Consider the following 57671-nt stretch of genomic DNA (forward strand, 5'->3'; position numbering starts at 1 on the left):
CATGATTTTGGAGGCTATTAATACCGCCATTTCTCCGGCTTGAGATTTAATATCTTGGAAAGCAACTTCTCTTTCACGAACTATTTCTCGTCTAGCTCTAGAGATTATGGCCTCAGCTTCTTTTCTAGCTTCAACAACAATACCTTCCTTTAATTCCTCTCCACGCTTTCTAGCAGATTCTATGATTTCTTGACTTTCTTTTTTAGCATGGCTTATTTTTGACTCATAACCATCCTTTAGAGCTGTAGCTTCTTCTCTCAAAACCTTAGCTCCATCAATATCTGATTTGATTTTTTCCTGTCTATCACTTAAAGCCTTGGAAACTGGCTTGTGTAGGAAATGCCTAAGCATTAAAAAGAGTAAAAACAAAGCAGCCCAAGCTAGGATCATAGAAGAAAGCTCTGGTAAGGTTCTAACTTGTATCATAATCTTACCTCCTTATCTTGAAATACTCAAAATGATATTTCAATAGATATTATAATCCTAGAGCTAAATAAGCTGTTAATAGTGGTCTAACGAATAGTAAAATTATCGCAATAACCAATCCGTAAATACCTGTTGTCTCTGCTACTGCTTGACCTAAAAGCATAGTTGAAGTAATATCACCTTTAGCTTCTGGTTGTCTACCTACTGCTGCTGCACCTTGACCTGCTGCATTACCTTGACCAATTCCAGGACCTATACCTGCGATCATAGCAAGACCTGCACCTATTGCTGAGCATCCTAATATAAAAGCTTCACTTGTTATTCCTTGTATCATTTTTCTTCCTCCTCCCAAATTTTAAAAAACAGTATTATTCTTCTCTACCACCTATGAATATCATAGATAACATAATAAATATAAAAGTTTGTAGCAATCCAGAAAACACATCAAAATAAGCATGTAACGGAGTTGCTATAATTGGTGCAAAAATTCCCAATGCTTGGTATAGTAATGCCATAATAATACCACCACTCATTACATTTCCAAATAGACGGAAAGATAATGAAATTGGATTAGCTAAGTCACCTATTACATTCAGCGGAGTTAAAAATGCCATAGGCTCCGTATATCCTTTAAGATACTTAAAGATACTTCCTGAATTTTTTATTTTCCAGAATTGGGTTAATACAAAAGTGACTAAAGCTAAAGATAAGGTAACTGAATAATCAGATGTAGGTGGTGAAAAACCTAGTAATCCAAATAAATTAGCTACAGCTAAGAATAACGCTAAAGTAAGCATATATGGTGCAAATTGCATATTTTGCGGCCCCATAGTACTTCTAACTAATCCTTCTACAGCTTCAACCAACATTTCTACAACATTTAGGAAATTCGATGGTACTTCATCTACATTAGCCTTTTTAATTTTACTATTAACTACTAAGGCAAAGATAATTAATAGTATTACAACTACCCACATATTAACGATAGTGTCGGGTATAATGATTTCCCTTCCAAAGATTCTTACTAATAGTTCCAAAATATCCCTCCCTTCATTTGCAGTCAATATTAGGTTTCCGCATTTCCTAGATGCAGTATATAATTAATTTTTATTAATTATCTTTGAAAATCTTTGTCAAATATTCCTGAACCCAAAATCACAAATTTTACTATCAAAAGCCCTAAAATAGCAGCTGGAAAGTTGAGATAATCTGCTAAGGCTGCAACTCCAAGAACAATAAAGTATATAAAGTATCGCAACATATAATGTACTGTAGAATAAGCAGTAGCCTTTCCAGGTGTCATATTTACAGCCTTATTGATAGTATTATGAAGCAATTTAAAGCCTAATATACTAATAATCCCTCCAAATGCATACCCAAGTATAACTGGCTTAGGATTTTTAAAAGCAAAGGCGGATATTCCTATAATAAGTAAGGAAACTATAGCTGTTCTTTTAACTACTTTAAATACTAAATGATTGTTCATCTATTCACTTCCTCTTATTTTTTAGGCCCACAGTCAATTTAAATATATTTAAAAACCCTGCACCAGCACCAAGAATAATGAAAATAATAGTAAAGATACCATTCAAACCTAATTTCTTATCAATGAGCTGCCCAAAGAAAACACCTAGTAGAATAGGTGTAATCACAGACAATCCAATTTGGCTAATTAATCCTAGATTTTGAAGGGTATCCTTATAGTTTTTATTCTTCATATTTTCACCTCAATAAAGGTAATTTATCCTTAGTATGTCATACTATAACATTAGTATGTCATAATATGTTGAAAAACATATATTTCTATAGCAATTATATAAAATTTTAGAATATTATGCAAGTAGTTTAATGTCATATCATAGGATTTCATAAGCCGTATATGAAAACTAGCTCTTGACTCAAGAGCTAGTTTTTATCAAGTGCTTTTTATAAAAACAGGAATGCTAATGAGATAACTACACCTGAATAAATCAAGTCCATTAAGCAGAATCCCATAATATCTCTAGCACCAAGTCCTGCAATACCTAAAGCTGGTAATGCCCAGAACGGTTGAATCATATTGGTCCAAGCATCTCCCCAAGCAATAGCCATAGCTGTTTTAGCAGCTGGTACACCTAATTCTAACCCAGCAGGCATCATAATAGGAGCTTGAACTGCCCATTGTCCACCACCTGAAGGTACGAAGAAATTAACAATACCTGCAGCCCAGAAAGTAAATAGTGGGAATGTTTTTTCTGTTGCTATACTTACGAACCAATTGGATATCTGACCTGCTAAACTAACTCCTTCAGGAGTTGCACCTGTCATCATACCCATAATACCTGCATAAAATGGAAATTGTAATAATATTGGTCCTGCTCCCTTGGCAGCTTCACCGAAAGCATGGATGAATCTCCTTGGTGTTTGGTGGAATAAGATACCAAATGTTAGGAATATTAAATTTACAATGTTTAAGTTTAAGTCAAATCCCTTAGTGATAAAGTGATTTACTATATAAGTCATACTAATTGCAAATACAATAATATTAACTATCTTGCTGTTTTCAACCTTATCAGCTGGTGTATCATTTTTAGCAAAAGAATCATCTTCTTCTTTATCTACTAATAAATGCTTGTCTACTATTACAGTAAACTTCTTCTCTGGATGCATTGCCCTGTTAATTAAAGGCAAAGTAAATATTAAGATACCAGAAATTACTAGGTTTAACACTGAAAATATTGTTTCTGTTGTTGGAATAATGTCAGTTATAGCTCCTGCTGTTTGAGCAGCATTGGCAGCAGCATTAGTTGCTAGTGTCAATGGTATAGATCCTGAAATTCCTCCATGCCAAACTAAAAATCCTGAGTAAGCAGACGCTATAAGAAGTCTGTAGTCAACATCTTCTACCTCTTTTGCAAGTTCCTTTGCATACAATGCTCCAATAACTAAACCAAAACCCCAGTTAATCCAGCATGCAATAGCTGATACTAAGGAAACTGCAAAGATTGCTTGAGTTGGTGTTTTTGCTACCTTTGCTAAACTTCTTAAAGTGCCTTTGAAAGGTTTAGAGCTAGCTAATGTATGACCAGTAACTAATACTAATGCCATTTGCATTGAAAATGCTAGTAAAGCCCACACTCCATTACCCCAATGATTGATCATTGTGAATAAGCTTTGTCCTGTAGATATTGTACCTAATGCTAATGTAATGATTGTTAGAAAAATTGCAAATAGGAATGCATCAGGTAAATACTTTTGAACGATTGCTACGAATACATTTGTTAACTTTTTAAACATTATACTTCCTCCTCTTTAGTTGAATATTTATATATTACATAGATATTACCCACATATAGTAGGTAATATCTATGGCAATATCTTATATTTCCATTTTAACTAAATCATCAGCAATTATTAATGTTGCTTCTGTAGCAGCTTGTACTTCCTCTAAAGTATATTCTGGATTAATTTCTTTCAAAAGTAGCCCTTTTTCAGTTACTTCCATAACTCCCATTTCAGTAATAATAAGATTTACTTGGCCTGCAGCTGTAAGTGGAAGATTACATTCTTTTAATATCTTGTGATTTCCCTTTACTGTATGTTCCATAGCTACGATAACCTTTTTTGCACCTGTAACTAAGTCCATAGCTCCACCCATACCTGGTACCATTTTTCCTGGGATCATCCAGTTAGCTAAATTACCTTTTTCGTCTACTTGAAGTGCTCCAAGTACTGTCATATCAACGTGGCCACCACGAATAATGCCAAAGGAAGTCGCAGAGTCGAAGAATATTCCCCCCGGTAAAATAGTTACACATTGAGCTCCAGCATTTACTATATAAGGATCTTCTTTCCCTTCTTCAGGAGCAGGTCCAAGACCTAAGAATCCGTTTTCTGATTGGAAGTAAACACTTATATTTTCAGGTACATGGTTAGCTACCATAGTTGGTAAACCAATACCAAGGTTAACTACGTCTCCATCTTTTAATTCATTTGCTACACGTTTAGCAATAAATTCTTTCTTATCCATTATTTGTCACCTCCGTTAACAATGTAGTCTACAAATATTCCTGAAGTAACAACATCATTAGGATCAAGATCTCCTACTTTTACAACCTTTTCAGCTTCTACTATTACAATATCAGCAGCAGTTGCCATAAGAGAATTGAAGTTTCTTGTTGCACCATAATAAACGATATTGCCAAATTCATCTACAGTTTCTCCAGCTATCAATGCTACATCAGCTCTAAGCGGCATTTCAAGAAGATAAGTCTTTCCATCAATTACCATCTTTTCTTTACCTTCTTCAACTATTGTACCTACTCCTGTTGGTGTTAAGAATCCGCCAAGGCCAGCTCCTCCAGCTCTTACTTGCTCAGCAAGAGTACCTTGGGGTACAAGAACTACTTCCATTTCACCTGAGTTCATTTGATTACCAGTCTCACGATTTGTACCAACATGAGAAGCGATAAGTTTTTTAATTTGTTTGTTTACTACAAGTTTACCAGCACCTATCTCTGGAAATCCAGAGTCATTACAGATTAATGTTAAGTCTTTAACACCTTTCTTTTCTAGTGCGTCCATTAGTCTATGTGGGCTACCACATCCTAAGAATCCACCAACCATAATAGTCATGCCATCTTTAATATGGTTTATAGCTTCATCTATTGAAATAACCTTATTCATTAGAAAACCTCCCGTATATATTTAATTTACAATTAACAGAGAACAATTAACAATTGAATTTTAGAACCAAGATCCTCCATTACATTCAGGATGACAGTCTTTGGGTTTCATTACTAATTGTTAATCGTTAAATGTTAACTCGATATCAAAACGCCTATCTTTTAACTATCAGTGCTATTCCTTGGCCTCCGCCTATACAAAGTGTAGCTAAACCATTTTTAGAATCTCTTTTTTCCATTTCGTGTAATAATGTAACTAAAATTCTTGCACCTGAAGCTCCTATTGGATGACCTATTGCAATAGCTCCACCATTTACATTTGTTTTTTCTGTATCTAATTTAAGGTCTTTAATAACTGATAATGCTTGAGCAGCAAAAGCTTCATTTGCTTCTACTAGATCTAAGTCTTCTACAGTCATGTTAGCTTTAGCTAAAGCTTTTCTTGTAGCTGGAATAGGTCCAGTTCCCATAATTGATGGGTCTACACCTGCTGAAGCATATGATGCAATTGTTGCTAATGGTTTGATTCCAAGTTCATCTGCCTTTTCTTTGCTCATTACAACTAATGCAGCTGCCCCGTCATTAATACCTGAAGAAGTACCTGCAGTTACAGTACCATCTTTTTTAAACGCTGGTCTAAGTTTTGCCAAAGTTTCAATAGTAGTACCAAACTTTGGATATTCATCTGTATCTACTATAATTGGATCTCCCTTTCTTTGAGGGATTTCAATAGCAACGATTTCTTCTTTAAATCTGCCGTTTTTAACAGCTTCTTCTGCTCTGTTTTGACTAACTAACGCAAGATTATCTTGTTCTTCACGAGTAAGACCATATTTCTCTACAATATTTTCTGCAGTAATTCCCATATGATAATCATTGAAAACATCCCATAAACCGTCTTGTACCATATAATCTTCAATAGCGCCATTACCCATTCTTTGTCCCCATCTAGCAGATTTTAAAAGATATGGAGCTTGGCTCATGTTTTCTGTACCACCTGCTACTACAATATCAGCTTCTCCTGCTAAAATAGCTTGAGCTGCCAATGCTACAGTTTTAAGTCCTGAACCACAAACCTTATTAATTGTAAATGAAGGAACTTCTATAGGGATTCCTGCACCTACGGATACTTGTCTAGCTACGTTTTGACCTAATCCTGCTTGCAATACATTTCCAAAGATTACTTCGTCAACAAGGCTTGGATCTACATTTGCTCTCTTCAAAGCTTCCTTTACAACTGTAGTACCAAGTTGTACTGCTGGAACATCTTTAAATTTACCACCAAAAGCACCTACTGGTGTTCTAACTGCTGATACTATAACTACTTCTCTCATCATTTTCTACCTCCTGTTTTTTATAATTCTTTTATATCCATATTCTTGGATAAAAATATAATGATTGATAGATTGATTATATCATATCTTACAATAATGATTTTCCATCTGCTTATTATTGCAATTATCATGCCAAGTTTTTATGTTGAATTTTACTATTTTATGCATTGGAATTAGCTAAAACTCTAAAATTTATAAACCAATTTCTCTTTTTTTGTAAAGAAAAAAGAAAATCTGTAGATATTTTTCTACACAATAATTGCTTTTCCTAAGATACTTGTATCAAATTATCTACATTTATCCATGTTTTGTATACGATTGGATACACAAATGGTTTAATCTTTCATTTCATACTTTTCAAGTTTCTTATATAATGCGGTCCGATGAATCCCTAATTTTTCTGCTGCCAACGATTTATTTCCCTTTGCTAATATTATAGCTTGTCTTATAACCTCTATTTCGGCGTCACGAACAGCATCCTTTAGCAAAGGTATTTCTTCTATGGCAGTCGTAGTGTAATTCTTATGTTTTACAAGTCTTTCAGGCAAATGTTCAGGTAATATAAACCTACTTGATGATAGATTTATTGCTCTTTCTAATACATTTCTTAGTTCTCTTGCATTCCCTGGCCAATTATAGGATTTTAATATTTTAAGAGCGCTGGAAGTAAGTTCCTTTTCTCCTACATTCATCTCTTTAACTAAATATCCTAGAAGATTATCAGCTAAGGGATCTATATCTTCCAATCTATCTCTAAGGGGTGGAATTTCTATTGATACCACATTCAACCTATAATATAAATCTTCCCTAAACTTACCTGCTTTTATTTGTTCCTCAATATTCTCATTGGTGGCTGCAATAATCCTAGCATCCAATCCAATCTTTTTATTTCCACCTATTCGCTCAAATTCCTTAGCTTCTAAAACCCTCAAAAGCTTAGCTTGCATATCCAATGGCATGGTTCCAATCTCATCTAAAAAAATTGTCCCTCCTGAAGCGATTTCAAACTTGCCTTGCTTACCTTCCTTCTTAGCCCCTGTAAATGCACCACTATCATATCCAAAAAGTTCAGATTCCAACAAATCCCTAGGAATTGCAGCGCAATTTATGGGAATAAAACCTCCACCCTTTCTATAGCTAGCCCTATGAATGGCATGGGCAAAGAGTTCCTTTCCAGTACCAGATTCACCTGTTATGAGGACAGTAGAATTTGTTTCCGCTGCCATTCGCCCTACCTTTTTCAGATAGTTCATTTTGGGATTTACTGTAATAATCCTATCAAAAGAATATTTACTTCCCTCAATCCTTTCGATTTCTCCCTTATATTTATTTATCTTAGATTGTAAATCAAGGAGTTGATGGGCTAATTCCTTTACTTCACTTATATCCTTAAAAAGCACTGTACCAACTGCTCCAATGATTTTGTCTCCCTTAATTATAGGGATACGGTTAGTAATCATATCGTGCCCTTGGATTCTTTGGACATCTCTAAGTTCTTTTACCCCTGTATTAACTACGATATGCATACGGGTATTTTCGATAATATCTTCAACATGCTTCCCTATTGCATCTTCTTCTTTTATTCCCATAAGCTTTTCATAATTCATCTTTACAATTCTACCTTGAGGGTCAACTAATACATACCCTTCATATGCATAGTTTAAAACATCCTCAATCATATCAATGCTATCCCTAAGCTCAGTTAATATATCTACCACAAAATCACCCCCTGAAAGATAGTCAATAGTGAAGAACTAATAACTAATAGTTAAAAGATTTTAATATATTCACTATTCACTATTTGTTATTCAATAATATATCAACTATTCTCTCACTTGCCTTTCCATCTCCATATGGATTTACTGCATTGGCCATTTTATTATATTCATCTTTATTGGATAGTAGAAGGTCAAGCTCATTAAATACATCATTATATTTAGTACCTACTAATTTTGCTGTTCCTGCTTCTATTCCTTCTGGTCTTTCAGTTTCTTCTCTCACTACAAGTACAGGCTTGCCAAAGGTTGGTCCTTCTTCTTGAAGTCCTCCTGAATCTGTAACTATTAAATTTACCTTTGCCATAAGGTTTTCCATAGACTCATAATCTAAAGGCTCTATTAAATGTATTCTCTGATTATTAGATAAAATTGAATAAGCTATTTCCCTTACCTTAGGATTTAAATGCATTGGGAAAACTAATTCTACATCTTCATATTTTTCTATAATATCTCTTATGGCAGTAAATATATCTTCCATAGGTTCGCCAATGTTTTCACTCCTATGGGCTGTCATTAAAATCACTCTTTTATTTTCATAATCAAGACTATTTAATAAATCCAGCTCAAATATGTAATCATCTTTAATAACATACTTCAAAGCATCTATTACTGTATTGCCTGTAATAAAAATTTTGTCATCTGGATAATCTTCTTTCAATAAGTTTTGTCTATTTCTTTCTGTTGGTGCAAAATGATAAGCTGTAATTATGCCAGTTAGTTTCCTATTAGCTTCCTCAGGATATGGGGAATATAGGTTTCCACTACGAAGTCCTGCCTCTACATGGCCAATCTTTACTCTTTGATAAAAGGCTGCCAAAGCTCCTGCAAATACAGTCGTAGTATCTCCTTGAACTAAAAGTACATCAGGCCTCTCCTTTATGATTACCTCTTCAAGCCCCTTTAATGCTCTAGTTGTAATTTCAGTAAGAGTTTGCCCAGGTTTAAATATATTTAAATCATAATCAGGCTCAATATTAAATATTCTTAGAACTTGATCTAACATTTCCCTATGTTGGCCAGTAATACATATAACAGATTCAATACCTTCTCTTTTTTCCAATTCTTTCACTATTGGAGCCATTTTAATCCCTTCTGGCCTAGTCCCAAACACAGTCATAATCTTCATAAAATCCCCTCCATTTATTTTTTGACACAATGGGACCGTCCCCTTGTGTCAACTGTTTAGTTTAAAAAAATGGGACAGTAATCCTGTCCCTTTGTCCCTATTTCTTTTCAAATAAGCCTATTTTTAGTGCTATAAGTACTGTGATTACAAACATTGCAACAGATAAATATACTGCCTGTCTACTATTTGCTCTAGATACTAAGATGGCAAATGCTCCAAATATACCCGATATACCATAAAGTATCAATACGGATTTTCTTTGAGAAAAGCCTCTATTTAGCAGTCTATGATGTAAATGTCCCTTATCTGCAGCTGCTATGGATTGTCCATTTAGAAGTCTTCTAAATATTGCAAAGGTAGTATCAAATATAGGTACTCCCAATATTAATATTGGAGCAATTACAGCAATTGTAGCTACACTCTTCATTACACCTTCTATAGATATGGCTGCCAGCATAAACCCTAGGAACATAGCTCCTGTATCTCCCATGAAAATTTTAGCTGGATTAAAGTTAAATGGAAGGAATCCTAAGCAAGCTCCTGCTAAAGCAGCAGACATGATGACAACGCTAGAATATCCAAAGGTGTGTGCTACTATCATGAGAGATATACTGGATATCATTGCAACTCCACAAGACAATCCATCTAACCCATCTATAAAGTTCAATGTATTTGTGATACCTACAACCCAAAACAAAGTAATAGGTATTGATAACCAATTTAAAAATAATAGAGAGCTATCTTTGGAAAATGGGTTTGTAACAAAATCAATTTTAACATCTCCCAATATAAGTATGACTCCTGCTAAAATTTGAAATGCCATTTTAGCTTTTGGATTTAATTCCCTAATGTCATCTATGATTCCACCCATTACAATTACAGTTGCCCCTATTAATATGGAAGTTGTCTCTTTATTCAATGGTAAAAATACTAGAATAACAATAATTGCTGCAAAAAATATAGCTAATCCGCCTATTGATGGCATAGCAGTATTGTGTACTCTTCTATCATCCTTTGGCACATCAACTGCACCAACTTTAAATGCTAATTTCCTTACAAATGGAGTTGCTAAAAATGAGATTACCATTCCTAGCAAAAATGGCATTATAAGACCTTCCATCTAAATATCTCTCCTTTTACTTAGTGCCGAACAATCTATCTCCAGCATCGCCAAGTCCTGGTATAATATATGCATGATCATTTAACTTTTCATCTAAAGCTGCCACATAAATATCCACATCTGGATGGGCTGTAGTTACTGCATCTACTCCTTCTGGAGCTGCAATTAGGCATACTAATTTTATTGAATTAGCTCCCCTTTCCTTTAAGAAATCAATAGCAGCTGTAGCAGATCCACCTGTTGCAAGCATAGGATCTAATACTATTAATTCTCTTTCTTCTATATCTTGAGGTAATTTGCAATAATACTCTACAGGTTTTAAAGTCTCAGGATCCCTATATAATCCAATATGTCCCACACGAGCTGCTGGTATTATTTCTAGCATACCATCAACCATACCAAGACCTGCCCTGAGTATAGGTATAAGTCCTACCTTCTTTCCTGATATAACTTGAGATTTCATTTTCATAATAGGTGTTTCTATTTCGATATCCTCTAAAGGAAGATTTCTAGTTACCTCATAGCCCATGAGCATTGAAACCTCTGTAACCAATTCTCTAAATTCCTTAGAACCAGTATTTTTATCTCTAATAAATGTAAGCTTGTGTTTAATAAGTGGATGATCAAATACTACTACATTCGACATATAAAAAAACTCCTTTCTTATTGCTAATTATTTTCCTCAAAGATTATATCATAGTTTACCCTTCAATTTCACTAATTTTATTAACTCTTTTTTCATGTCTTCCTCCAGCAAATTCAGAATTTAGCCATGTATCTACTATTTCAATAGCTAAATCCACTCCAATTACCCTTGCTCCTAAGGCTAAAATATTTGCGTTATTATGCTCTCTACTCATTCTAGCAGAATAAGTATCCCCACATAATGCACATCTAATCCCTTTCATCTTATTGCAAGCTATGGATATTCCAATACCTGTACCACAGATAACAATAGCTCTATCTACTTCTCCACTAATGACAGCTTCTGCTACCTTCTTGCCATAATCTGGATAATCTACTGATTCAAGGGAATCAGTTCCATAATCTATATATGCAATTCCCTTTTTATCTAAATACTCCTTAATATATTCCTTAAGCTGAAAACCACCATGATCACTACCTATACCAATTTTCATTGTTTATCCCTCCTCAATATCTTAAACTGCATTATTGCCTCATAAATTTCATCCCTAGTCCTTTCATAATATGCCAAATTTCTTCCAAAGGGATCCGCTACATCTTTTTCTTCTCCATAGGCATATTTTAATAAAGTAAATAGCTTATCCTTCGCTTGAGGATAATTCGATAGTATAAATTCCTTGTGAGATTGAGACAAAGTCAAAATCAAATCAGATTCATCAACCAAATCCCTATGGAGTTGTGAAGCTTTATGTTTAGATATGTCTATTTTAATCTTTTTCATAGCTTCTATTGAATTTGGAGATGCCTGGGAACCATCATATGCTGAAATTCCTACAGAGTCCACATCTATATCCAGTCCCTTTTCCTTAGCAATGGATTTTAAAATACCTTCTGCCATGGGGCTTCTACAAGTGTTTCCTGTGCAAACAAATAATACTTTCATCTACTTCTCTCCTTTAGACCTTGATTATCTTCCCTGATGCTGCTTTCATCATCCTATTCATTATGGCTATACCAATATGAGATAATTCTACTCCTTCAGCTAAGATAATATCCACATTAGCTTCATCAAATAACCTTATTGTATTGAATAAATTGTGAGCAATAGTATTTATATCTTCTCTACTACCCATGGATATATTTACAGTTTCTTTAGCATATTCCTCATAATATTTCTTTGTTTCATCTGTACACATTATTCCTACAGTTTTTCCTTGAATCTTGTATTCCTTAGCATATGCAATAATTCCTTGGGTAATCCCTGCAAGATCTCCACTAAAAAGTACCATATCTGATTTCGGTGCATAATGTCTGTACTTTTGACCAGGAGACTTTGGAATAATATTATCATCTGACTTTATTATACTAGAATCTATAGATATATTGGGAATTATTTTTCTTAAACTTTCCTCTGTTACTCCACCTGGTCGAAGAATCATAGGTAAATCACTTGATAAATCCAATACAGTGGATTCTAAGCCTATGCCTGTATCTCCACCGTCAATTATCATATCAACTTTCCCCCACAAATCCTCTACCACATGCTTGGCAGATGTAGGACTTGGCCTTCCAGAAGTATTGGCAGAAGGTGCAGCTATGGGGACATTAGACAATTTAATTAAATCCAAGGCTATATTGTTTTCAGGCATACGAACACCTACAGTATCAAGACCTGCTGTAGTTATATCTAAGACCTTATTAGATTTTTTTAGGAGTATAGTCAGTGGTCCTGGCCAAAACTCTTCCATACATCTTTTAGCTATGTCTGGAATATACTCTACTAATTCCCTTACTTGATCAATTGAATAAACATGAAGGATCAAGGGATTGTCTTCAGGTCTACCCTTTGCAGCAAATATTTTCTTTACTCCATTTTCATCAAGTCCATTGGCACCTAGACCGTATACTGTTTCAGTAGGAAATGCAACTATTCCACTATTTTTTATAATACTTGCAGCTTCTTTCATTAAACTAATATCTATATTTTCCTTATCTATTTTTAATATCCTAGTTTCCATTGATTACTCCTCTTTTATATCACTTTACATCATTATATAGTATTACAATTCAATTCACAATTCATAATTCATAATTAATATTTTTCTTAGGCATTGCATACTTATAGATGGGAGGGATGAAAATGAATCCGTGGATTGTTGGAGTTGTTGGTCTTATAATAGGAATTGTTGGCATTAGTATAGGAAGTATGATTGGTATTTCAATCAAAAAAACAGATTTTGTTTTAAGTGTTTTATTCGGATTAAGCGGTGGTTTTATGATGTTTATAGTGAGCTTCCATCTATTTCCTGAAGCTTTCTATCTTGGTGGTACTCTTACAGTAATCACAGGAGTAACCATAGGTATCTTGCTAATTATTATATTAGAAGTATTATTTGAAAAGATACAATCTTTTATTCCAATGAAATCCAGCATAATTATTGGACTAAGCATAGCTATACATAGTATACCTGAAGGCCTGGCACTTGGGTCATCCATTACCACTGCATCTGACTTTAGTATAGTTTTAGCCATGGCACTACTAATGCACAATATTCCAGAAGGAATTGTACTATCTGTACCTTTAAGTATGAATAAGGTTAAATCATGGAAGATAATTTTACTTAGTACATTAATTGGCATTCCCACAGGAATAGGGGCATATTTGGGAGCAAGTCTTGGTTCTCTATCAAATTCCATAATCCCTATATCCCTTGCCATTGCAGGAGGAATCATGCTCTACATAGTCTGTGATGAGCTAATACCAACAGGAAAAACCCTCCACAAAGGAAGGGCTTCAAGTATCGCAACTATTATTGGATTTATATTAGGTATTATTGTATATTTTTAGTGGGACACTACTCCTGTCCCTCTGTCCCACTTATGATAATAAACCTTTCAGCTTATGAATGGATTGTCTATCCTTTTCCAATATTTCACCTGCTAGATCTCTAGATTTTTCATCTAATTTTCCTCTTAATATTTCTTCTGCCATATTAATCCCCTTTGTCTCCCCTTCTAAAGCCTTCTCAATAACTTCATTAACATCTACTTCTGAGCCTAATTCCATATTTAACTTCATTTCTCCCATTTTTCCCTTCATGAAAGTATTTTCATTTGGTTTCCCATCAATATTTTGTATATGATTGGCTAGGGTCTCAATATTGTCTCTATGCTGACTTTGAATATTTTTTAAATTATCTTTAATATCCCCATCTTCTATTCTGGATATAAATGTGTTAAAGCTCTCTACTGCCATATACTCCCCTTGCAACAAGTCATTAAGTGCCTTTATACTTTCTTTGTTTTGTTCCAATTCATTTCCTCCTTGGTGAGACTTTTTTATCTATTCTATCTTCCCACTAATTTAGAAATTTATTCTGGTAATTCTGGCACTAATCCTATTATCCTACTTACGCCCATTTGCTAAAACCATGGGATAAATAAAAACCTATTAGGAATATGACCATACTTAGTAAATATTCTAAGGTAAATTCAATCTGTGGTAATATAGTGATTATTGAGCCTCCTACAAAACCTAAAATAGCGTAATATGTATATCCATAAATCTTCTTGAACAAAAAATTAATTATCCTTGCAAATAATAAAATAGAAAGGACAAATCCGATCCCCATAGGTATAAGTATGATTAAATCTATATTTGCAATTCCATCAAGAACTATTTCATATGCGCCTATATACATTAAAATAAATGAAGAGCTAATACCGGGTATAATAGTTCCAAATCCTATAATTACACCATAAATAATCAGGGCAAACAAGCTAGTATTGTCCACTGGAATGATATTTGAAGAACTATTTCTCCATATTGAAAATAAAGATGTTATACTAAATGCAATTAAACAAGGAAGAAGAAATTGTTTTTTAAATCCATCTCTATTAGCTTCCTTAATTACAGAAGGAAGTGCTCCTAGCATAAGTCCAATGAAGAGAAATTTAACTTGTGGCTCATGTTGCTCAAATAGATATTTCATAATATTACTAAAGCCTAAAATTCCTACACAAGCCCCTAGACCTAGAGGAAGTAATATAAATACTTTTTTCTTGAAATTCTTGAAAACATTTGCAATAGCATCAGTAATCTTGTCATAGACTCCAAACATTACAGCAAATGCGCCTCCACTAACACCAGGAGCAATGGCCCCTATTCCAATTATAATTCCTTTTATAAAATCCTTAAAAAAATCCATAATATCAACTCACTTTATATCCACAGCATTTTTGGCTACGGATTTTAAATTTATAATTTATTTTAAATTATAACACTAGTATGTAGTTGCTTCAAGAAATCATTAAAACAAAAACTCCAGATTGCTCTGGAGTTTTTGTTTTTACATATAAAATTTAACTTAATTTTTCAGCTTGATCTGAGGTAATTAGACCATCTATCATCTCATCTAAATCCCCATCTACAAAAGCATCTAATTTATATAAGGTTAAATTGATTCTGTGATCTGTTACTCTTCCCTGTGGGAAGTTGTAAGTTCTAATTCTTTCTGATCTGTCTCCAGTACCTACTTGGCCTTTTCTTTCTTCTGCTATTTCAGCTGCTTGGTCAGTTAGCATTTGATCATATATTCTAGATTTTAATATTTTCATAGCTTTTTCTCTGTTTTTAATCTGAGATCTTTCATCTTGACATGCAACTATTACTCCTGTTGGTATATGTGTGATTCTAACAGCAGAGTCAGTAGTATTTACGTGCTGACCACCTGCACCAGAGGACCTATAGATATCTATTTTTAAATCACTTTCATTAATCTCTATATCTACATCTTCTGCTTCTGGTAATACCGCCACAGTAGATGTAGAAGTATGAATTCTACCACTGGATTCAGTTTCTGGAACCCTTTGAACTCTGTGTACACCAGATTCATATTTTAATCTACTATAAGCACCTTTACCCTTTATCATGAATATTACTTCTTTGAATCCACCAATTCCTATTTCGTTGGTATTCATTATCTCAACTTTCCATCTATTTCTCTCAGCATATCTTGAATACATTCTAAATAGTACACCACAGAATAAAGCTGCCTCATCTCCACCAGCTCCACCTCTTATTTCCACTATAACATTTTTATGATCATTAGGATCTGTTGGTATAAGCAGTACCCTTAGTTCCTCTTCTATAACTTCTAGAGCTGATTCAAGTTCTTTTATTTCTTCCTTGACCATTTCCTTCATTTCATCATCTAGTTTTTCCCTTAGCATTTCTTTAGCTTCTTCAAGACCTGTTCTAGTCTCCACATATTCCCTATACTTAAATACCAAAGGCTCTATATCAGAATGTTCTTTCATGACCTTTTGAAATAGTAGTCTGTCATTTATTACTTCCATATCCATTGCTTTTTCGCCTAACTCCACATATCTTTCTTCAATAGCGGCTAATTTATCTAACATTTTTTCACTCTCCATTATTCAATTCACAATTCACAATTCATGGCTCACAATTCACAATGAAAAACCCTACAACTTATCCTTCAATTTCCATTTATTTATGATTACCGATCCCAATCCTCCAGCTATTACCAAGTATATTGGGCTTATACCTAGAAAAACTATTATCAAGGCTGCAGCTAATGATACTGATAATTTTTTATACCCAAATCCTGAAGTCTTCACCATCTTATATACTGCAGACAATATAAGTGCAACGATGGTAGGTCTTATACCTAAAAATACCTTATCCAAAATAGGATTATTTCTATATTGATAGAAATAAATGGCAACAAGTAATATAGTAAAAAATGAAGGTAATATTGTTCCTAGAGTACAAACTATTGCACCTGGTAAACCTTTCAATCTATATCCCACATAAATACTTGTATTTACAGCTATGGGACCAGGAGATCCTTGAGAAACTGCAATTGCGTCTAAAAATTCATATTTATCTATCCATTTTTTCTTATTCACTACTTCTTCTTGAATAATAGGTATCATGGCATATCCTCCACCAAAGGTAAAGGCTCCAATCTTAAAAAATGTTGAAAACATTTGCAAAAACATTCTCCCCCTCCTCCTTTAGTATAAGAATACACCCAATACACCAGCAAGAACTATTGCTAGAATAGGGTTAAATTTCTTAAATGTTACTAGCACAAAAATTATTATTGAAATAACAACAGCTTTTATGTCAATAAAAGCATTTTTACCAACAGTTACAGCTGCTGCAGCAATTAATCCCAAAACCACAGGTCTAATCCCAGAGAAAACCCACTTTGTATAAGGGCTATCCTTAAACTTGGAAATAAAATGAACTATCAAGCTCATTACTATAAAGGAAGGTAATACTACTGCAAATGTAGCAGTCATTGAACCTAGCACTCCCCCCACCTTATATCCTAAAAAAGTTGCCGAATTTATGGCAATTGGCCCGGGTGTCATCTCTGCAATCGCCAAAATATCTATAAATTCTACAGCTGTTAGCCATCCATGCACTTGAATTATTTCCTCTTCAATCATAGGGAGCATAGCGTAGCCTCCACCAAAGCTAAATGCTCCTATCTTAAAAAATGATATAAACAACTGAAATAATATATCCACTATCCCACCTCAACTTTCTTCATACCAAATACTACTCTATTATGTCCTTGCAAATCCTTTAATATAGTAGTTTCCCTAAAACCTTCTTTAATTAGAATATCTTCTACTGCCTTAGCTTGATCATATCCAATCTCATAAATAAGTAGGCCTCCATCTTGCAGAAATTCTTTACTTAAATATGTAATCCTTCTATAAAAATCCAATCCATCAAGACCACCGTCCAAAGCAAGTCTAGGCTCGAAATCCTTTACTGTTGTATGAAGCTTTTCTAGTTCATCTTTAGAAATATAAGGAGGATTCGATGCGATAATTTGAAATTGTCCTTCTAAATTAAGATCTTCGAGAGCTTCAAATAAATCTCCCTTATAAAAACTTACATTATCTAACTTCAATCTATTTTTATTAATACTTGCTACTTTAATAGCAATATCTGAGATATCTACTCCAATTACCTCTGCATTCTCACAATAATTTCCAATACTCAATGAGATTGCACCACTGCCAACACCTAAATCCAATAGCTTTATAGGTATAGTTTTATATTTTTCCTTAATATACCCAATAATATACTCTACCAAAATTTCCGTATCTGGTCTAGGTACTAAAACTCCTTCTTCTAAATAAAAGTCCAGTCCCATAAACTCCCATTGACCTAATATGTACTGTATAGGGTATCCAGTAGCCCTTTTTACTGTAAGTTCCAAAAACTTATCAACAATATTAGGGGATACTTCTCTATCCCCATAGGTATATATTGTTGATTTATCCACATCTAATAACTTACATAGTATCAAGATTGAATCCCTAATATCACAGGATGATTTCTTTAACAGTTCATTGATTACCATTTATCCTCATCCTTATTATCTGGAAGAACTGCCTTCAAAGCTGCAATGGCTACTTCAATTTGATCGCTATCTGGTTCTTTTACAGTTGCTAATTTTTGAATCATTAGTCCAGGATAGGAAAAGAAATAAGCTAACTTTGACTTACTTTTACCGATAAGTCTATTTATCTCATAAGATATTCCTGCAATCACAGGGAACATTAATATTCTAACTAAAAATCTTTGTAATGGATTTGGCCACCCAAAGAAAGATAAAACTAAAATACTGACTATCATTACCATAAATAAAAAGCTGGTACCACATCTAGCATGAAGAATTGGGTACTTCTTTACATTTTCAACAGTTAGTTCTTCTTCATTTTCATAACAATGAATTGTCTTATGTTCTGCTCCATGATATTCAAATACTCTCTTTATATCCTCAAGCTTTGATACTGCAATTACATAAATTAGAAATATAAATATTCTAACTACCCCTTCCAACAGATTCAAACCTATTGAGCTGTCTATTTTTGACTTAAAGAAATTAGTAAGAATTGTTGGTAATATCATAAAAATCCCTATAGCCAAGGCTATGGAAAACACCATTGCAAAAAACATTTCAACATCCGCTGCTTTATCCTTAAATATTTTTTGAGTTAATGTTATTTTAGGTGAAGATTCTTTATTATCCTCTTCATAAAATTCAGCAGAATACATCAAGGATTTGGTGCCAAGGATTAAGGATTCAACTAATCCGACTACTCCTCTTAAGAATGGTAATTTAAATATTTTATTTCTCATAGCTAAAGTATTTAGTTTTTCTTTCTTTAGCTCAATTTCATGATCAGGTTTTCTTACAGCTATGGCTACATCCTTGGGACCACGCATCATAACCCCTTCAATTAGGGCTTGCCCACCAATGCTAGTAATATGTTTTGGTACTCTATTTAATTTCTTAATTTCCATCTATACACCACCTTTTTAATCAGTGAAGAGTTAATTTAGGTCATTCACTGTATTTATGCTAGGTCATTTTCTAAATTGTTAGGTCATTTTCCTCAGTCTCGAAATTCAAATCTATTTACTCCCTACCGGTCGTATAGATTTGGTTCTCGTTGCGTTTGACCTACTAAAGCTCACTATCGTTCGCTAAGTTAGGTCATAAAAAATAAAGGTTAGATGCTTGGGCAACTAACCTAATTTCTCTTTGAAGAAATTAATCGATTTGATATTTCTTCTTGAATTTCTCAACACGTCCGCCACGTTCTGCAAATTTTTGACGACCTGTAAAAAATGGATGACATTCTGAACAGATTTCAACTCTTAGTTCATCTTTAACAGAACCTGTTTTGAAAGTATTTCCACACGCGCAAGTAACAGTAGTTTCTTTATAGTTTGGATGAATATCCGCCTTCATTCCTTTCACCTCTCTTCAAATGCTAATTTATAGCAAAAAAACAATTTCATAATTCAACCACTAAATTATAGCATATTTATTTTCTAATTTCAACTAAATCCAAATTTTATTTCTCATTTCAACAATAAATTGATCATTATCCTTAGATTTTAATAAATTGTCAATTAAAGTCTCCGTTACATCCTGAGTAGATGCATTTCCCATGGCCTTTCGTATTGCCCATATAGTCTCTAATTCTTTTTGAGTAAGTAGTAGTTCTTCCCTTCTAGTTCCTGATCTGTTAATATCAATAGCTGGGAAAATTCTCTTTTCAGATAATTTTCTGTCTAAATGTATTTCCATATTGCCTGTACCCTTGAATTCCTCAAATATAACATCATCCATACGACTTCCAGTCTCCACTAAAGCAGTAGCAAGAATAGTTAAGGATCCGCCTTCTTCTAATTTTCTTGCAGCTCCAAAAAATCTCTTTGGCTTGTGAAGTGCTCCTGGGTCAAGACCACCGGATAGTGTCCTTCCAGTTGCAGGAATTGTCAGGTTGTATGCCCTAGCAAGTCTAGTAATACTATCTAATAAAACTACTACATCTTTTCCATGTTCAACCAATCGTTTTGCTCTTTCCAATACGATTTCTGCAACTTTAGTATGATGTTGTGGCAATTCATCAAAAGTTGAATAAACCACATCTCCCTTTACAGATCTCTTCATATCTGTTACTTCTTCTGGTCTTTCATCTATTAAAAGTACAATAATCTCAACCTCGGGATGATTTCTAGATATAGCATTTGCTACCATTTTAAGTAAAGATGTCTTTCCTGCCTTTGGTGGAGATACAATCATTCCTCTTTGTCCCTTACCAATAGGTGATATCAAATCAATCATCCTAGTTGCAAGTTCATTTCCGTTGGATTCAAGTTTTAGTCTTTGATTGGGATAAATTGGAGTTAAGTTATCAAAATTAGGTCTTTTTAGACAAGTTTCTGGATGCATTCCGTTAACAGATTTAACATATAGGAGAGCTTTGTATCTTTCCCCAGGATTTGGGGCTCTTGTAACACCGAAGATTTTATCTCCAGTTTTCAATCTAAATCTTCTGATTTGAGAAGGCGAAATATAAATGTCATCCTCACCAGATAGATAATTGTCAGATCTTAAAAATCCATATCCATCTATGTGTAATTCAAGTATCCCCTCTGCACCATTTATGGTATCCATGTTTTCCAATTCTTCAGTGACTTTTTCTGGTAAATCTTCTGTGTCAATATCTTTCATATCTATTGTTACCTCATTTTGCTCTACTTCTTTTTCCTCTTCTTTTTCCTTTTCCTTTTCCTCAGAAGCAAAAGTTTGAAGAATTATATCTATCAACTCATCCTTCTTATATTTATAAGGACTGTTGACTCCTTGAGTCTTAGCTATTTCTCTAAGTTCCCCAATTTTCTTGTTGAGTAAATCCTTCTCCGTCAAAAATTAACACCACCTTTCTTTCAATTCAATGAATAGTGAATAACTAATAGCTAATAGTTAAAGGACCCAAAAGCATTACTGAAAACTTTTCACTTTTCACTATTAGTTATTAACTGTATTCTTACTTCGCGTATTCTGGTTTTTTATCTAATATATGTCTTGATTCTATAAATCTTACGGTTCCTGTTTCAGCTCTTGTAACTAAAGTATGAGTTGATGCAATATTGTTTTCTAGGTACTTAACTCCTTGAAGTAGTTCTCCATGGGATACTCCTGTTGCTGCGAAAACTATTTCATCTCCTTTTACAAGGTCATCTGTCTTATACACTTTGCTTAAGTCTGCACCCATTGCAATACATCTCTCTCTTTGCTCATCAGTTACTGGATGTAGTATTCCTTGAAATTCTCCACCCATACATTTCAATGCAGCTGCAGTAATAACTCCCTCTGGAGCTCCTCCTATGCCAACCATCATATCTACACCAGTATGTTCAAAGCATGTATTGATAGCAGCAATTACATCACCATCAGTTATCATTCTAATTCTTGCTCCAGCTTTTCTTATGTCTGCTGCCAATTTATCGTGCCTTGGTCTATCCAACATAGTCACTGTAACTTCAGATACATCCTTGTCCAAGGCCTTTGCAACTGCACGAACATTATCTCCAATTGGAGCATTAATATCTATAACACCAGCTGCTCCTGGTCCCACTGCCATTTTATTCATATAAGTATCTGGTGCATGAAGCATACACCCTCTAGGTGCTATGGCCACTACTGAAACAGCATCAGGACGACCATAAGCAATGGAATTTGTACCATCTAGTGGATCTACTGCTATGTCTATTTTCAAGCTATCTGGCCCTGCTATACCTATTTGTTCCCCAATATATAGCATAGGGGCTTCATCAATTTCCCCTTCACCGATAACTACAACTCCATCAATATTTACAGTATCAAACATTCTCCTCATCGCATCAACAGCAGCTTGATCTGCAGCATTTTTATCTCCTCTACCTAAAAACTTCGCACTAGCCAATGCTGCTGCTTCTGTTACTCTTGCTAAATTCAACGCCAAATTTCTATCCATTATAACACTCCCTAATTAGTTTTAATGCTATTCCAATCTTTTAAGAATTTGTCAATTCCAATATCAGTTAGTGGATGAGCTAACATTTGAACAAATACCTTATATGGTATAGTTGAAATATGAGCCCCAGCCTTTGCAGCATCTAACACATGAATAGGATGCCTAATACTTGCAGCAATTATTTCTGTATCAATGCCATGCAAAGCAAATATCTGATATATATCTTCTATTATATCCATTCCTTCATTTCCAACATCATCAAGTCTACCAACAAAAGGACTTACATAAGTAGCCCCTGCACGAGCTGCAAGCAAGGCTTGATTAGCTGAAAAAATCAAGGTAACATTAGTCTTTACTTTTTCCTCAGTTAGTACTTTTACAGCCTTTAATCCCTCTTTAGTCATAGGGATTTTGATAATAATATTTGGATGAATCTTGGCTAACTCTCTAGCTTCCTTCAGCATGCCATCTTTATCTAAAGAAACAACTTCAGCACTAATAGGTCCATCTACAATATCAGAAATCTCCTTAACAACTTCTTTGAAATCCCTACCTTCTTTAGCTATTAAGCTAGGATTCGTGGTTACACCACAAATTACTCCCCACTCATTAATCTCTTTTATCTCTTCAATATTAGCAGTATCAATAAAAAGTTTCATTACATACACCCCCGTATTCAATTAATAATTAACGATTAACAATTGTTTGGGTCTAGCTATTGGGTATTTTTGCGACCCTAGGTCCCTTAATTGTGAATTGTGCATTATTTTATGCCCTATTAACTGAACCAAATATTTGCATCTTTTCCTTTATTATTTCCTTCATTTGAGTTTTTGCAGGTCCTAATATCTTTCTTGGGTCAAAATTATCTGGATTATTCTTTAGGAACTCTTTTACACCATTAGCAAATGCTATTCTAATATCCGTATCTATATTTATCTTAGAAATACCTAATGAAATAGCTTTCCTTAAAGCCTCTTCAGGAACTCCTGATGATCCGTGTAATACTAAAGGAACACTAACTATATCCCTAATAGCTTTTATTCTATCAAAATCAAGTTTTGGTTCTCCCTTATATACACCATGGGCTGTACCAACGGCTATAGCAAGGAAATCAACATCAGTTTCATTAACAAATCTCAGAGCCTCCTCTGGGCTTGTAAATGTAGCGTCTTTTTCACTAACTGTTATATGGTCTTCTGTTCCACCAATCTTACCTAGTTCTGCCTCAACAGATACTCCAACAGCCTTAGCTACTTCTATTACCTTTTTAGTGTAGGCAATATTTTCATCCAAAGCAAATCTTGATCCATCAATCATTACAGAAGAAAATCCATGTCTAATGCATAGCATAACTTGATCAAAGTCCGTACCATGGTCTAAATGTAGAGCTACTGGAACTTTAGCATTTCTAGCTGCTAATTTACCAAGCTCTGCTATATATTCTATTCCCGCATATTTAATACCACCTTGACTGGCTTGCAATATGACCGGAGAATTAGTTTCCTCAGCAGCTTCAATAATAGCTTGTATTATCTCCATATTATTAATATTAAAAGCTCCAACAGCATATCCATTTTTTTGAGCATCAAGCAACAACTCTTTTCCTGTTAATAACATAAGAACTACCTCCATTTTTATTATTATATACTATTATATCAGATTTCAAAACTATTAGAGTAATAAATTGAAATAAATATACTAAATAAGTTTGGATTTCGGTGCCTGGCACCAAAATCTAAACTTATTTGTCATTATTAAAATATGGCTATATATCCATCTGCCCTTGACTCAGTTCCACCACAAAGCACTCCTTTTTCATCTACCCATATAATTTGCCCTCTGCCGAAACTACCACTATCTATTTGAGATACCATATTATGTCCCCTTTGTCCCAAGGCTAAAGCTATATCATTTGGAAAAGATTGTTCAACCGATATAGTTTTGTCCTTAGTCCATTGCCATCTTGGAGCATCCAGAGCATCCTGAGGATTAAGATGAAAATCTATAGTACTAGTAATTACTTGTACATGTCCTTGTGGTTGCATAAACCCACCCATTACACCAAAAGGTCCTACTGGACGCCCATCTTTAGACAAAAATCCAGAAATAATAGTATGATATGGTTTCTTGCATGGTCCTACACAATTTGGATGATTTTCTTTCATATTAAAATTATTTCCTCGATTATGCAATCCAATTCCAGTACCAGGCACCACTAGGCCTGAGCCGAATCCCATATAATTGCTTTGAATATAGGAGACCATATTTCCTTCACCGTCAGCAGTAGCAAAATATACTGTCCCTCCACTTTGAGGTTCACCTGCCTCTGGCATTAGAGCACTTTCACCAATTAACTTTGCTCTTTCTTTACCGTATTCTGGAGATAATAGTTCTTCTACTGTGGGAACCATATATTTTGGATCCCCAATATATTCAAGTCCATCTGCAAATGCTAGTTTCATAGCTTCAATAAGTATATGATAGGTTTCTATACTATCCTTTTCCTTAAGTTCAAAATTGTTTAAAATATTTAATGCCATCAATGCAACAATTCCATGCCCATTTGGTGGAATCTCCCACACATCATAACCTCTATAATTAACTTTAATTGGTTCTACCCATTCTGCTTTATACTCTGCTAAGTCTTCCTTTCTTATATAGCCTCCATATTTTCTGGAGAATTCATCTATCTTATCTGCAAGCTCTCCCCTATAGAAAGATTCTGCATTCGTATTGGCTATTTCCTCTAAAGTTGCAGCATGATCTGGTGCTAGCCAGATTTCCCCTATCTTTGGAGCCCTGCCCTTAGGAGCAAATGTTTCAAACCAATATTTAAATTCTTCTCCTTTGAGCTTTTCACTATATATCCTATATGCCCTATCCCAATATTTACCTACTGTAGGGGCAATAGGATGACCATCCCTAGCAATTCCAATAGCTGGCATCAGTGCTTCCTTTAAGGTAAGTTTCCCAAATTTCTTAGAAAGTTCAGCCCATGCTGCTGGTACCCCAGGTACAGTTACAGGAGTAAATCCATAGACTGGCATAGAATCTAATCCTAATTCCTTGAGTTTTTCATATGTTAAGGACTTGGGAGATGGTCCACTGGAGTTTAATCCATGAAGCTTACCATTTGTCCAAACTAAAGCAAAGGCATCCCCACCAATTCCATTGGCAGTAGGTTCTACCACCGTAAGTGTAGCAGCTGTAGCTATGGCTGCATCTACTGCATTCCCTCCCTTTTTCATCATATCAATACCTGCTTGTGCAGCTAATGGATGGGATGCCGCTACCATCCCATTCTTTCCATATACAAGATTTCTTTTAGAACTATATTTATGGTAAATCGGATTAAATTCCAAGTTAAAACCCCCTTATTTAGCTCTTGAATAGTTAATTTAAAAATAAGTTTGGGATTTGGTGCCAGGCACCAAATTCCAAACTTATTGAAATTATCTTTTTTTAAGTCCTAATATTTCTCTTGCTTCATCTGGAGTAGCTATTTCTCTGCCTAATTCTTTAGCTATTCTTACAACTTTTTCTACTAATTCTCCATTGGATTTAGCCAATACTCCCTTTTCTATATATACATTGTCTTCAAATCCCACTCTAACATGTCCACCCATTGCAATACCAACAGCTCCTAATGGCATCTCATGTCTGCCTACTCCTGATACAGTCCAAGTAGATCCTGCTGGAATACTATCTACCATAAATGATAAATCTCTAACAGTTGCAGCCATTTGTACTCCTAGTACGAAATCAAAATGCATTGGCTCTTTTATAAAGCCTTGTTTAGCGTATTTGATTGCATAATCAATCATACCCTTATCAAATACTTCTATTTCAGGTTTAACTCCTCTTTCGATCATAAGTCTTCCAAAGTTTTTGATAGTATTTTCAGTATTTACAAATACTTCATCTCCACCAAAGTTGCAAGTACCACAGTCTAAAGTAGCCATTTCTGGTCCTAATTCTGTTGGTTGAAGTCTTTCTTCATCAGTCATTCCAACTGCTCCACCTGTGGATGGTTGGATTATTACATCTGGACATCTCTTATAGATTTCATCCATACAAGCCTTAAATCTAGCTTTGTCTTGAGTTGGAGTACCATCATCTGTTCTAACATGAAGATGAATAATACTAGCTCCAGCCTTATATGCTGATTCTGCTTCTCTACCTATTTCTTCAACTGTATATGGAACAGCTGGGTTGTTTTCCTTTGTTACTTCTGCCCCACAAATAGCAGCAGTAATAATTAACTTTTCCATTAATATCGCCTCCTATATTCTCTTTTTATCCTTTGGAACTAAGCAAGTTCCTTCTGCTCTACAAACTACTACTGGTTCTTCCAATACATCACAAGCTGATGGACTGATATCTGGTCTAGGTACTATAACTTTTCTAGCTTCAAATACCATTTTTCTTGAAGTATTACCAACCTTTACAATTTCACCTACAGCTTCTATGTAATCACCTGCGTATACTGGTGCTGTAAATTCTACTTTATCATAAGCTACAAATAATCCCTCATCACCGTCTTGTCTAATAAGTAATTCTGTAGCTACATCACCAAATAATCCTAACATTCTTGCACCATCAACTAAATTCCCACCATAATGAGCATCTGCTGTACTCATTCTAAGTCTAATCATTGCCTTCATTTGCTTTTCCCTCCATCTTATATTTGTCTACATTATATCATATGGATAATTTTGTAACAAGACATTGAATTATTATTCGTAATTTAGACTTATGCTTTCAATAATACCTTCTAAACTTTAATAATATTGTAACTATTTCCATGTATATAATATGGTAAAATGTTCATAAGATTAAATATTTGGAGGTGAGTTAATTCTTGGAAGATTTTATAACATTACAAAATTTAAGAAAGGTATATAGGATGGGAGATGAAAAAATAATTGCCCTAAATGATATAACTCTCAATGTTGCAAAAGAAGAATTCGTCTGTTTACTAGGTACCTCTGGATCTGGAAAATCTACCTTGCTAAATATGATGGCAGGCTTGGAGAAGCCAACAAAGGGCGAAATCTTCATTAACAAGCTTCCAATACACAAATTGAGCGAAAAAGATGTAACTAAATTTAGACAAAAATATGTTGGTTTCGTATTTCAATCATATAACCTTATTCCTACCTTATCTGCTTTAGAAAATGTAAGTATTGGTCTTACATTCCAGGGTGTAGCAAAGAATAAAAGAGATAAAATGGCAAAACAAATGCTCAAAGATGTAGGCCTAGAAAAAAGATTACATCATAAACCATCTGAAATGAGTGGGGGACAACAGCAAAGAGTAAGTATTGCAAGAGCTTTCGTAAATAAACCGAAAATTGTATTTGCAGATGAACCAACGGGGAACTTAGATACGAAAACTACCATGGAAGTAATGGATTTAATCACAGGCATGGCATATGAATTTAAGCAAACCTTGATAATAGTTACCCATGATACAGAAATCTCTGGATATGCCCATAGAGTCGTATACCTAAGGGATGGAAATATTGAGAAAATAACAGAAACAGAAAACATAATAAAGGGGGAAGTGAATTAAATGAAAAGATTTTTAAGTGTTTTTATAGCAATGATATTAATTCTGATGCAGATACCAAGTATTAGCATTGCAAATAGTCAAATTAACAACCCACCAAGCAATACAGATTCTTCATCTTACTACAAACCATCCTTAGTGATAGAAGATGGCCTAATACCTGAAGTAAACGCAGGTACTAGTATTGCTGTAGAGTTTGAGTTGAAAAACACTGGATATACAGCAACTGATATCGTTGTAACTCCGGTTTTTGGAAATGATAGCCCTTTTACATCAAATAATTTAACAAACTCAATTCCTATGGGAAGTATATCAAAGGGATCCCAGAAAACAGTGAAGCTTGAAATGGAAGTATCACCTACTGCCATGCCTGGTTCATATCCAATACCTGTAAAAATAAACTATAACTATGTCTCATATGCTACAGATCCACCAACAAAATATAGCGAGACATTAGAAGCCATCGTATATGTAAAAGTATCTAATAAATCAACTCAACCTAAACTTATAATTACAAAAAATGTTACTTCACCTGAAATTATAACACCAGGTCAAGATGTAAAACTTAGTGTATTGTTCGAAAACAAAGGAAGTGTAGATGTAAAGAATGTATCTGTAAAACTAGAAGGATTAGATAATGACAAAGGTTTTTATATCTCTTCTGGGTCTGATATTGTATATGTTAAAAATGTTTCAGGAAATTTAGTTTCCTATGCTGAGTTCTATCTAAAATCATCCAATAGTATCAAGAGAGGTGCTCATAAGCTTAATGTTACCTTCTCTTATAATGGAGTAACTGAGACACAGGCTATTTATCTTAATGTAGGTGGCGATGCTGAACAAAACTCTAATATTTTAATAGAAAATCTGAGCTATCCTACAACTGCTATTAACCCTAATAAAGATTTTGTTCTAAAGTTTGATTTAAGAAATAATGGTGGAGTAAATGCCAATAATATCTTAGTTAAAGTAGAAAGCTCAGACCCAACAGTAATACCAAAAACTAATAGTATTAAGAAAATAAATACTATGGCTCCTGATGGAAAAGAATCCCTTGAATTTATCTTTTTCCCTACAGAAGAGGCCATTACAAGAAACTATCCTATAAATATATCTGTAGAATATGAAGATGAGTTTAATCAAGATAGTGAAGTAAAACATCGTGTCAACCAATATGTAGGTATATATGTAGAAAAATCCGGGGACTCAACAAAGGGAAAACCTAAATTAATCATAGATAAATATAATTTTGAACCACAACTTGTTCGTGCAGGCGAAAACTTTGAAATGACTTTATCTTTTTATAATACTAATAGTAGCAAAACTGTAAATAATATAAAAATATTTTTAACAGCAGAATCTGGTACTAGTAACGAAGGTGCAAACGCAGGAAGTTCTGCCTTTACCCCAGTAGATAGCTCAAATACATTCTATATAGATTCAATACCTCCTAGAGGTAGAGTTGAAAAGAAAATAACCATGTTTACCATACCAGATGCTATAGCAAAAACCCATACTATTACAGCCAATTTCGAATATGAAGATAGTGACGGAAATGAACTTAAAGATATAGAATTAATAGGTGTCCCTGTAGTTCAAAATTCAAGACTTGAAACAGGAGAATTATCCTATTATCCAGAGGCAATGATAGGTCAACCAATGCCAGTATCATTAGAGTTTTATAATACAGGTAAAGTAACTCTATATAATATGATGGTTAAATTAGAAGGAGACTTCCAAACAGAAAATGGATCTTCTTATATAGGAAACTTTGTTACTGGTAGTAGTGAATATTTTGAAGGAATGGTAATGCCATCAGAACCAGGAGAATTGAAAGGTGCTGTCCTTTTCACATATGAAGACTCCACAGGTCAAATGCAAGAATTAAGGAAGGAATTTACCTTAAATGTAATGGAAATGCCACCAATGGAAGAGTTCCCAGGTGAGATGCCTCCTATGGAAGAAGGTCCAACTGGAGTAAATGGAATTCTAAAATCTAAATGGCTTTGGATTTCTCTAATAGCTATACTTGTCATAGTTGGTGGTGTAATATTCTACAAGAAAAAGAAGAAGAAAAAGGAAATGGCTTTCGATGAGTAAATTAGACTTATTTCGAATGGGAATTAAAAATCTGTGGAGAAGAAAATTAAGAACATTTCTTACAGTTCTTGGAGTAATCATAGGTGCAAGTTCCATTATAGTTATGCTTAGTCTTGGTTTTGGAATGCAAATTGGGTTTGAAGAACAAATGGCCCAATGGGGAAGCTTAACTACTATAAATGTACACAAAGGGTGGAGTGAAATCCCTGGAAAAGAAGTAGTAGAATTAGATGATAAAGCTGTTGCTGCATTTAAGTCATTGCCAAATGTAATTGCAGTAAGCCCTACTTTACAAACCTATGGTGCCATAATCAATGGTAAATATATAGCACAAATGCCTATTAAAGGGATTGATCCTGACTCCATGGCATCTTTTGGATTTGAAATTGCAGAAGGCCGACTATTGACTAGTTCCGATGAACTTACAATAGTATTTGGTGGACAAATGAAGTATAATTTCTATGACCCAAAAGCAAGGGTATGGAGAGAACCAAAGATTAATTTAATGAAGGATAGAATGACTCTAACTCTTAATCCGAATTATGGCTATTCTTATCCAGGTGAGAAAAAGGTAAACTATAAAGAGTATAAAATAAAAGTAGCAGGAGTATTGGCAGAAAGCAATGATTGGGAAACTAATTATGGAATTTATATGCCTATCACCGAAGTGCAAAAGCTTATAAAAGAAAAGGAAAAAGCAGAAGGAGTCAAGCCACAACCTGGCAAACCAAAAGATATAGGATATAATCAGGTAAATATAAAAGTTAATGATATGAAAAATGTTCAGGATGTTCAAAAGACAATAAGGGATATGGGGCATGAAGCCTATAGTTTAAATGACCAACTAGAATCCATGAAAAAACAAGCTGGAATGATTCAAGCAGTCCTTGGGGGTATAGGTGCTGTATCCCTTGTAGTAGCTGCAATAGGTATTACAAACACCATGGTTATGAGTATCTACGAAAGAACCAAGGAAATTGGAGTAATGAAAGTAATAGGTGCATCACTTAAGGATATAAAGAACCTTTTCCTATTTGAATCTGCTATTATAGGTCTTGTAGGGGGAGTTGTTGGTGTTGGCTTTTCATACCTTTTATCCTTCATTGTCAATAAGTTTAGCCATATCTTCGGACCTATGCTTGGCTTATGGGATGCTACAACAATCTCTGTAATACCTCTTTGGCTAGCATTAGCTGCTTTGGGATTTTCAGCTTTCATAGGTGTAGTATCAGGATATTTCCCCGCTAGGCGTGCAATGAACTTATCAGCATTAGAAGCTATTAGAACAGAGTAAAAGATAGTTAATGTTGAAAGGTGAAAAGTGAATAGTTAAAAGAATTAATAAAAAAGCAAACCCTAGGTTTTAAGCTTGATATGCTCTAAATCTAGGGTTTAAACTATTCACTATTCACTATTAGTTATTAGTTCTTAGTTGCTTTTTCTATTTGCTGCTTTTATAAACTCTCTAAATAATGGATGAGCTTTGGTTGGTCTTGATTTAAACTCAGGGTGGTATTGTACTGCTACAAACCATGGATGATCTTTTAATTCAATCATTTCAACTAATCTTTCATCAGGTGATAGACCTGATATTATCAATCCCTTTTCTGCCAAAGTATCTCTGTATTCATTATTAAATTCATATCTATGTCTATGTCTTTCGTATACAATCTCATCATTATATATTTCCATAGCCTTAGTTCCCTCTATTACCTTACAAGGATATAGACCAAGTCTCATAGTGCCACCTAAAGTATCAATATCTTTTTGCTCTGGCATTAAATCAATGACAGGATATTTTGTATTTTCATTAAGCTCTGAACTATGTGCACCTTTAAGGCTTGCAACATTTCTAGCAAATTCAACAACTGCCAATTGCATACCAAGACAAATTCCCAAAAATGGAATATTATTTTCCCTAGCATATTTAGTAGCTGTAATCTTTCCTTCTACTCCCCTATCACCAAAACCTCCTGGTACTAAAATACCATCTGCACCAGCTAAAAGTTCCTTGCAATTATTTTCATTTATTTCCTCAGCATGTACCCAATCTATATCTACATCAATATTATTAGCTATGGCTCCATGTCTTAGAGATTCTGCTACAGAAAGATAAGCATCCTTTAACTCTACATATTTACCTACTAAAGCAATTTTTACTTTGCCTTGAGGATTTTTTACTCTTTCAACGATTTCATTCCATTCAGATAAATCTAGTTCATCACATTTCAAATTTAAATGTTCTATTACTAATTTTGGAAGTCCTTCTCTTTCTAGCATTAAAGGAATTTCATAAATTGTAGAAGCATCTATATTTTCTATAACTTCAGATGGATCTAAATCGCAGAAAAGAGCAATTTTATCTCTTAAATCATTAGCTAGTGGAACCTCTGTCCTACATATTAGTACATCTGGTTGAATACCTAGTCCCCTTAGCTCTTTTACACTGTGTTGAGTAGGTTTGGTCTTCAATTCCCCAGCCTTGGACAAAAATGGAACTAAAGTCACATGAACATACATGACATTTTCCTTGCCTACATCATACTTAATTTGCCTAATAGCCTCTAAGAAAGGTAAGGATTCAATATCCCCTACAGTACCACCTATTTCAGTGATGACAATATCTACATCCCTTTCCTTTGATGCTCTAATAATTCTCTCTTTAATTTCATTTGTAATATGAGGAATTACTTGGACAGTTCTTCCATTGTATTCCCCTTTTCTCTCTTTATTAAGTACAGACCAATAAATCTTTCCAGTAGTCACACTACTATTCTTATTAAGATTAACATCAATAAACCTTTCATAATGGCCTAAATCTAAATCCGTCTCTGCCCCATCATCTGTTACAAAAACTTCCCCATGTTGATAGGGGCTCATGGTGCCAGGATCAACATTTATATATGGATCAAATTTCTGTATAGTAACTTTAAGTCCTCTACTCTTTAAGAGCTGACCTAAACTAGCTGCAGTAATACCTTTCCCTAAGGATGAAACTACACCGCCCGTAACAAATATATATTTTGTAGACACTTCTTTATACCTCCTCAAAAAACTTCAGTCCTTAACTATAGTATTCTATAATACTGAAAATAATATGTCAAGAACGCAAATAATTAATGTGTAACTAGATTGTAATATATAAATACCCAAATTTGTAGTATAATTAAACTATATCAATAAAGAGGGGAGAGATATTTATGAAAAGAGTATTATCAATTGCACTAGCCTTAATTATCGCATTTTCAGGCCTAACTCCTATATATGCTGATACATCTTCTTCACAGCTATATAATGAAGCTGGGAATATATTAAAAGATCTAAAACTATTGACCGGTAATTCAAGTGGAGATTTAATGCTAGAAGGTAATCTAAGTAGACAAGACATGGTTATAATGATCACAAGACTTTATAAGGAAGAAGACAACGCTAAAAACTATGTTGTTAAACCAGGCGAAAATAAATTTAAAGATTTAACAGTTGCAAGAAAAAATTATATTCCTTACATTGCTTGGGCAGTTAACAAGAATTTAATTTATGGTGTCGCTACTGACAAATTTGGTTTTGGACAAGATGTGACAATCCAGGAATATCAAGCTGTACTTCTTAGGGCCCTAGGCTATAATTTAAGTGCAGATGAATGGAAATATGTACCTGAAGTTGCATCAAAATACGGCATCATGAAGGACTTATCTTCCTTGAAGGCTGAATCAAAAATAACTCGTGGTCAAATGGCAGTAATGACAATCAATGCCTTACGCCAAGAAATGAACGGTAGAAATATTACATTAGCAGAGGAACTGGGAGTTACAATAGCAGAAGCATTTAGTGTAGAGGCAACAGTAAAAGTTGAAAATAATAGTCTGATTTTTGAAGGACAAGCAAAGGGTACAAACTATTTATTGCTACGTTTGAAACCGATGTCTTCAACTATAACATCAGGAGAAAATGTTATTCAAATCCCAACCGATGCTGAAGGAAATTTCTCAAGAAAAGTTGAAAATCTTCAAGTAGGTAACTATCATTATCGATTTGAGAGTGATAACAAATATACTGATTATAAAGAAGTTGCAATAAAAGTACTACCTTTTAATATAGCGGATGTAAAGGGAAATAATCTTAAAGAAGTAACTTTAACTTTTACCCAAGCAGTAGATAAAGCAACTGCTTCCATAATCGGAAACTATAATACAACTGCTGGATCTATAAAATCTATTCGATTTGAAGAAAATGATACTAAGGTAATTTTAACATTAACTGGCAACATGACTCAAAGAAGAATGTATAAAATTACAGCTACAAAAATAAAATCAGCTTCAGGAGAAGAAACTAACTTAAAAGACTATGAATTTGAAGCATTGGATATTGCAATTCCAACAGTAGTATCAGTTAAACAACTTGGTACTAAGGCTCTAAAAGTATATCTATCAGAGCCTGTAAAAAATGCAGTAGTTAATAATTTTAAAATAGATGGAAAAAACTTCTCAGGAAATGCTAAACTAGAAAATAATATAGTTACTCTAACATATTACTCACCATCCTATGCATTATCTGAAGGAAGCCATACTATTACAGTATCTAATATAGAGGATTTTGCAGGAAATAAAGCAACTGGCGAAAGCACCTCATTTGATATCATCAAAGATACTACACCTCCGGAAATAGTCAGCGCTACAGCTACTTTAGAAGAAGTAATCATTGAATTTGATGAAGAGATAGATCCTATATCTGCTAGAACTAACTATTTCTATTGGAAAAATGGTTCCGTAAAGAGATATCCTAACAAGGTTACTTTTGATGGAAATAAAGCAATAGTTGAATTTACAAATAATAAACTATCAACTTCTCAAAATACCATCTATGTGGAAAATGTCTTGGATTACTCTAATAACAAGATGAAACTTGCTGATATTCAAGTACTTCCAACAATAGATACTTCAAACCCTGAAGTAATCAACTATTTAGTATCAGATGATGGTAAAACAATAACTATCAATTTCAGTAAAAATGTAGTAGGTAATGTTAGATCAAATTATTCTATAACAGATCAAAACAACAAATTAGTCAGCATTAAAGACATCACAGGTTCTGGTAAAGAATATAAGTTGAATCTATACAGCGCATTACCAGTAGGAGTTAATACCTTAACAGTTAAAAATATACAAGATACTACACCATATAAGAATCCATTAATAGAATTTACAACTACTATAGAAATGAAAGATATAGAAAAACCAAAGTTAGTAAACCATACAGGATATGGCAGCAACATAATTCTATATTTCAGCAAACAAATGGATATGGTCACAGTATCTAACCCTGATAACTATGTTATGACTTATGGTTCAGTACAATATAAATTACCAGATAACACTATATTTACACCTAGCTCTGACGGAAAAGCAATTACAATGCAGCTTCCAGAATACTTTGACTATGATGGAAAGAGAATAATGATAGGTACTTCTGGTAACCTTACTTCCTTAGGCATTATAGGATTAAAGGATTTAAGTGGAAATGACACTGATCCATTAATAATCAATGTAAAATTTGATAGTTCTTCTTCTGGAAAGGCAAAAGCAATAGACTATTACAAAGAAAAGCCAGGTAGACAAGGTGTACTTCTTGAATCAAACTTAATAAAACTTAGATTTAGTATACCAATAATACAAGCAAGTCCAAGTGATTTTGCTATATCAGGAAGAACCATATATGATGTAGTAGCAGATGGCTCAGATGAAGTCACTATATACCTTAATGATAGTGATATGACATATTTGCCAAACAAGTCAATAACTATATTACCAAATAATAATATGAGAACATCCATTGATACAGGCGTGGAAAGCGGAAACATATTGTTATTTGATGAACTTCCTCCTAGAGTAAAAGATGGTTCTGATAATCTTGCGGTAAACGCAAATCAAATTGAACTTCCATTCTCTGAAGTATTGGAAGAAGCAGGAGTTTCATTATATGTAAGAGATTTAGAAGTAGTTAGATTATCTGATGGAAAAATACTGTCTAAGGATGAATATACTACATCTTTAAAATACCAAGATAAAAGCATCTTAGTTATCACAATAAATAGAAGAGATATTGCATCAAGCTACTCAGTTATGTTATCAGGTGAATCAAATGGATATGTTACCTATATAAGAGATACTGATGGTAACTTAGCAGTTTCAGATTCAGCCATGTATTTTACAGAGAGAGATATTCCAAAGCAATAAAATAGGGCCAATTGGCCCTATTTTTTTTGCTTTCTATTTCATATTATGGTATACAAATTATTTGACCAACTCTTAGATTGTTTGGATTTATACCAGGATTAGCTCTCATAATGGCATCTACAGTAGTATTAAATCTTTGTGCTAGAATAAATAAGGTATCTCCTGATCTAATTGTATAAGGTGTTGTTCCAGTAGGACAAGTTGGTGGTTGTTGAGAACAATTTACACCAAGTGCAGTCCAAGTCATTATTCCTACTATTCCATCAGGTACGAGATTTCTACTTCTTTGGAAGGATATAACGGCAGCCTGTGTCATTGATCCAAAAATTCCATCAATAGCTCCCGGACTAAATCCATTACTTAATAAAAGCTGTTGAAGTTGGGCTACAGAAGCACCTCTACTCCCAATACTTAAAGTAGGACAAGAGGATATAGGTGGTGGCGGTGCTGGTGTTGGTACACAAATCACCTGGCCTATAAATAATCTATCAGGGTCTACCCCTGGGTTTGCTGCTATTAAGGCATCAAGAGAGATTCCAAAAGTTCTAGCTATGGCAAAAAACGTATCCCCCGCCTTAATAGTATACGGCATTGATCCTATGGGACATGTTTGAGTTATTTCCATATGTTTACCTCCTTTATTTGAATTAAAGTACAATACATTATATTCAAACAAAGGGGATTAGTTCCATTAGATAAAATTGTATCTACCTCTTTTTCTTTTCTCCTTGATTTTGCATATTCTCATGGGAAACAAGCCCTTTATTGTTTTTCATATCTTCATTATCAATAATACCCATTTCACCAGCCATTTCATAACTCATTGCTTTAAAGAAATTCTTATCAACTATTTCATTACTCTGTTTTTCTTTCATATTTTCACCTCATATATAGCTTTTGTATAATTTACACTTAGATACAAGGTAATTTCTGGAGTTAGCTATTCCAGATTGTATATTCCAATGATTACGGCAAATATAACTGAAATACTAGTACCTAAAGCAAGGCCTGCAGCTCCCATAGTTGGTGCTAGTATCCAGCTCTACTTGCACAAGTTAGCACATGGAAAAAGGGGACATCTAGTCCCCTTTACAACGACACAAATGTCGTTCACTATATTCCTAAATTTCTAATGCTTCTTCTGGTGTTATATATGGTCTGTCTTGTTTTATTCCTGTTTCTTCTAGAGTTAGTTTTCCATAGTAGAAGGACAAGCCTCGTCGTAGATACTTATTATCTGCTAATGCTTTTTCTACTCCTTTATTTGCTATTTCTAGGAGAGATGGAAGTGTTGCATTACACAAAGTTTGTGTAGCTGTTTGTGAAAAGGCTGATGGGATATTATCCACACAATAATGTGTTATTCCATCTACTTCATATACAGGATCATCATGGGTTGTTGATCTACAGGTTTCTATTGCTCCCCCATCATCACAGGATACATCTACTATTAATGATCCCTTTTTCATCATACTTAGCATATCTTTAGATACTAGATGATCCTTTCTCCATTTTGGCCATAGAATACAGTTTATAAGTACATCTGATCTTTTTAGGCACATTTCAAGATTGTTTCTATTGGAAATTAAAAATTCTACATTTGGTGGCAATGATTTTCTTGCTTCTTCCATTCTATTTACATCTATATCTAGTATTGTGACTTTATTCCCAAAGGCCGCTGCCAGTTCTGCTGCTCCTAATCCAGCATTGCCCGCTCCTATTATTGTTATCTCTGGTGTTCTAACACCTTCTATCCTTGATAATAATAGCCCATTTCCACCATGTATCTTTTGCATAAAGTTTAATGCGGCTAAAAATCCACCTTTTCCTGCTATTACACTCATTGGTTTTAGTAAAGGAAATTCTCCATCTTTATTATTAATATCTTCATATGCTATTCCAATAATTTTCTTTTCAAGCATTACATCTGTTTGCTCTCTATGTGCATTGGAATGAATGTAGGTGAATACTATTTGACCTTCTCTTAAGTATTCAAACTCCTCTGGAAATATTTCTTTCACCTTGTATATTAGTTCTGCTTCTTCAAATATTTCTTTGGCTGAATTAATTATTGCAGCCCCTTGATTTTTGTAGTCTTCATCTGTGAATCCACTGCCTAGTCCTGCATTTTTTTCCACTAGGACTTGGTGACCACGACTTATGATTTCCTTTACTCCATTTGGGTCACAAGCTACTCTATATTCATTTGCTTTTATTTCTTTTGGTATTCCTATTATCATGATTTTACCTCCGATATTTATATGACTATAATACAAAACCAATTGTTAAATACAGTACTGCAGATACTCCAGCAACTGTGAAAGCATAAGGTATCTGTGTTTTTACGTGGTCAATATGGTCAGATCCCGCACCCAGTGATGATAAAATTGTTGTATCTGACAATGGTGAGCAGTGATCTCCAAAACATCCTCCACCCATTACTGCTGCTATGGTTGCATATACTAAACTTGTAATTTGTCCACCTGTTAGATCAAATGCTAGTGGTATAACTATCGGTGTTAATATTGCATATGTTCCCCAACTTGTTCCTGTAAAGAATGAAATAAATGCTCCTATAAGGAATGTGAATACTAGTAATAATGCTGGTGTCATCCATGAGCTGGCTATGGATATTACATAGTTTGCTGTTCCCAATTCCTTACTTATAGCATTAAGTGAATAAGCTAGTGCCAGAATAAGAACTGCAGATACTATGCCTTTTATCCCTTGTACTGCTGTTTCCATTAACTCTACTACAGTTCCCATCTTTTGTATTATCATCATTACAAATTGAAAAGCTACAGCCAATACGAAGCCTTCAAGTGTTTTTGCACTACCTGTAAAGACATAAGTTCCTAATGTAACTGAAATAATGATTATAGCTGGTGCAAAAAAGTTTAAGAAAAGATTTGGTTTTATTCCCTCATTAGGTTTGATCTCAGAAAGTTCTTTCCCTAGCAATGGTTTTGCTTCATCACTCATGACCTTACCTGTTTCTCTTGCTCTATCTTCTGCCTTTTTCATTGGCCCAAAGTCTGGGATTATACCTACTGCTATTAAACCAACCATAACTAGTGATAGTAATCCATAAAAATTATAAGGAACCATTTTAACTATTGCATTCATTGCAATATTATTATCTGTGAAAGCTCCAATCCCAACTAATAGCCCTGCTACGTATACTCCCCAAGATGAGAAAGGAATTATTGTACATACTGGTGCAGATGTAGAGTCGCATATATACGCTAGTTTTTCTCTTGATACTCTAGCTTTATCTGTTATATCTCTCATTACTGTACCTACATATAAAGGACTAAAGTAGTCGCTAAAGAAAATAAATATACCTAGTAACCATGCTATTACTTGAGCACCTTTTGCCTTTACATTTATCTTTTCAATAGATTTTGAAAATGAATCTATTGCACCAGATTTTTGGAAGAATGCTATCATAATCCCTACAAAAACCTCTATACTTAGTACCCATATAAAATCTGCATTTCCTAAGGCAGACTGTGCTAATCCCGTAAATCCGAATAATATGTTTTGACCTGTAACTAATATTCCAACTAATACACCCATTAATAGTGAGAAAACTGCTTCTCTTGTAATAAAGGCAAGAATTACTGCTACAAGAGCAGGTAGTAATGATAAAATTCCAAAGTTTGTAACTGGATCCATTATATTTCCCCCTTAATCATTAATAAAAAGTTTTTAAATAATTTCTAGTAGATCAGATAAATTATACTTATCTAGACCTAATGTTTCCATTGTTCTTTTCTTTTCTCCTCTATAGTCCCTGTCCATGATGACTGATGTAAGTTTGATAACGGAGTCCATAATTGGCGTTGGTACTCCAATTTGCTTGCCTAATTCTGCCATAAATATTAGACCATAACCTACATCTTCATTGAAATATCTGTTATCTAAACTAGTTTGTGCGGCTATTCCTTTAAAACCAATAGCTTCTGAATATCCCTTATCATAGGTTGGTTCTTGCATGTAGCCTTGTTCCATTCCTAATACTGGGTCATCAATGACTTTAAAACCTAGTTTTTCTCCTATTGCTATTCTCTCCTTATCAACCCCTTTTATTAATCTTCCTACGCCTTGAGTTACTCCATCTTCATAGAAGTAAAAATCTCCCTTTGTTCTCTCTATTAATGCAACATTTAATAGAGTCACTGATGGATGTATAACTGGATTACCATTTTGTAATGTTGTTTGCAATATATTATTTGCTGGTATTAAAGCTGGATAAATACTCTTTAATAATTCATAAACCTTATTTGTATTTTTACTTGGCAAAGCAGCGATATATAGTCCGCCTTTTAATTTTAAAAATACATTAATCTCACCTGGTTCTATAACTCTTACTGCATATGGCAATGTACTAGTTTCTGCGATTAAGTAATCTTCATTATCTAAGGATAATCCTAATCCGTTTTTAAATACTATGCTACCTCCACAGGAGCTTGGACATACTATGATTACTTGGCCTTTTTCTAAATAAGGTTTCACTGCCTTTGCAAATGGTTCTGTACTATATGCTGGTCCTACCACAAAAATTAATTCTGCTCCTTTTACTGCTTTACCTAAATCATGTCCTGCATACTTTATTTTTGCAAATCCTTCTAACATTCCGGAGCTGGTGATTCCACCTTTTTCATTGATAGCTTCTATATTTGTTGGAAACTCCTTAAAGTCAAATATGGATACTTCATGGCCTTCATATGCCCACTCAAACGCTACTGCACATCCTCCATTACCTGAACCTAAAACCGCTATCTTCATTATAATAACCTCCTTAAAATTTTTCTTGTAAGGAACTTAATGCATTTTGTACTACCTTAGTTCTAATTTCTCTTTCCTTCTCTGGTGTTTCATGTGGATGCCCTACTGGATATGGTATGGCTACTGCTGGGATTATCCTTATAGCTCCTACTGTTTTTGAAATAGGTGTCACTGTACATATATGTGCTGCTGGGATTCCTACATTTTCTATTTCTTTTACTATTGTTGCACCGCAACGTGTACAGGTACCTCAGGTGGATGTCATTATAACTCCGTCTATTCCTGCATCTAACAATTCTTGTGCTATTTCTTTCCCCATTCTTGTGCCATCAGCTACTGAGGTGGAATTCCCTGTTGTTATAAAATAATATTCATATAAGCTGCCTATCTCATTTTCTTTCTCTAATTCTCTTAATAAATCCAGTGGCAATAATATATTTGGATTGTGATTTGCATATACTGGATCAAATCCTGCATGTACTGATTCAAACTCACCTTCTTCAAATCTATCTATATTTCCTATTTGATATTTCTTATAGAACTTTGCTGTAGCTGCTGGTAAGTGGTCAGGATTTTTCATTGGTACTAATCCACTCGTTGTAAGTAATGCAATCTTTGCTTTCTTTATATCTGCTATAGGCTCTGCTGGTATTACTGTATTATAAGATGGTATCGGAATTTCTGACTTAAATTCTTCACCCTTTAGTTTCTTTACCAACATGTCTAGTGCTCTTTCTGCTCCTGTTTTATCTTTGAATATATTTATCCTGATTCCCTTTGGGATATATCCTTCTTCATCTGGGAATCCTATGATTTCTTTATTTAATAATTTGTTTGCCAATTTGACCATTTTAGGAACTGCTTTTCTAATACCTGCTGCTGAATTTCCTGTTTCGATCATATATGTTTTACTCTTGTATATTTCCACTGCAGGATTTTCAATATACATTCCTGTTACAGTCTCTATTCCGTACTTTTCATTGGCAAAGCTACATATATCTCCACAAGCGATACCAAATCTACCAGCGTTAAATGCTGGCCCTGCTATGATTAGATCAGGTTTTATTGCTTCTATTTGTTCTGAGATAAACTTTCTTGTCACTTCCATATTTTCTGCATAATAATTGTCTCCACATATTATTGTGGCTACTATTTCACCTTCTAGCCCCTTAAATGAATTTGCTGAACCTACTGCTCCTGTACTTATGCGAGGTGGGACACTTGCCTTATCCTCCCCACCTATTTGTCCGAAAAACTGGTTAGTGTAGAATAATATTTTCTTCATATCTTTACCTCCTAAATTGTCACGGCAGACAAATAGCTATAGCCTTGTAAATTGTGGCTGCCTAATATCCCATGTATTTCTATGATCAAGGACCCGTCTTCTTGTCTCGAACCTACGAATCCACCTGTTATATGCTCTAAAGCATCCAAATCTCCTAGTACCTTATCCATTGGAGGTATTAAAAGTGTTGCATTACTATTTCCTGTGGAAATCATTGCATTAGCCTCTGCCGTTCCATCTGGTAAAGATTCTGATTTCCCATCTACTCCTGCATCCTCATTACTTATTAGAACTGTTTTTATCCCTTTGTTTTCAAGCCTTTTACATATCATCATCAAGTCTGTAGTTGGGTTCCCAAAACCTTCTTGGGATTGGATAACTCCATCAGCTCCCAGCATCTCCACTGTTCTAGAGGTAATTATTGCATTTCTGTATTTATCCGCTAGATATGTGGTCATTGGACTTAGTACTACTCCTATAAAATTGATTTCTTTCCCATGTCTTTTAAAACATTCTTTAATTATCGCATTATTTTGGTGATGGTAAGTAGTAGTTTTAGATCCTGCCGATACACAGTTACCACTGACTAATGCACCATCAAATATTTCTAATGGATTCACTAAAGTAGGAACTATTGTTTTAACATCTTTGCCGTAAAAATATGTGTCATGGAGTAGACCCTGACCCACACATTGATATACATATGCTACCTTTGGTAACTCTGGATACTCAGATGTTTTAACTCCTAGATTATCCCAAGTAAGGATCTCTTCTTCATCAAAGTCACTTCCTACTACCTTTTTAGCAATGTAATGAGCTACTTTTACTCCAGCAATCCTTACTGCTTCTTCATGTTCGTGAGGAGTAACACCAGGTTTCTTCTTTATATTTAGAACTAAATTATTCAACTTAGAAAATGGTGTATATTCTGTTAGGGGACCCTTCATGTCTATTATTCCTTCTTGGAAACCTACTATTGGTCCTGTAGTAATTACTGCACAATCTTTCAGTGCATAGGTGATACCTCTACCAATATCTTCAATTTCTCCATCTACGCCAGGGAATGCATCCCCATTTAATTTTGCTCTAGGTTCTATTACATCTTTTACAGGTATTATTCTTATTGACTCACCTGGCCTTGCTATGTCGATATCTATTTCCAATATCCTTTCATCCGATAGTAGTAGTTCTCGTATTTCCTCTGGGGCTATACTTAGGACTCCATTATCTACTTTGATGTCTGAACCAAAAATAATATCTTTGACTTTTATTTTTCTTAGAATTAGTTCCACTACTTAACCTCCTTATTTTGGTTTATTATACTAACACTTTATAATGCAAGACCTATGCCAACAATATATGGTCTATTTCACTATATCTTTGTGGATTAACTAGAAAAACTGACAGAAATCTGTCAGTTTGTAAGAAAATCTTTCTATTTAGTTTGACTTTTATGAAAATTCAATATTATACTTACTAAGTTTATAGTGTAATCTTTGTCTAGTAATTTGTAATATTGATGATGCTTTGGAAATATTACCACCTGTTTTTTCTAGAGCTTTTGTTATCATTTGCTTTTCCACCATTTCAAGCATATCATCTAAAGATGAGTGGCAATCCAGGTCATAATTATCTTCATTTTGATTTTTAATCTTATTTTCTTTGCTAATCTTATCACTTAAATATACTGGCAAATGTATTAATTTTATTTCTTCATTACTGACAAAATTAATGGAAGATTCTATTACATGTTGTAGTTCCCGCACATTGCCTGGCCAATTATATTCCATAAATAATTCCTTTACTTCATCTGATACTCCAATTACATCCTTATCCAATCTAAGATTGTATAATTTTATAAAATGATCTACATAAATCATTATATCTTCTTTTCTTTCCCTTAAAGGTAGAAGTTTTAGACTAACCACTGATAATCTATAGAATAAGTCCTCTCTTATTTGACCTAGTTCCATAGCTTTAAGTGGCTCTATGTTCATGGCTGCAATTATTCTGACATCTACTTCCTTTTCATTATTATCTCCCACTCTTCGTACTCGACCATCTTGTAGTACCCTTAATAGTTTCGCTTGAAGGTTTAATGGCATTGAGTTTATTTCATCTAAAAACAATGTCCCACCATGAGCTTCTTCAAATAAGCCAGGTTTATCTACTGCTCCAGTAAATGCCCCTTTGACTGAACCAAATAAGATGGACTCAAAAAGATTCTCAGGAAGTGCAGCACAGTTTTGTACTACAAAGGGTTTGTTTCTCCTGTTGCTGTGATTGTGAATGGATTGTACATATAGTTCTTTTCCTGTACCTGTTTCTCCATAGACTATTACTGAGGATGTATTGTTTGATATTATCTTTGCTCTTTCTATATTATGTATCATTTCTTTGTTGGATGTTATTATATCCTCAAAGTTAAATTTTGCTCTTTGCAAGTTTTTGTGGCTAGTTATACTTATTGGCCCCGTATAAATTCTTTTATTTACTTGCTCTTTAATTTTGGTTATATCCTTTGACAATTCAACAGCCCCAAGGATTTTTCCACTCCTGATAATTGGTATTGTCAGATTTTGAGTATTTATGACCCTTCCTTTATAATCACTAAATACTTGCTCCTTTATATATATAGGTTTACCATCATTTATACAGTTAATCATAGTGCTTTCATCTGGGTTTATATTTGGATATACTTCTAAGAAGTTTCTATTTATGATACTTTCAAAGTCACCTTCACAAAAACTATTATCAAATCTAGGATTATATCTTACAGAATATACAATCCTACCATGTCTATCTATTATCATTATGGCATCTACATAGTCCATCTCATTTAGATAATTAGTATCTTTCATCTTATCCCTCCGTCTATTACTTATATCTATATTATATTACATAGTATAAGTATTATCAATGGGTGGACGAGGGTTATTCCTTATACCCTCAATACTTTACACACCAAAACATATAATCCCACCCCTATCACAGATGTAAATCCTACTGTGATTATATTGTGTGAAAATATATTTTCCAGAGATGTAGAGGCTGTGCCGTAGGTGTGAATTATGCCTGTAGTCATTATTGGTGATGCTACTAAGAGTTTGACGACTGTTTCTTTCATAGCTTTTTCCTGTGAAAATCGAATCTTGCTTCTATCTCAGATTGTATATTCCAAGCAATACGGCAAATATAACTGAAATACTAGTACCTAAAGCAAGACCTGCAGCTCCCATAGTTGGTGCTAGTAATAAGTCTACAACTATATTTAATATAAGAGATAATATACTAATTACAACTGGTCTCCTCATATCTCTGATAGAATAATATGCTCTTGTAATCAATGGTAATATTGCCATGGCTGGCAAGCCTAAGGCATAATATCCTAATACTTTTGCTGTTAAGAAAGATGCTTCAGCATCAAAGGCTCCTCTTTCAAAGAATATCTTAACTATTGGATCTGGAATTAAAATCAAGAGAATAGATATAGGTAATGTTAAAGTCAATATAGTCTTTATATAATACTTTACTCCATTCTTTAGTTTTTCCTCTTCACCCTTATTATAGCTTTCAGACATAATAGGAAAGAGAACTGTGACTATGGCTGATATAAACAATCCTAAAAACAAACTAATTATATCATTTGCATAGCTTAGTTCTGCAATACTACCTGATGGAAGCGTAGATGCTATTGCAGTATCCACAGCATTATTCACTTCATTGATACTAATTCCTGCTAAAATAGGTAATAGGACCTTAATTACCTTGGGAAGATAGTTATCTCTTAAGTTTAATTTCCACTCATATTTGTACCCTATCTTTTTCATAGCCTTAAAGATTATATATATTTGAGAAATAATTGCAAAACTTCCTACTACCATAAGCCCTCTTATTCCAAAATCTCCTATGAACAATAAAAGGTATATAATATACACTAATACACTAGATACTCCTCCTTTTGCACCAGCTCTGAAGGCATGTTCCGCTTGTAAAAAACCTGCGCCTATGGCCCTTATCCAGGTTAGAGCTACCATTGGCAGACCTAATTTGAACAATAAAACACTATCTCTTAGTTCTAACCCTTTAAACCCAGGTCCAAATAATTTAACTATAAGGGGTGCAGCAACAAAACCTATAACAATAACTCCCAGAGATACTATTATAGTAATATTTAACAAGTTATTTGTGTAATTCATTCTTCTATCTGTTCCATGCTTATGTTGTATCTCCTGTAATATTGGTATCAAAGATACAACGATTCCATCACCTATTATCTTTGTCAAAAGCATTATAGCTCCAAAAGCTAAAAGATATGAATCCATTTTATCATTTGCACCTATCTTGGAAGCAGTAAGCATATCTTTAACAATTGTTAAAATCCTAGCTCCTATTGCAAAATAAATAATATATAAAACCTTACTATTAATACTCTTTTTTTGCGTCATACTTCTGTCTCCTTCAAGGAATTTTTGCACTAGAAGATTATAGCATAATTTTATTTAGCTAACAATAAGTTTGGATTTTGGTGCCTGGCACCAAAATCCAAACTTATTGTTAATAGTTGTAACCTCTATAAAAGGCATTTATATTTTCTTCTATTGCCTTTGGTGGTACATTATTCTTTAATACTTCTTCCCATGTTTCTGTTTTGATATCTAAGTATTTCGCTAGAAGTCCTATGAGTATTGTATTGGCAGCTTTTATATTCCCTGCTGCTTTTGCTTCTTCCATTGCATCTATTTCTATTATCTTAAACTTTTCCTTTAGCTTTCCTATTTCTTCCTCTGGATATTCTTCTTTTTCTAATAATGCTGGAGTTGGATATACTTTTTTCTTGTTCATAATAATTGTGGAATCTTCTTTCATTAAATAACTCCATCTTAAAGCTTCTAGTGGTTCCATTCCTAATAATATATCTCCCATACCATTAGGTATATTAGGTGAATATATTTTTTCTCCCATTCTGATTGTTCCCCAAACTGTGCCTCCCCTTTGGGATAATCCTACTACATCATTGGTTTTTACATCTAATCCTTCCTTAAATCCTGCCTGTGCTATTATGCCTGTAGCTAATACTAGACCTTGACCACCGACTCCTGCAACAATAATATTCTTCATCTCTTTCCCCCCTATTCTGACCTTTTAATAGCATTAACCGGACATACTTGAGCACAAACACTACATCCCACACAGCTATCAGGATCTATGGATGATTTCAGTTTCTCTATTCCATCATATTTAATCATTCTGATTGGAGGACAATTAGTTTTTACACAGGATCTACAGGATATACAGATATTAGGATCCACATAGAAATGTTTTTCCTTAATCTTATATTTCAAAGCACATGGTCTTGTGGCTATTATTATGGATATACCCTTTCTCTTAGTTCCATTATTTATAGCATCTTTTATATCCTTGTAGATAAATTGATCTACTTCCACTACATCCTCATGGCCCATAGTATTTAATATGGATTTAATTGATATATGCATATCTTCACTTTCATTATAATTTCCTGAACTACCGTTATGCTGTCCACCAGTCATGGCTGTAGTTCTGTTGTCTAAAATAATAAAAGTCATATTATCATCTTCTTCTCTTTGATGAAGTAGATTTGCAAACCCTGTCATACCAGAATGAAAGAAGGTACCGTCTCCTATGACTGAAACTATTGGTTCATCATCCCCATTTCTTCTCATGGCTTTGTTCATTCCCTTTGTAATACCCACTGTAGCTCCCATACTTATCATAGTATGAGCTGCTTCAAATGCAGGCAATACTGCCATGGAATAGCAACCTATATCCCCCATTACCTTTACCTTCATCTTTTTAAGGATATCAAAAATAGGTCTATGAGGGCATCCGGAGCAGAACATTGGCGGTCTTGATATGATTTTTGGTTTGTTAATATCTTTTACTTCCCCTGATATAACGCCTGCTTCAATTAATCCTCTCTCTATATCTTCTATCTGAAGTTCCCCTGTAAATGAAAAATATTTTTTCCCTTCACAGTCTATTCCTTTTAATCTTAGTTCATTTTCTACAAATGGCATCATCTCTTCAATAATGATTATTCGTTTATATTTTTTTGCTAATTCTTCTACTTTTTTAATAGATATTGGATACACCATACCTAGCTTGTATATGGATATTGGTAGTTCTAATTCCTTTAAATTATAATATACTAATCCTGAGGTGATTATTAATGTTTCTGAGCCTTCAACCTCTTCTAGGACATTGATAGATGAATTATATGCATAGTCTTCTAATCTTTCTAGCCTATCCTTCATAAAATATTGAGCCTTAAAGGTATTCGGTGGAAGCATGGTATATTTTTCTTGATCCTTAGTAAATCCTGATGGTACTTTATCTATCCTAGGTCCTAATTCCACAATCCCCCTACCATGACAGACTCTAGATGTAATATCTAGCATAATTGGTATCTGATATTCTTCAGATATCATAAGCCCTTCCTTTATGTAGTCCTTTGATTCTTGTGAACTTCCAGGATATAGGATTGCCATATTTGCAAATTTACCAAATATCCTGTTGTCCTGCTCGTTTTGTGAAGATGCCATCCCTGGGTCATCACCTGAGACTAGAATAAATCCACCATTTATAGGGGTTTGAGTAAAGGTCATTAGTGGATCCGCTGCTACATTTACACCTACATGCTTCATAGACACCATAGATCTTGCTCCATAAAAAGATGAACCTATCGCAACCTCTAATGCTACTTTTTCATTGGTGGAGAATTCTGCATATACTTCCTTATATTGTTTTACATTTTCCATTATCTCCACTGTTGGAGAACCTGGATAAGATGAAGCTAATCTCCCACCACCTTCATAGAATCCTCGAGCTATTGCTTCATTACCAGTTAAAACTTGTTTTTCTTTCATTATAGCTACCTCCTTTAAAGTCACATCTCTTATCTAGATTTCTAGGGATGTTTCCAATATAATTTTACCCTCATAAAGGGGGTCTAAAACAATTGTATGAATGCTGCTTAAGGTTTATAACTTAGTAAATAGCTAATACATTATCATGGCAAAATATTCTTATTGATTAAACATGTACCAAGTGGTAGAATATTATAAATAGTTTAACTATTCTATTTTTGAAAAAAAGGGGGCATTTTTATGAGTAAAAAGTATTTAGTATTGGTTGGTTTGTTACTTCTTACGGCAATTATTTTTACAGGTTGTTCTGGTGGATCTTCTGGAGAGCAAATTTTAAGAACTAACAATGCCAGTGAACCAGGCTCACTAGACCCAGCGTTAGCACAAGGAACTCACGAATCTTGGGTACTAGACCATACCTTCGAAGGTCTGATGAAGGTTGATCCTAATCTTCAAGTTGTTCCAGCTATGGCAAAAGAATATAAAGTTACTCCTGATAATATGACTTATACCTTTACACTTCGAGATGACATTAAATGGTCAAATGGAGACCCTGTTACAGCAGGAGATTTTGAATTTGCATGGAAAAGAGTATTAGATCCTGAATTAGCTGCAGATTATGCTTATCAAGCATATTATATTAAAGGTGGAGAAGCTTATAATACTGGTGAAGGAAGCAAAGACGATGTAGCTGTTAAAGCTATAGACGATAAAACTCTTGAAGTAACTCTAGCAGCACCTACACCATATTTCTTAGAATTAACTGCATTCTATGCTTTATACCCAGTTAACCAAGCTGTAGTTGAAGCTAATCCTGATTGGGCAAAAAATGCTGAAACTCACGTATCCAATGGACCATTTACTTTAACTGAATGGGAACATAACGCAAGCATCAAAATTAGAAAAAACGAAAACTATTATGATAAGAAAAGCGTAAAACTTACTGGTATTGATTTCGATATAATCGATGACGAAAACACTGCATGGCAAAAATATGAAGGTGGAGATTACGATTTCCTATCCCCATTACCACAAGCAGTAGTAGCTCAAATGAAGGAAGAAAAGAATCCCGAACTAGTAATTGGTGCAGAAGTTGGTACTTATTACTACAATTTAAATACTAAAATTAAACCTTTTAACAATGTTAAAGTTAGAAAAGGCTTATCCATGACACTTGATAGAGAAACAATAGTTACTAAAATCGCTCAAGGTGGACAAATCGCAGCTGAAGGTGTAGTGCCACTAGGCATGAAAGATGAAAAAGGTAAAGAATACCGTGATGCAGTTGGTCAACTTATTGAGTACAATGTAGCAGAAGGAAAGAAATTATTTGCAGAAGGCTTAGCTGAAGAAGGTATGACAGTGGCAGATTTCAACAAATTTGTTCTAATATACAACACTTCAGAAGCACACAAAAAAATTGCTCAGGCAGCACAAGAAATGTGGAGAGTTAACCTAGGTGTTGAGGTTGGACTTGAAAATATGGATTTCCAAGTTAAGTTAGATAGAGAAAAAGCAGGAGACTTTAATATCTCTCGTGCTGGATGGATTGGAGACTATATGGATCCTATTACTTTCATAGAATTATGGGAATCTAGCTCACCTTTCAATGATGCGAAATATAATAATCCTGAATATGATAAGATGGTAAAAATAGCTAAGACTAGTGGAGATAAAGCTGAACGTTTCGAAGCTATGAGAGCAGCTGAGAAAATGATTATGGAAGATATGCCAGTAGTTCCAGTTTATTTCTATACTCAACCATATGCACAAAAATCATATGTAAAAGGAGTATATAAACCACTTGTAAACTATCCAAAATTAACTTATGCAGAATTAAATAAATAAAACATTGTAGGGGTGGGGTTTTTAGCCCACCTCTTTCTTTTCAATTAACAGCAAAGGAGGGTTCGTATGAAAAAATATCTTTTGAGAAGAATTATTATGTCAATCATTACCCTTTGGGCCATAGTTACAATAACTTTTGTATTAATGCATGCTGTACCTGGGAATCCTTTTGCCAAAGAAGGCAAAATGCCTCCAGTTGTTTATGAAAACCTTCAAAAAAAATATGGCCTCGATAGGCCTTTAATCGAACAATATGGAATTTATTTAAAAAATTTATTAAAAGGTGACTTTGGAGATTCAATGAAATCTAGAGTTGAGACCGTAAACGATATGATTGGTCGTGGTTTCCCCGTATCAGCTTACTTAGGTGCTCAATCCTTGCTCATTGCCTTAATAATTGGTCCAGCATTAGGTGCCTTCGCTGCCCTATATCAAAATAAGTTTCCAGATTATTTTTCTATGATCATTGCAATTATAGGTATTTCTGTTCCTGGATTTATAATGGGTACTGTCTTAATTCAGTTTGTCGCTAAAAATGTTTCTTGGCTCCCGATAGGTGGTTGGGGTGAATTTAGACACACTCTACTCCCTGCATTTGCACTATCCTTGATGCCATTGGCTTATACTGCCAGACTTATGCGTTCCAGTATGTTGGAAATTTTGGGACAAGATTATATCAAGACGGCTAAATCTAAGGGTTTAGAGAAATCCGTTGTAATATTAAAACATGCCGTAAGAAATGCTATTTTACCTATAGTATCTGTACTTGGTACTTTGATATCCAACACATTAGTAGGTAGTTTCGTAATAGAAAAAATATTTGGTATTCCAGGACTAGGTATGTTCTTTGTTAAATCCATTGTAAGTCGTGATTATACACTTATTATGGGAACCACTATTTTCTATTCAATTATTCTAATTTTTATGTTGCTATTAGTGGATATTGCTTATACCTTTATAGATCCACGTATTAGATTGACAAAGGAGGGACGTTAATTGGATAATTTGACTCGTGATTTATTTGAAAAGGCATCAAGGGAAGACAGAGACGGAGAAAAAATTAGGCGTCCCAGTATTAAATATTGGCCAGATGTATGGAGAAGATTAAAGCAAAATAAACTTGCTATGATAGGACTTGCAATAATAGCATTGATGGTTTTCATGTCCATAGTTGGTACAAAAATCAATGGTTTTACCTACTATGAACAGGATTATGACTTAATTAATAAACATCCTAATAGTGTTCACTGGTTTGGTACAGATGAACTAGGCCGTGACCTTTTTACAAGGGTTTGGCTAGGAGCTAGATACTCTTTGATTATAGGTATCTTAGCCACAGTAATAGACTTTACCATCGGTGTTTTATATGGTGGTATAGCTGGAATGGCAGGGAGAAATGTGGATTCAATTATGATGCGTATTGCTGAAATTATATATGCAATCCCCTATTTACTCGTGGTAATTCTACTTTCTGTAGTATTTTCTGCTGGTGGTTCCGGTACTAGTATGCTGGTTCTAATCTTGGCCATGAGCCTTACTTCTTGGGTACCAATGTCTATATTAGTAAGGGGTCAAGTATTGCAACTAAAAGAATCTGAGTACTCTTTAGCTTCAGAATCCTTAGGAGCATCAAAGGGTTGGATATTGAAAAAGCATATAATCCCAAATACCCTTGGACCTATTTTAGTTAATGTAACTTTGTCTATTCCTAGAGCAATATTTGCAGAAGCTACACTAAGTTTCTTAGGACTTGGACTGCAAGCACCACTATCTAGCCTAGGTACTTTGGCTAATGACGGATTGGCAGGCATGGCTGTAGGTAATGCTTATCAAATCATTATACCAGCAATATTTATTTCTTTGATAATGTTTGCTTTCAATGTACTAGGTGATGGTCTTCGTGACGCATTAGACCCAAGATTACGTAAATAGAAAGAGGTGGAAAAAATGGAAAAAGTATTAGACGTTAAAAATTTGGCTGTATCCTTTAAGACTTTCTTTGGTGAAGTTGAGGCTGTTCGAGATATTAGTTTTAGTGTAGGTAGATCTGAGACAGTAGCCATAGTTGGTGAGTCTGGATGTGGTAAATCAGTTACTGCCAATTCAATCATGCAGCTACTTCCTATGCCACCGGCTTTCTTCAAGGGTGGAGAAATATTATTTAAAGGTGATAATCTATTAAAGAAAACAGATAAAGAGATGGAAGCATTTCGTGGTAATCAAATTTCCATGGTATTCCAAGACCCTATGACCTCTTTAAATCCAACTATGAAAATTGGAAAACAGATTGTAGAAGGCCTTGTAAAGCATCAAAAACTATCCAAGGAAGATGCAGAAAAAAAAGCCATAGATATGTTGAACCTAGTAGCAGTTCCTCAGCCTGAAAAAAGAGTTAACCAATATCCCCATGAGTTTTCAGGTGGTATGAGACAAAGGGTAATGATAGCCCTTGCTATGGTGTCTACTCCTCAACTACTAATTGCTGATGAGCCTACTACTGCCCTTGATGTTACTGTACAGGCACAAATCCTTGAGCTAATGAAAGAAATACAGACAAAGCTAGATATGTCAATTATTATCATCACCCATGATTTAGGTATCGTGGCAGATATGAGTGACAAAGTCCTTGTAATGTATGCAGGACAAATTATAGAAGAAGGATTGACAGAAGAAATATTTGCTAATACTAAACACCCTTATACTAGAAAATTATTGGCTTCTGTACCTCGTTTGGATATGTCAAGGGATGAACCTCTACATTCCATAGAAGGTAGCCCGCCTGATTTATATATACCTCCTAAGGGTTGTTCATTCTATGATAGATGTGACCATGCAATGAAGATTTGTAAGGAACATATGCCTGACTTTGATAGTCATAGTAATACGCATAGAAGTAGATGCTGGCTAAATCACCCTATGGCTTCTGAAGGGAGGAATTCATAATGGTAGAACCTTTAATATCAGCAAGAAATATTAAGAAGCATTTTGATGTAGGCGAAGGAATGCTAAAGGCTGTAGATGGTATTAGCTTTGACATATATCCTGGGGAAACCTTTGGTCTAGTTGGAGAATCTGGATGTGGTAAATCCACTGCTGGAAGAACCTTAATTAGACTTTATGACCCTACTGATGGAGAGTTATTCTTCAATGGTCAAAATATATATGAGTTATCAAGGCGTGATATGCAAGAAGTTAGACGAAATTTCCAAATGATATTCCAGGACCCTTATGCTTCTCTAAATCCTAGGATGACTGTGGAAGAAATAGTTGCTGAACCCTTAGATATCCACAAAATTTACAAAAATTCTAGTGAAAGACGAGCTAGAGTCGTAGAATTATTGGAATTAGTTGGATTAAATGAAGAACACGCCATGCGTTTCCCCCATGAGTTTTCAGGTGGACAAAGACAAAGAATTGGTATTGCAAGGGCTTTAGCTCTAAGTCCAAAGTTTATAGTGTGTGATGAGCCAATATCAGCCCTAGATGTGTCCATTCAAGCTCAAGTAGTTAATCTACTAAAGGATTTACAGGAAAAACTAGGCTTAACTTATTTGTTTATAGCCCATGATTTATCCATGGTAAGATATATTTCTGATAGAGTTGGTGTAATGTATTTAGGTCATATGATGGAGTTAGCTAAATCAGAAGAGCTCTACGAAAACCCTATGCATCCTTATACAAGGGCACTATTATCAGCTATACCAATACCAGATCCAAATATACAAAGATCTAGAAAGAGAATAATGCTAGAGGGAGATGTACCAAGCCCTATTAATCCAAAGGAATGTTGCAGATTTGTTGATAGATGCGCCTACGCCAAAGATATATGTAGGCAAGAAACACCTACTTTCGAAGAATTAAAACCAGGCCATTTCGTAGCCTGCCATAGAGCAAAAGAAATATAAATCAAATAAGTTTAGAAATCGGTGCCAGGCACCGATTTCTAAACTTATTTTTATCTCCTGAATATTATCCTAAGTTCCTTCACTTTGAACAATATACATAATCCAAAGTATGCTACTACCCCTACTGCTACTGATACAAATAATGTTATTACCTGTACAATCTTAGTAGCTGGTAGCAGTGGTCCTATTTTATAATACATTAGAAAAACTATTATCCCCATTACAAGTGCAGCTGCAAGAGTTTTCATAAAGCAAATTAGGTATTTTGTCAATCCTATTGCTCCTACCTTTTTTCTTAGACTTAGGAATAGCATTATTGTAGTTGCCGTGGCAGATATACTGGTTGCCAATGCCAATCCACTATGAGCCATATATTCCACTAATATTAGGTTTAGAATAAGATTTAAAACTACTGCAATAACTCCATTTATCATTGGTGTTAATGTGTCCTGGAAAGAATAATAAACCTTATTGAGCATTAATCTCAATGATGAACCTACAAGTCCTAATGAATAAAATATCAATGCCTGGCTGGTCATATAAGTAGCTATAGAATCAAATGCTCCCCTCTCAAAGAACAAATATACCAATGGTTCAGCTAATAATACTAGACCCACTGTAGCTGGAACTGTGATTATAAGTATAATATTGATACCTTGTCCTAATATTTCCTTCACTTTCCCAATATCTTCCTGAGAAAAAGCCTGGGATAACATAGGAAATATTACTGTAGTTATTGCCATTACAAATACAGCAATAACCATCTCATTGATTCTGGAAGCATAGGTTAGGGCTGAAATACTTCCTCCTACTAAATCTGATGCAATGGTTTTATCTATGATTACATTTATTTGTTGTACTAAGGATCCTAAGAGTACTGGCAATACCAAGCTCATTGCTTTCCTCAAATATTTATCATTCAAATTAAGACCAGGCCTATATCTATATCCCATATGATTTACCGCAGGCAATAATATTAAAAATTGCATGGATGCTGCGATTACAGTGACTACCATTAATGTAAATACACTGGCTTCCTTTGCAAAGAACAACAAAAATATTATGAATACAAAATTATACGGTAAGCCTGAAATAGCAGGTGGTCCGAATATTTTACTACTATGTAATAATCCAGAAAACACATGGGTCAGACCTAAAAAAATTGCTATAGGTAGTCCTACTCTATTTAGAGAAACTGCTAGTTCAAATTGCTCTCCTTCAAATCCTTTAGCCAATATTCTAATTACCAATGGTGAAAATATATATCCTAACAAAACTATTATAGAAGTAATTACTAGTACTAGATTTGTTATATTATTCAAGTATTTTAGCTTGCCTTTATTTCCATATCTCTCACCAATCTCTGTGAAAATAGGTATAAGTGTAGTATTTAAAGCTGAACCTAATGTACCTACAATAATTACTGTGGCAGTCATGGCTACAAAATATGTATCAGTCTCCATACCTGAACCAAATTTATCAGCTATTAAAACTTCCCTTATAAAGCCTAAGGCCTTTGAAATTAAAGTAAATATAGAAATCATTGCAGCAGATTGAGCCAATCCTTGTTTTTTAGTCATTTATATGCCTCTTTTCCTATCTTTATTATCACTATCATTTTATCAAATATATTCCCAAGTGTCATCTCTTATCTAAGAAAACAGAAAGCAATCTAATTAGAATAGATTGCTTTCTATGCCGTCTACCAAAAATACATATGGTAACTGGTTTAGTTGAGTTTTGTCAATTTCTATAGTCATAGTTTTATAGGTAAGGACTTGTAGCTGCATCATACCTTCCTTAGGTGGCGTAATTTTTAGATAAATTTTATATCCATCCTTTTCTTTTAGTATCTTATCCACTCCTAATGAATATCCTGGAGTAGGAAACTCCTTAGTCAAAGTGACTAATACACTATCCTCTAACTCCTTTACTATAACAGTCTCTTGATTGTTATAACCTTGGACCACCCCTGTAATATTAAATGATATTTCTCTCATGCCATCCAATACTCCTTTCAATCTTTGTAAGATTATTATGGCTTCAGCTTGGCTAAGTTTTTTGTCTGGTGCGAAACTTGTATCCGAAACTCCATAAATAATCTCAAGATTATATAATACCCTTAATAATTCTATGCTTTCTTTATCCATTGTATTAATATCTTGAAAAGTAAGTTCCTTATTTTTATCTATTTTTATATCAATTGCTAACAATTTCCTACCTATTAGTTCTACCACTTCTTGCCTTGTTAAAGCTTCGTTTATTCCGATATTCTGCGTAGTAGTATCTAATTCATAATCCTTAGCTAAAGATGATAATGACAAAGCAAAATCCTGCTTCAACATATCTAATTTTGGGTCAAGTTTGCTAAATTTATCCTTGGCTAAATATGGAAAATAATATGCAAGAAATTCCTTTTCAATCATTCCCTTGGACCAATGATTATTCAGCTTGGTATCCATATCAGCAAAGACAACTACTGATGACGAAAGAATAAATATTACTAGCAAAAATAATACAATTTTTTTCATATAACCAGCCCCCTCTTTTAACTATATTATACCCT

55 protein-coding genes (1 of these 55 running past the window's edge) are annotated in these 57671 nt (G+C 34.2%); 10 read left to right on the top strand and 45 right to left on the bottom strand.

All coding sequences use genetic code 11. The annotated features are described in order from the left end of the window. The 16 genes from atpF to RIN63_RS10210 form a co-directional block, all read right to left on the bottom strand. On the bottom strand, positions 1-426 hold the 5' portion of the coding sequence (atpF, locus tag RIN63_RS10135) for a F0F1 ATP synthase subunit B (protein WP_310444616.1). It extends 84 nt beyond the left edge of the window; 426 of the gene's 510 nt are visible here — the first part of the coding sequence; the start codon lies at positions 424-426; its stop codon lies beyond the left edge, outside the window. A gap of 49 nt (positions 427-475) precedes the next feature. After that, complete coding sequence (atpE, locus tag RIN63_RS10140; RefSeq protein ID WP_310444617.1) at positions 476-760, bottom strand: ATP synthase F0 subunit C; 285 nt, start codon at positions 758-760, stop codon at positions 476-478. A 34-nt stretch (positions 761-794) separates the two neighbouring features. After that, the gene (gene atpB / locus RIN63_RS10145) at positions 795-1463 is read right to left on the bottom strand and encodes a F0F1 ATP synthase subunit A (protein ID WP_310444618.1); all 669 of its coding nucleotides are present in this window, start codon (positions 1461-1463) and stop codon (positions 795-797) included. 77 nt (positions 1464-1540) lie between these two features. Further along, on the bottom strand, positions 1541-1912 hold the full coding sequence (locus RIN63_RS10150; protein WP_310444619.1) for an ATP synthase subunit I: 372 nt from the start codon (positions 1910-1912) through the stop codon (positions 1541-1543). Between the two features lie 4 nt (positions 1913-1916). Beyond that, positions 1917-2144: an AtpZ/AtpI family protein gene (locus tag RIN63_RS10155; protein WP_310444620.1), complete on the bottom strand. Its 228-nt coding sequence runs from the start codon at positions 2142-2144 to the stop codon at positions 1917-1919. A gap of 208 nt (positions 2145-2352) precedes the next feature. Further along, entirely contained in the window at positions 2353-3702 is a 1350-nt protein-coding gene (locus tag RIN63_RS10160; protein ID WP_310444621.1) for a short-chain fatty acid transporter, read from the bottom strand. Positions 3703-3784: 82 nt separating this feature from the next. Beyond that, positions 3785-4435 carry a 3-oxoacid CoA-transferase subunit B gene (locus RIN63_RS10165; protein ID WP_310444622.1) on the bottom strand — a complete coding sequence of 217 codons (651 nt, stop codon included), beginning with the start codon at positions 4433-4435 and terminating at the stop codon, positions 3785-3787. Beyond that, positions 4435-5091, bottom strand: coding sequence for a 3-oxoacid CoA-transferase subunit A (locus tag RIN63_RS10170; RefSeq protein ID WP_310444624.1), 657 nt, complete (start codon positions 5089-5091; stop codon positions 4435-4437). Before RIN63_RS10170 ends, RIN63_RS10165 begins: the two co-directional genes overlap by 1 nt. A gap of 154 nt (positions 5092-5245) precedes the next feature. Beyond that, positions 5246-6427: an acetyl-CoA C-acetyltransferase gene (locus RIN63_RS10175; protein WP_310444625.1), complete on the bottom strand. Its 1182-nt coding sequence runs from the start codon at positions 6425-6427 to the stop codon at positions 5246-5248. 332 nt (positions 6428-6759) lie between these two features. Beyond that, a complete protein-coding gene (locus tag RIN63_RS10180) occupies positions 6760-8142 on the bottom strand; it encodes a sigma 54-interacting transcriptional regulator (protein WP_310444626.1) in 1383 nt (460 codons plus the stop codon). 79 nt (positions 8143-8221) lie between these two features. Next, on the bottom strand, positions 8222-9328 hold the full coding sequence (gene wecB / locus RIN63_RS10185) for a non-hydrolyzing UDP-N-acetylglucosamine 2-epimerase (protein WP_310444627.1): 1107 nt from the start codon (positions 9326-9328) through the stop codon (positions 8222-8224). 97 nt (positions 9329-9425) lie between these two features. Beyond that, complete coding sequence (locus RIN63_RS10190; RefSeq protein ID WP_310444628.1) at positions 9426-10448, bottom strand: MraY family glycosyltransferase; 1023 nt, start codon at positions 10446-10448, stop codon at positions 9426-9428. Between the two features lie 16 nt (positions 10449-10464). Continuing rightward, the gene (gene upp, locus RIN63_RS10195) at positions 10465-11094 is read right to left on the bottom strand and encodes a uracil phosphoribosyltransferase (protein WP_310444629.1); all 630 of its coding nucleotides are present in this window, start codon (positions 11092-11094) and stop codon (positions 10465-10467) included. Positions 11095-11149: 55 nt separating this feature from the next. Beyond that, the gene (rpiB, locus tag RIN63_RS10200; RefSeq protein ID WP_310444630.1) at positions 11150-11587 is read right to left on the bottom strand and encodes a ribose 5-phosphate isomerase B; all 438 of its coding nucleotides are present in this window, start codon (positions 11585-11587) and stop codon (positions 11150-11152) included. Then, on the bottom strand, positions 11584-12036 hold the full coding sequence (locus RIN63_RS10205; protein WP_310444631.1) for a low molecular weight protein arginine phosphatase: 453 nt from the start codon (positions 12034-12036) through the stop codon (positions 11584-11586). The genes rpiB and RIN63_RS10205 overlap by 4 nt, the downstream gene beginning before the upstream one ends. Before the next feature lie 13 nt (positions 12037-12049). Further along, entirely contained in the window at positions 12050-13111 is a 1062-nt protein-coding gene (locus RIN63_RS10210; protein WP_310444632.1) for an L-threonylcarbamoyladenylate synthase, read from the bottom strand. A 122-nt stretch (positions 13112-13233) separates the two neighbouring features. Between RIN63_RS10210 and RIN63_RS10215 the strand changes: the two genes are divergently transcribed. Next, entirely contained in the window at positions 13234-13941 is a 708-nt protein-coding gene (locus RIN63_RS10215; protein WP_310444633.1) for a ZIP family metal transporter, read from the top strand. Positions 13942-13971: 30 nt separating this feature from the next. On the opposite strand, the gene RIN63_RS10220 is transcribed toward RIN63_RS10215, so the two are convergent. From RIN63_RS10220 to RIN63_RS10290, 15 genes are all read right to left on the bottom strand, one after another. Continuing rightward, positions 13972-14406 (bottom strand): DUF2383 domain-containing protein, encoded by a 435-nt coding sequence (locus tag RIN63_RS10220; protein ID WP_310444634.1) that lies wholly within the window; start codon positions 14404-14406, stop codon positions 13972-13974. Between the two features lie 97 nt (positions 14407-14503). Continuing rightward, on the bottom strand, positions 14504-15301 hold the full coding sequence (locus tag RIN63_RS10225) for an undecaprenyl phosphate translocase family protein (RefSeq protein ID WP_310444636.1): 798 nt from the start codon (positions 15299-15301) through the stop codon (positions 14504-14506). A 154-nt stretch (positions 15302-15455) separates the two neighbouring features. After that, positions 15456-16514: a peptide chain release factor 1 gene (gene prfA / locus RIN63_RS10230; RefSeq protein WP_310444637.1), complete on the bottom strand. Its 1059-nt coding sequence runs from the start codon at positions 16512-16514 to the stop codon at positions 15456-15458. A 66-nt stretch (positions 16515-16580) separates the two neighbouring features. Beyond that, complete coding sequence (locus tag RIN63_RS10235; RefSeq protein WP_310444638.1) at positions 16581-17120, bottom strand: chromate transporter; 540 nt, start codon at positions 17118-17120, stop codon at positions 16581-16583. Positions 17121-17135: 15 nt separating this feature from the next. Beyond that, positions 17136-17639, bottom strand: a complete 504-nt coding sequence (locus RIN63_RS10240; protein WP_310444639.1) for a chromate transporter — start codon at positions 17637-17639, stop codon at positions 17136-17138. 17 nt (positions 17640-17656) lie between these two features. After that, positions 17657-18505, bottom strand: a complete 849-nt coding sequence (gene prmC, locus RIN63_RS10245; protein ID WP_310444640.1) for a peptide chain release factor N(5)-glutamine methyltransferase — start codon at positions 18503-18505, stop codon at positions 17657-17659. Continuing rightward, entirely contained in the window at positions 18499-19452 is a 954-nt protein-coding gene (locus RIN63_RS10250; RefSeq protein ID WP_310444641.1) for a DUF1385 domain-containing protein, read from the bottom strand. The genes prmC and RIN63_RS10250 overlap by 7 nt, the downstream gene beginning before the upstream one ends. Before the next feature lie 250 nt (positions 19453-19702). Next, a complete protein-coding gene (gene rpmE / locus RIN63_RS10255; protein ID WP_310444642.1) occupies positions 19703-19903 on the bottom strand; it encodes a 50S ribosomal protein L31 in 201 nt (66 codons plus the stop codon). A gap of 93 nt (positions 19904-19996) precedes the next feature. Further along, positions 19997-21370 carry a transcription termination factor Rho gene (gene rho, locus RIN63_RS10260; RefSeq protein WP_310444643.1) on the bottom strand — a complete coding sequence of 458 codons (1374 nt, stop codon included), beginning with the start codon at positions 21368-21370 and terminating at the stop codon, positions 19997-19999. Positions 21371-21491: 121 nt separating this feature from the next. Further along, entirely contained in the window at positions 21492-22460 is a 969-nt protein-coding gene (gene glpX, locus RIN63_RS10265; RefSeq protein WP_310444644.1) for a class II fructose-bisphosphatase, read from the bottom strand. 11 nt (positions 22461-22471) lie between these two features. After that, a complete protein-coding gene (fsa, locus tag RIN63_RS10270; protein WP_310444645.1) occupies positions 22472-23119 on the bottom strand; it encodes a fructose-6-phosphate aldolase in 648 nt (215 codons plus the stop codon). Positions 23120-23228: 109 nt separating this feature from the next. Next, positions 23229-24080 carry a class II fructose-1,6-bisphosphate aldolase gene (locus tag RIN63_RS10275; RefSeq protein WP_310444646.1) on the bottom strand — a complete coding sequence of 284 codons (852 nt, stop codon included), beginning with the start codon at positions 24078-24080 and terminating at the stop codon, positions 23229-23231. 137 nt (positions 24081-24217) lie between these two features. Beyond that, positions 24218-25825, bottom strand: a complete 1608-nt coding sequence (gene ggt / locus RIN63_RS10280) for a gamma-glutamyltransferase (RefSeq protein ID WP_310444647.1) — start codon at positions 25823-25825, stop codon at positions 24218-24220. Between the two features lie 90 nt (positions 25826-25915). Further along, positions 25916-26734, bottom strand: a complete 819-nt coding sequence (locus RIN63_RS10285) for a 3-keto-5-aminohexanoate cleavage protein (protein WP_310444648.1) — start codon at positions 26732-26734, stop codon at positions 25916-25918. Between the two features lie 12 nt (positions 26735-26746). Further along, entirely contained in the window at positions 26747-27127 is a 381-nt protein-coding gene (locus RIN63_RS10290) for a hotdog domain-containing protein (RefSeq protein WP_310444649.1), read from the bottom strand. 197 nt (positions 27128-27324) lie between these two features. Here RIN63_RS10290 and RIN63_RS10295 point away from each other — a divergent pair, with 197 nt between their 5' ends. The 3 genes from RIN63_RS10295 to RIN63_RS10305 are packed head-to-tail and all read left to right on the top strand — an operon-like array spanning position 27325 to position 31429. Beyond that, complete coding sequence (locus tag RIN63_RS10295; RefSeq protein ID WP_310444650.1) at positions 27325-28038, top strand: ABC transporter ATP-binding protein; 714 nt, start codon at positions 27325-27327, stop codon at positions 28036-28038. Beyond that, positions 28039-30135: a hypothetical protein gene (locus RIN63_RS10300; RefSeq protein ID WP_310444651.1), complete on the top strand. Its 2097-nt coding sequence runs from the start codon at positions 28039-28041 to the stop codon at positions 30133-30135. Next, positions 30128-31429: an ABC transporter permease gene (locus RIN63_RS10305; protein ID WP_310444652.1), complete on the top strand. Its 1302-nt coding sequence runs from the start codon at positions 30128-30130 to the stop codon at positions 31427-31429. The genes RIN63_RS10300 and RIN63_RS10305 overlap by 8 nt, the downstream gene beginning before the upstream one ends. Before the next feature lie 134 nt (positions 31430-31563). Here the strand turns inward: RIN63_RS10305 and RIN63_RS10310 are convergent, their stop codons facing one another. Further along, positions 31564-33168 carry a CTP synthase gene (locus tag RIN63_RS10310; RefSeq protein ID WP_310444653.1) on the bottom strand — a complete coding sequence of 535 codons (1605 nt, stop codon included), beginning with the start codon at positions 33166-33168 and terminating at the stop codon, positions 31564-31566. A 167-nt stretch (positions 33169-33335) separates the two neighbouring features. Between RIN63_RS10310 and RIN63_RS10315 the strand changes: the two genes are divergently transcribed. Continuing rightward, on the top strand, positions 33336-36368 hold the full coding sequence (locus tag RIN63_RS10315) for a hypothetical protein (protein WP_310444654.1): 3033 nt from the start codon (positions 33336-33338) through the stop codon (positions 36366-36368). A gap of 43 nt (positions 36369-36411) precedes the next feature. Here the strand turns inward: RIN63_RS10315 and RIN63_RS10320 are convergent, their stop codons facing one another. The 11 genes from RIN63_RS10320 to RIN63_RS10370 all read right to left on the bottom strand — a co-directional run bounded on the left by RIN63_RS10320 (position 36412) and on the right by RIN63_RS10370 (position 49352). Next, positions 36412-36993 (bottom strand): LysM peptidoglycan-binding domain-containing protein, encoded by a 582-nt coding sequence (locus RIN63_RS10320; RefSeq protein ID WP_310444655.1) that lies wholly within the window; start codon positions 36991-36993, stop codon positions 36412-36414. 82 nt (positions 36994-37075) lie between these two features. After that, complete coding sequence (locus RIN63_RS10325) at positions 37076-37243, bottom strand: hypothetical protein (protein ID WP_310444656.1); 168 nt, start codon at positions 37241-37243, stop codon at positions 37076-37078. A 246-nt stretch (positions 37244-37489) separates the two neighbouring features. Next, on the bottom strand, positions 37490-38608 hold the full coding sequence (locus RIN63_RS10330; RefSeq protein ID WP_310444657.1) for an alanine dehydrogenase: 1119 nt from the start codon (positions 38606-38608) through the stop codon (positions 37490-37492). Between the two features lie 25 nt (positions 38609-38633). Continuing rightward, complete coding sequence (locus RIN63_RS10335; RefSeq protein WP_310444658.1) at positions 38634-40046, bottom strand: Na+/H+ antiporter NhaC family protein; 1413 nt, start codon at positions 40044-40046, stop codon at positions 38634-38636. A 33-nt stretch (positions 40047-40079) separates the two neighbouring features. Continuing rightward, entirely contained in the window at positions 40080-41159 is a 1080-nt protein-coding gene (locus RIN63_RS10340; RefSeq protein ID WP_310444659.1) for an NAD/NADP octopine/nopaline dehydrogenase family protein, read from the bottom strand. A gap of 13 nt (positions 41160-41172) precedes the next feature. After that, positions 41173-42444: a glycine/betaine/sarcosine/D-proline family reductase selenoprotein B gene (locus RIN63_RS10345; RefSeq protein WP_310444660.1), complete on the bottom strand. Its 1272-nt coding sequence runs from the start codon at positions 42442-42444 to the stop codon at positions 41173-41175. 11 nt (positions 42445-42455) lie between these two features. Then, positions 42456-43736, bottom strand: coding sequence for a glycine/sarcosine/betaine reductase component B subunit (locus RIN63_RS10350; protein ID WP_310444661.1), 1281 nt, complete (start codon positions 43734-43736; stop codon positions 42456-42458). A gap of 159 nt (positions 43737-43895) precedes the next feature. Beyond that, positions 43896-45305: a sigma 54-interacting transcriptional regulator gene (locus tag RIN63_RS10355; RefSeq protein WP_310444662.1), complete on the bottom strand. Its 1410-nt coding sequence runs from the start codon at positions 45303-45305 to the stop codon at positions 43896-43898. 297 nt (positions 45306-45602) lie between these two features. Further along, complete coding sequence (gene murJ, locus RIN63_RS10360; protein ID WP_310444663.1) at positions 45603-46892, bottom strand: murein biosynthesis integral membrane protein MurJ; 1290 nt, start codon at positions 46890-46892, stop codon at positions 45603-45605. 109 nt (positions 46893-47001) lie between these two features. After that, on the bottom strand, positions 47002-47565 hold the full coding sequence (locus RIN63_RS10365) for an indolepyruvate oxidoreductase subunit beta (RefSeq protein ID WP_310444664.1): 564 nt from the start codon (positions 47563-47565) through the stop codon (positions 47002-47004). Positions 47566-47576: 11 nt separating this feature from the next. Then, positions 47577-49352, bottom strand: coding sequence for an indolepyruvate ferredoxin oxidoreductase subunit alpha (locus RIN63_RS10370; protein ID WP_310444665.1), 1776 nt, complete (start codon positions 49350-49352; stop codon positions 47577-47579). Positions 49353-49592: 240 nt separating this feature from the next. Between RIN63_RS10370 and RIN63_RS10375 the strand changes: the two genes are divergently transcribed. From RIN63_RS10375 to RIN63_RS10395, 5 genes are all read left to right on the top strand, one after another. Next, the gene (locus RIN63_RS10375) at positions 49593-51200 is read left to right on the top strand and encodes a peptide ABC transporter substrate-binding protein (protein ID WP_310444666.1); all 1608 of its coding nucleotides are present in this window, start codon (positions 49593-49595) and stop codon (positions 51198-51200) included. Between the two features lie 66 nt (positions 51201-51266). Next, the gene (locus RIN63_RS10380; protein ID WP_310444667.1) at positions 51267-52196 is read left to right on the top strand and encodes an ABC transporter permease; all 930 of its coding nucleotides are present in this window, start codon (positions 51267-51269) and stop codon (positions 52194-52196) included. After that, on the top strand, positions 52197-53132 hold the full coding sequence (locus RIN63_RS10385) for an ABC transporter permease (RefSeq protein WP_310444668.1): 936 nt from the start codon (positions 52197-52199) through the stop codon (positions 53130-53132). Positions 53133-53147: 15 nt separating this feature from the next. Further along, positions 53148-54143 carry an ABC transporter ATP-binding protein gene (locus RIN63_RS10390; RefSeq protein ID WP_310444669.1) on the top strand — a complete coding sequence of 332 codons (996 nt, stop codon included), beginning with the start codon at positions 53148-53150 and terminating at the stop codon, positions 54141-54143. Then, the gene (locus tag RIN63_RS10395; protein WP_310444670.1) at positions 54143-55105 is read left to right on the top strand and encodes an oligopeptide/dipeptide ABC transporter ATP-binding protein; all 963 of its coding nucleotides are present in this window, start codon (positions 54143-54145) and stop codon (positions 55103-55105) included. The genes RIN63_RS10390 and RIN63_RS10395 overlap by 1 nt, the downstream gene beginning before the upstream one ends. A gap of 50 nt (positions 55106-55155) precedes the next feature. Here RIN63_RS10395 and murJ (RIN63_RS10400) read toward each other — a convergent pair whose 3' ends face one another. Together murJ (RIN63_RS10400) and RIN63_RS10405 are read right to left on the bottom strand one after the other, a co-directional pair. Continuing rightward, positions 55156-56685, bottom strand: coding sequence for a murein biosynthesis integral membrane protein MurJ (gene murJ, locus RIN63_RS10400; RefSeq protein ID WP_310444671.1), 1530 nt, complete (start codon positions 56683-56685; stop codon positions 55156-55158). Positions 56686-56781: 96 nt separating this feature from the next. Beyond that, positions 56782-57636, bottom strand: a complete 855-nt coding sequence (locus RIN63_RS10405) for a protease complex subunit PrcB family protein (protein WP_310444672.1) — start codon at positions 57634-57636, stop codon at positions 56782-56784. Positions 57637-57671: the final 35 nt, after the last annotated feature.

The organism is Tissierella sp. (assembly GCF_031460495.1).
Taxonomy (GTDB): domain Bacteria; phylum Bacillota; class Clostridia; order Tissierellales; family Tissierellaceae; genus JAVKTS01.

Bases quoted from the DNA above. Each gene is read 5' to 3' on its own strand.
- atpE (WP_310444617.1), bottom strand. From the start codon at position 760: ATGATACAAGGAATAACAAGTGAAGCTTTTATATTAGGATGCTCAGCA.
- RIN63_RS10150 (WP_310444619.1), bottom strand. From the start codon at position 1,912: ATGAACAATCATTTAGTATTTAAAGTAGTTAAAAGAACAGCTATAGTT.
- RIN63_RS10155 (WP_310444620.1), bottom strand. From the start codon at position 2,144: ATGAAGAATAAAAACTATAAGGATACCCTTCAAAATCTAGGATTAATT.
- RIN63_RS10160 (WP_310444621.1), bottom strand. From the start codon at position 3,702: ATGTTTAAAAAGTTAACAAATGTATTCGTAGCAATCGTTCAAAAGTAT.
- RIN63_RS10165 (WP_310444622.1), bottom strand. From the start codon at position 4,435: ATGGATAAGAAAGAATTTATTGCTAAACGTGTAGCAAATGAATTAAAA.
- RIN63_RS10170 (WP_310444624.1), bottom strand. From the start codon at position 5,091: ATGAATAAGGTTATTTCAATAGATGAAGCTATAAACCATATTAAAGAT.
- RIN63_RS10175 (WP_310444625.1), bottom strand. From the start codon at position 6,427: ATGATGAGAGAAGTAGTTATAGTATCAGCAGTTAGAACACCAGTAGGT.
- wecB (WP_310444627.1), bottom strand. From the start codon at position 9,328: ATGAAGATTATGACTGTGTTTGGGACTAGGCCAGAAGGGATTAAAATG.
- RIN63_RS10190 (WP_310444628.1), bottom strand. From the start codon at position 10,448: ATGGAAGGTCTTATAATGCCATTTTTGCTAGGAATGGTAATCTCATTT.
- upp (WP_310444629.1), bottom strand. From the start codon at position 11,094: ATGTCGAATGTAGTAGTATTTGATCATCCACTTATTAAACACAAGCTT.
- rpiB (WP_310444630.1), bottom strand. From the start codon at position 11,587: ATGAAAATTGGTATAGGTAGTGATCATGGTGGTTTTCAGCTTAAGGAA.
- RIN63_RS10205 (WP_310444631.1), bottom strand. From the start codon at position 12,036: ATGAAAGTATTATTTGTTTGCACAGGAAACACTTGTAGAAGCCCCATG.
- RIN63_RS10210 (WP_310444632.1), bottom strand. From the start codon at position 13,111: ATGGAAACTAGGATATTAAAAATAGATAAGGAAAATATAGATATTAGT.
- RIN63_RS10215 (WP_310444633.1), top strand. From the start codon at position 13,234: ATGAATCCGTGGATTGTTGGAGTTGTTGGTCTTATAATAGGAATTGTT.
- RIN63_RS10225 (WP_310444636.1), bottom strand. From the start codon at position 15,301: ATGGATTTTTTTAAGGATTTTATAAAAGGAATTATAATTGGAATAGGG.
- prfA (WP_310444637.1), bottom strand. From the start codon at position 16,514: ATGTTAGATAAATTAGCCGCTATTGAAGAAAGATATGTGGAGTTAGGC.
- RIN63_RS10235 (WP_310444638.1), bottom strand. From the start codon at position 17,120: ATGTTTTTGCAAATGTTTTCAACATTTTTTAAGATTGGAGCCTTTACC.
- prmC (WP_310444640.1), bottom strand. From the start codon at position 18,505: ATGGTAATCAATGAACTGTTAAAGAAATCATCCTGTGATATTAGGGAT.
- RIN63_RS10250 (WP_310444641.1), bottom strand. From the start codon at position 19,452: ATGGAAATTAAGAAATTAAATAGAGTACCAAAACATATTACTAGCATT.
- rpmE (WP_310444642.1), bottom strand. From the start codon at position 19,903: ATGAAGGCGGATATTCATCCAAACTATAAAGAAACTACTGTTACTTGC.
- glpX (WP_310444644.1), bottom strand. From the start codon at position 22,460: ATGGATAGAAATTTGGCGTTGAATTTAGCAAGAGTAACAGAAGCAGCA.
- fsa (WP_310444645.1), bottom strand. From the start codon at position 23,119: ATGAAACTTTTTATTGATACTGCTAATATTGAAGAGATAAAAGAGATT.
- RIN63_RS10275 (WP_310444646.1), bottom strand. From the start codon at position 24,080: ATGTTATTAACAGGAAAAGAGTTGTTGCTTGATGCTCAAAAAAATGGA.
- RIN63_RS10285 (WP_310444648.1), bottom strand. From the start codon at position 26,734: ATGGAAAAGTTAATTATTACTGCTGCTATTTGTGGGGCAGAAGTAACA.
- RIN63_RS10290 (WP_310444649.1), bottom strand. From the start codon at position 27,127: ATGAAGGCAATGATTAGACTTAGAATGAGTACAGCAGATGCTCATTAT.
- RIN63_RS10300 (WP_310444651.1), top strand. From the start codon at position 28,039: ATGAAAAGATTTTTAAGTGTTTTTATAGCAATGATATTAATTCTGATG.
- RIN63_RS10305 (WP_310444652.1), top strand. From the start codon at position 30,128: ATGAGTAAATTAGACTTATTTCGAATGGGAATTAAAAATCTGTGGAGA.
- RIN63_RS10315 (WP_310444654.1), top strand. From the start codon at position 33,336: ATGAAAAGAGTATTATCAATTGCACTAGCCTTAATTATCGCATTTTCA.
- RIN63_RS10320 (WP_310444655.1), bottom strand. From the start codon at position 36,993: ATGGAAATAACTCAAACATGTCCCATAGGATCAATGCCGTATACTATT.
- RIN63_RS10325 (WP_310444656.1), bottom strand. From the start codon at position 37,243: ATGAAAGAAAAACAGAGTAATGAAATAGTTGATAAGAATTTCTTTAAA.
- RIN63_RS10330 (WP_310444657.1), bottom strand. From the start codon at position 38,608: ATGATAATAGGAATACCAAAAGAAATAAAAGCAAATGAATATAGAGTA.
- RIN63_RS10335 (WP_310444658.1), bottom strand. From the start codon at position 40,046: ATGGATCCAGTTACAAACTTTGGAATTTTATCATTACTACCTGCTCTT.
- RIN63_RS10340 (WP_310444659.1), bottom strand. From the start codon at position 41,159: ATGAAGATAGCGGTTTTAGGTTCAGGTAATGGAGGATGTGCAGTAGCG.
- RIN63_RS10355 (WP_310444662.1), bottom strand. From the start codon at position 45,305: ATGAAAGATACTAATTATCTAAATGAGATGGACTATGTAGATGCCATA.
- murJ (WP_310444663.1), bottom strand. From the start codon at position 46,892: ATGACGCAAAAAAAGAGTATTAATAGTAAGGTTTTATATATTATTTAT.
- RIN63_RS10365 (WP_310444664.1), bottom strand. From the start codon at position 47,565: ATGAAGAATATTATTGTTGCAGGAGTCGGTGGTCAAGGTCTAGTATTA.
- RIN63_RS10370 (WP_310444665.1), bottom strand. From the start codon at position 49,352: ATGAAAGAAAAACAAGTTTTAACTGGTAATGAAGCAATAGCTCGAGGA.
- RIN63_RS10375 (WP_310444666.1), top strand. From the start codon at position 49,593: ATGAGTAAAAAGTATTTAGTATTGGTTGGTTTGTTACTTCTTACGGCA.
- RIN63_RS10380 (WP_310444667.1), top strand. From the start codon at position 51,267: ATGAAAAAATATCTTTTGAGAAGAATTATTATGTCAATCATTACCCTT.
- RIN63_RS10390 (WP_310444669.1), top strand. From the start codon at position 53,148: ATGGAAAAAGTATTAGACGTTAAAAATTTGGCTGTATCCTTTAAGACT.
- RIN63_RS10395 (WP_310444670.1), top strand. From the start codon at position 54,143: ATGGTAGAACCTTTAATATCAGCAAGAAATATTAAGAAGCATTTTGAT.
- murJ (WP_310444671.1), bottom strand. From the start codon at position 56,685: ATGACTAAAAAACAAGGATTGGCTCAATCTGCTGCAATGATTTCTATA.
- RIN63_RS10405 (WP_310444672.1), bottom strand. From the start codon at position 57,636: ATGAAAAAAATTGTATTATTTTTGCTAGTAATATTTATTCTTTCGTCA.